54 protein-coding genes (1 of these 54 only partly in view) are annotated in these 57,671 nt (G+C 44.8%); 17 read left to right on the top strand and 37 right to left on the bottom strand.

Features of this window, described 5'->3' with window-relative positions; all coding sequences use genetic code 11:
- Positions 1 to 1,913: the 5' end (the start) of a DEAD/DEAH box helicase gene (locus OU421_RS00300; protein WP_268186577.1), read on the bottom strand. It extends 2,959 nt beyond the left edge of the window; only the first 1,913 of its 4,872 coding nucleotides appear in the window; the start codon lies at positions 1,911 to 1,913; the stop codon falls past the left edge of the window.
- Between the two features lie 210 nt (positions 1,914 to 2,123).
- Here OU421_RS00300 and OU421_RS00305 point away from each other — a divergent pair, with 210 nt between their 5' ends.
- A complete protein-coding gene (locus tag OU421_RS00305; RefSeq protein WP_268186578.1) occupies positions 2,124 to 2,459 on the top strand; it encodes a hypothetical protein in 336 nt (111 codons plus the stop codon).
- An 859-nt stretch (positions 2,460 to 3,318) separates the two neighbouring features.
- On the opposite strand, the gene OU421_RS00310 is transcribed toward OU421_RS00305, so the two are convergent.
- The 4 genes from OU421_RS00310 to OU421_RS00325 all read right to left on the bottom strand — a co-directional run bounded on the left by OU421_RS00310 (position 3,319) and on the right by OU421_RS00325 (position 7,498).
- Entirely contained in the window at positions 3,319 to 4,236 is a 918-nt protein-coding gene (locus OU421_RS00310) for a type II restriction endonuclease (protein WP_268186579.1), read from the bottom strand.
- Complete coding sequence (locus OU421_RS00315) at positions 4,214 to 5,074, bottom strand: DNA adenine methylase (protein ID WP_268186580.1); 861 nt, start codon at positions 5,072 to 5,074, stop codon at positions 4,214 to 4,216. The genes OU421_RS00310 and OU421_RS00315 overlap by 23 nt, the downstream gene beginning before the upstream one ends.
- A gap of 462 nt (positions 5,075 to 5,536) precedes the next feature.
- Positions 5,537 to 6,937, bottom strand: a complete 1,401-nt coding sequence (locus tag OU421_RS00320) for a lamin tail domain-containing protein (RefSeq protein ID WP_268186581.1) — start codon at positions 6,935 to 6,937, stop codon at positions 5,537 to 5,539.
- A gap of 294 nt (positions 6,938 to 7,231) precedes the next feature.
- Positions 7,232 to 7,498 carry a hypothetical protein gene (locus OU421_RS00325; protein WP_268186582.1) on the bottom strand — a complete coding sequence of 89 codons (267 nt, stop codon included), beginning with the start codon at positions 7,496 to 7,498 and terminating at the stop codon, positions 7,232 to 7,234.
- Between the two features lie 158 nt (positions 7,499 to 7,656).
- Here OU421_RS00325 and OU421_RS00330 point away from each other — a divergent pair, with 158 nt between their 5' ends.
- The 3 genes from OU421_RS00330 (at position 7,657) to OU421_RS00340 (ending at position 10,188) form a co-directional block, all read left to right on the top strand.
- Positions 7,657 to 7,866, top strand: coding sequence for a hypothetical protein (locus OU421_RS00330; protein WP_268186583.1), 210 nt, complete (start codon positions 7,657 to 7,659; stop codon positions 7,864 to 7,866).
- Positions 7,867 to 8,861: 995 nt separating this feature from the next.
- Positions 8,862 to 9,974, top strand: a complete 1,113-nt coding sequence (locus OU421_RS00335; RefSeq protein WP_268187843.1) for an SDH family Clp fold serine proteinase — start codon at positions 8,862 to 8,864, stop codon at positions 9,972 to 9,974.
- A 22-nt stretch (positions 9,975 to 9,996) separates the two neighbouring features.
- Positions 9,997 to 10,188, top strand: a complete 192-nt coding sequence (locus OU421_RS00340) for a hypothetical protein (RefSeq protein WP_268186584.1) — start codon at positions 9,997 to 9,999, stop codon at positions 10,186 to 10,188.
- Here OU421_RS00340 and OU421_RS00345 read toward each other — a convergent pair.
- Positions 10,185 to 10,844 carry a hypothetical protein gene (locus OU421_RS00345; protein WP_268186585.1) on the bottom strand — a complete coding sequence of 220 codons (660 nt, stop codon included), beginning with the start codon at positions 10,842 to 10,844 and terminating at the stop codon, positions 10,185 to 10,187. The two genes, OU421_RS00340 and OU421_RS00345, sit on opposite strands and share 4 nt — an antisense overlap.
- On the opposite strand from OU421_RS00345, the gene OU421_RS00350 reads away from it, so the two are divergent.
- Positions 10,843 to 11,121: a hypothetical protein gene (locus tag OU421_RS00350; RefSeq protein WP_268186586.1), complete on the top strand. Its 279-nt coding sequence runs from the start codon at positions 10,843 to 10,845 to the stop codon at positions 11,119 to 11,121. The genes OU421_RS00345 and OU421_RS00350 overlap by 2 nt on opposite strands.
- A 471-nt stretch (positions 11,122 to 11,592) precedes the next feature.
- Here the strand turns inward: OU421_RS00350 and OU421_RS00355 are convergent, their stop codons facing one another.
- Positions 11,593 to 12,306, bottom strand: a complete 714-nt coding sequence (locus tag OU421_RS00355) for a hypothetical protein (protein WP_268186587.1) — start codon at positions 12,304 to 12,306, stop codon at positions 11,593 to 11,595.
- 342 nt (positions 12,307 to 12,648) lie between these two features.
- Between OU421_RS00355 and OU421_RS00360 the strand changes: the two genes are divergently transcribed.
- Together OU421_RS00360 and OU421_RS00365 are read left to right on the top strand one after the other, a co-directional pair.
- Complete coding sequence (locus tag OU421_RS00360) at positions 12,649 to 13,353, top strand: hypothetical protein (RefSeq protein WP_268186588.1); 705 nt, start codon at positions 12,649 to 12,651, stop codon at positions 13,351 to 13,353.
- A 135-nt stretch (positions 13,354 to 13,488) separates the two neighbouring features.
- Positions 13,489 to 14,469 (top strand): hypothetical protein, encoded by a 981-nt coding sequence (locus OU421_RS00365; protein ID WP_268186589.1) that lies wholly within the window; start codon positions 13,489 to 13,491, stop codon positions 14,467 to 14,469.
- Between the two features lie 4 nt (positions 14,470 to 14,473).
- Here the strand turns inward: OU421_RS00365 and OU421_RS00370 are convergent, their stop codons facing one another.
- The 3 genes from OU421_RS00370 to OU421_RS00380 all read right to left on the bottom strand — a co-directional run bounded on the left by OU421_RS00370 (position 14,474) and on the right by OU421_RS00380 (position 17,912).
- A complete protein-coding gene (locus OU421_RS00370; RefSeq protein ID WP_268186590.1) occupies positions 14,474 to 14,932 on the bottom strand; it encodes a DUF6884 domain-containing protein in 459 nt (152 codons plus the stop codon).
- A gap of 10 nt (positions 14,933 to 14,942) precedes the next feature.
- Positions 14,943 to 15,818 carry a GIY-YIG nuclease family protein gene (locus OU421_RS00375; RefSeq protein WP_268186591.1) on the bottom strand — a complete coding sequence of 292 codons (876 nt, stop codon included), beginning with the start codon at positions 15,816 to 15,818 and terminating at the stop codon, positions 14,943 to 14,945.
- 897 nt (positions 15,819 to 16,715) lie between these two features.
- Complete coding sequence (locus OU421_RS00380; RefSeq protein ID WP_268186592.1) at positions 16,716 to 17,912, bottom strand: tyrosine-type recombinase/integrase; 1,197 nt, start codon at positions 17,910 to 17,912, stop codon at positions 16,716 to 16,718.
- Between the two features lie 679 nt (positions 17,913 to 18,591).
- Between OU421_RS00380 and OU421_RS00385 the strand changes: the two genes are divergently transcribed.
- The 4 genes from OU421_RS00385 to OU421_RS00395 all read left to right on the top strand — a co-directional run bounded on the left by OU421_RS00385 (position 18,592) and on the right by OU421_RS00395 (position 20,762).
- Entirely contained in the window at positions 18,592 to 19,047 is a 456-nt protein-coding gene (locus OU421_RS00385; RefSeq protein ID WP_268186593.1) for an EVE domain-containing protein, read from the top strand.
- Between the two features lie 28 nt (positions 19,048 to 19,075).
- On the top strand, positions 19,076 to 19,978 hold the full coding sequence (locus tag OU421_RS00390) for a DUF5655 domain-containing protein (protein ID WP_268186594.1): 903 nt from the start codon (positions 19,076 to 19,078) through the stop codon (positions 19,976 to 19,978).
- Positions 19,979 to 20,272: 294 nt separating this feature from the next.
- Entirely contained in the window at positions 20,273 to 20,410 is a 138-nt protein-coding gene (locus tag OU421_RS13035; protein WP_407659773.1) for a zinc ribbon-containing protein, read from the top strand.
- A gap of 73 nt (positions 20,411 to 20,483) precedes the next feature.
- Positions 20,484 to 20,762, top strand: a complete 279-nt coding sequence (locus tag OU421_RS00395) for an HNH endonuclease (protein ID WP_268186595.1) — start codon at positions 20,484 to 20,486, stop codon at positions 20,760 to 20,762.
- Between the two features lie 463 nt (positions 20,763 to 21,225).
- Here the strand turns inward: OU421_RS00395 and OU421_RS00400 are convergent, their stop codons facing one another.
- The gene (locus OU421_RS00400) at positions 21,226 to 21,897 is read right to left on the bottom strand and encodes a hypothetical protein (protein ID WP_268186596.1); all 672 of its coding nucleotides are present in this window, start codon (positions 21,895 to 21,897) and stop codon (positions 21,226 to 21,228) included.
- Between the two features lie 1,053 nt (positions 21,898 to 22,950).
- Here OU421_RS00400 and OU421_RS00405 point away from each other — a divergent pair.
- Together OU421_RS00405 and OU421_RS00410 are read left to right on the top strand one after the other, a co-directional pair.
- Complete coding sequence (locus OU421_RS00405; protein ID WP_268186597.1) at positions 22,951 to 23,769, top strand: tetratricopeptide repeat protein; 819 nt, start codon at positions 22,951 to 22,953, stop codon at positions 23,767 to 23,769.
- 161 nt (positions 23,770 to 23,930) lie between these two features.
- On the top strand, positions 23,931 to 24,599 hold the full coding sequence (locus OU421_RS00410) for an endonuclease dU (RefSeq protein ID WP_268186598.1): 669 nt from the start codon (positions 23,931 to 23,933) through the stop codon (positions 24,597 to 24,599).
- Between the two features lie 345 nt (positions 24,600 to 24,944).
- Here OU421_RS00410 and cobO read toward each other — a convergent pair whose 3' ends face one another.
- From cobO to OU421_RS00450, 8 genes are all read right to left on the bottom strand, one after another.
- Positions 24,945 to 25,460, bottom strand: coding sequence for a cob(I)yrinic acid a,c-diamide adenosyltransferase (gene cobO / locus OU421_RS00415; RefSeq protein WP_268186599.1), 516 nt, complete (start codon positions 25,458 to 25,460; stop codon positions 24,945 to 24,947).
- A 93-nt stretch (positions 25,461 to 25,553) separates the two neighbouring features.
- Complete coding sequence (locus OU421_RS00420) at positions 25,554 to 27,641, bottom strand: cation:proton antiporter (protein ID WP_268186600.1); 2,088 nt, start codon at positions 27,639 to 27,641, stop codon at positions 25,554 to 25,556.
- Positions 27,642 to 27,727: 86 nt separating this feature from the next.
- The gene (locus OU421_RS00425; protein WP_268186601.1) at positions 27,728 to 27,922 is read right to left on the bottom strand and encodes a hypothetical protein; all 195 of its coding nucleotides are present in this window, start codon (positions 27,920 to 27,922) and stop codon (positions 27,728 to 27,730) included.
- A gap of 77 nt (positions 27,923 to 27,999) precedes the next feature.
- Complete coding sequence (locus OU421_RS00430) at positions 28,000 to 29,433, bottom strand: nucleotide sugar dehydrogenase (RefSeq protein ID WP_268187844.1); 1,434 nt, start codon at positions 29,431 to 29,433, stop codon at positions 28,000 to 28,002.
- On the bottom strand, positions 29,430 to 30,341 hold the full coding sequence (locus OU421_RS00435) for a Gfo/Idh/MocA family protein (protein ID WP_268186602.1): 912 nt from the start codon (positions 30,339 to 30,341) through the stop codon (positions 29,430 to 29,432). The genes OU421_RS00430 and OU421_RS00435 overlap by 4 nt, the downstream gene beginning before the upstream one ends.
- A 3-nt stretch (positions 30,342 to 30,344) precedes the next feature.
- A complete protein-coding gene (locus OU421_RS00440; protein WP_268186603.1) occupies positions 30,345 to 31,433 on the bottom strand; it encodes a DegT/DnrJ/EryC1/StrS family aminotransferase in 1,089 nt (362 codons plus the stop codon).
- The gene (locus OU421_RS00445) at positions 31,430 to 32,020 is read right to left on the bottom strand and encodes a DapH/DapD/GlmU-related protein (RefSeq protein WP_268186604.1); all 591 of its coding nucleotides are present in this window, start codon (positions 32,018 to 32,020) and stop codon (positions 31,430 to 31,432) included. Before OU421_RS00445 ends, OU421_RS00440 begins: the two co-directional genes overlap by 4 nt.
- Before the next feature lie 203 nt (positions 32,021 to 32,223).
- Positions 32,224 to 33,171 carry an SDR family oxidoreductase gene (locus OU421_RS00450; RefSeq protein ID WP_268186605.1) on the bottom strand — a complete coding sequence of 316 codons (948 nt, stop codon included), beginning with the start codon at positions 33,169 to 33,171 and terminating at the stop codon, positions 32,224 to 32,226.
- A gap of 105 nt (positions 33,172 to 33,276) precedes the next feature.
- On the opposite strand from OU421_RS00450, the gene OU421_RS00455 reads away from it, so the two are divergent.
- The 3 genes from OU421_RS00455 (at position 33,277) to OU421_RS00465 (ending at position 36,945) form a co-directional block, all read left to right on the top strand.
- Complete coding sequence (locus tag OU421_RS00455) at positions 33,277 to 33,459, top strand: hypothetical protein (RefSeq protein WP_268186606.1); 183 nt, start codon at positions 33,277 to 33,279, stop codon at positions 33,457 to 33,459.
- A 144-nt stretch (positions 33,460 to 33,603) separates the two neighbouring features.
- The gene (locus OU421_RS00460; RefSeq protein ID WP_268186607.1) at positions 33,604 to 34,839 is read left to right on the top strand and encodes a metallophosphoesterase family protein; all 1,236 of its coding nucleotides are present in this window, start codon (positions 33,604 to 33,606) and stop codon (positions 34,837 to 34,839) included.
- Between the two features lie 45 nt (positions 34,840 to 34,884).
- The gene (locus OU421_RS00465; RefSeq protein WP_268186608.1) at positions 34,885 to 36,945 is read left to right on the top strand and encodes an acetate--CoA ligase family protein; all 2,061 of its coding nucleotides are present in this window, start codon (positions 34,885 to 34,887) and stop codon (positions 36,943 to 36,945) included.
- An 8-nt stretch (positions 36,946 to 36,953) separates the two neighbouring features.
- Here OU421_RS00465 and OU421_RS00470 read toward each other — a convergent pair whose 3' ends face one another.
- The 6 genes from OU421_RS00470 to OU421_RS00495 form a co-directional block, all read right to left on the bottom strand.
- On the bottom strand, positions 36,954 to 37,322 hold the full coding sequence (locus OU421_RS00470; protein ID WP_268186609.1) for a YigZ family protein: 369 nt from the start codon (positions 37,320 to 37,322) through the stop codon (positions 36,954 to 36,956).
- A gap of 1 nt (position 37,323) precedes the next feature.
- On the bottom strand, positions 37,324 to 39,048 hold the full coding sequence (locus OU421_RS00475) for an ABC-ATPase domain-containing protein (RefSeq protein WP_268186610.1): 1,725 nt from the start codon (positions 39,046 to 39,048) through the stop codon (positions 37,324 to 37,326).
- Positions 39,049 to 39,098: 50 nt separating this feature from the next.
- Positions 39,099 to 40,184 carry an ABC transporter ATP-binding protein gene (locus OU421_RS00480; RefSeq protein WP_268186612.1) on the bottom strand — a complete coding sequence of 362 codons (1,086 nt, stop codon included), beginning with the start codon at positions 40,182 to 40,184 and terminating at the stop codon, positions 39,099 to 39,101.
- 1 nt (position 40,185) lies between these two features.
- Positions 40,186 to 40,875, bottom strand: a complete 690-nt coding sequence (locus OU421_RS00485; RefSeq protein WP_268186613.1) for an ABC transporter permease — start codon at positions 40,873 to 40,875, stop codon at positions 40,186 to 40,188.
- Positions 40,876 to 40,936: 61 nt separating this feature from the next.
- Complete coding sequence (locus tag OU421_RS00490; RefSeq protein WP_268186614.1) at positions 40,937 to 41,908, bottom strand: substrate-binding domain-containing protein; 972 nt, start codon at positions 41,906 to 41,908, stop codon at positions 40,937 to 40,939.
- Positions 41,909 to 41,985: 77 nt separating this feature from the next.
- Positions 41,986 to 42,462 carry a pyridoxamine 5'-phosphate oxidase family protein gene (locus tag OU421_RS00495; protein WP_268186615.1) on the bottom strand — a complete coding sequence of 159 codons (477 nt, stop codon included), beginning with the start codon at positions 42,460 to 42,462 and terminating at the stop codon, positions 41,986 to 41,988.
- A 175-nt stretch (positions 42,463 to 42,637) separates the two neighbouring features.
- Here OU421_RS00495 and OU421_RS00500 point away from each other — a divergent pair, with 175 nt between their 5' ends.
- Entirely contained in the window at positions 42,638 to 44,254 is a 1,617-nt protein-coding gene (locus OU421_RS00500) for a putative manganese-dependent inorganic diphosphatase (RefSeq protein WP_268186616.1), read from the top strand.
- 574 nt (positions 44,255 to 44,828) lie between these two features.
- Here the strand turns inward: OU421_RS00500 and OU421_RS00510 are convergent.
- The 12 genes from OU421_RS00510 to OU421_RS00565 form a co-directional block, all read right to left on the bottom strand.
- Entirely contained in the window at positions 44,829 to 45,818 is a 990-nt protein-coding gene (locus OU421_RS00510) for an ABC transporter permease subunit (RefSeq protein WP_268186617.1), read from the bottom strand.
- Positions 45,819 to 45,834: 16 nt separating this feature from the next.
- Entirely contained in the window at positions 45,835 to 46,842 is a 1,008-nt protein-coding gene (locus tag OU421_RS00515) for an ABC transporter permease (protein ID WP_268186618.1), read from the bottom strand.
- Positions 46,843 to 46,851: 9 nt separating this feature from the next.
- Positions 46,852 to 47,775, bottom strand: a complete 924-nt coding sequence (locus OU421_RS00520) for an ABC transporter ATP-binding protein (RefSeq protein WP_268186619.1) — start codon at positions 47,773 to 47,775, stop codon at positions 46,852 to 46,854.
- 292 nt (positions 47,776 to 48,067) lie between these two features.
- Complete coding sequence (locus tag OU421_RS00525) at positions 48,068 to 49,264, bottom strand: hypothetical protein (RefSeq protein ID WP_268186620.1); 1,197 nt, start codon at positions 49,262 to 49,264, stop codon at positions 48,068 to 48,070.
- Positions 49,265 to 49,710: 446 nt separating this feature from the next.
- Positions 49,711 to 50,706: an ABC transporter permease subunit gene (locus OU421_RS00530; protein ID WP_268186621.1), complete on the bottom strand. Its 996-nt coding sequence runs from the start codon at positions 50,704 to 50,706 to the stop codon at positions 49,711 to 49,713.
- A gap of 7 nt (positions 50,707 to 50,713) precedes the next feature.
- A complete protein-coding gene (locus tag OU421_RS00535; protein ID WP_268186622.1) occupies positions 50,714 to 51,721 on the bottom strand; it encodes an ABC transporter permease in 1,008 nt (335 codons plus the stop codon).
- A gap of 1 nt (position 51,722) precedes the next feature.
- Entirely contained in the window at positions 51,723 to 52,649 is a 927-nt protein-coding gene (locus tag OU421_RS00540) for an ABC transporter ATP-binding protein (protein ID WP_268186623.1), read from the bottom strand.
- 30 nt (positions 52,650 to 52,679) lie between these two features.
- Entirely contained in the window at positions 52,680 to 53,855 is a 1,176-nt protein-coding gene (locus tag OU421_RS00545) for a hypothetical protein (RefSeq protein WP_268186624.1), read from the bottom strand.
- Complete coding sequence (locus OU421_RS00550) at positions 53,852 to 53,998, bottom strand: hypothetical protein (protein WP_268186625.1); 147 nt, start codon at positions 53,996 to 53,998, stop codon at positions 53,852 to 53,854. The genes OU421_RS00545 and OU421_RS00550 overlap by 4 nt, the downstream gene beginning before the upstream one ends.
- 30 nt (positions 53,999 to 54,028) lie before the next feature.
- Positions 54,029 to 55,216, bottom strand: a complete 1,188-nt coding sequence (locus tag OU421_RS00555) for a hypothetical protein (protein WP_268186626.1) — start codon at positions 55,214 to 55,216, stop codon at positions 54,029 to 54,031.
- 58 nt (positions 55,217 to 55,274) lie between these two features.
- Positions 55,275 to 55,691 carry a hypothetical protein gene (locus OU421_RS00560; RefSeq protein WP_268186627.1) on the bottom strand — a complete coding sequence of 139 codons (417 nt, stop codon included), beginning with the start codon at positions 55,689 to 55,691 and terminating at the stop codon, positions 55,275 to 55,277.
- A 915-nt stretch (positions 55,692 to 56,606) separates the two neighbouring features.
- Entirely contained in the window at positions 56,607 to 56,897 is a 291-nt protein-coding gene (locus OU421_RS00565; RefSeq protein WP_268186628.1) for a hypothetical protein, read from the bottom strand.
- Positions 56,898 to 57,671 lie beyond the last annotated feature (774 nt).

Consider the following 57,671-nt stretch of genomic DNA (forward strand, 5'->3'; position numbering starts at 1 on the left):
CTGAGAGCATTTAAAACAGTCCAGACGACTTTATATCGTGAATTATCATTTAATGCCCTTTCAGCAGGAATATCGCTTGGAACGATTACAGGGATAATTATGTAGCCATACTTTTTCCCTTCAGAAAGCCTCATTACACGACCAACAGACTGAACAACATCAATCTGAGAATTACGTGCAGATAAAAACATCACCGCATCTAAAGAAGGGACATCTACACCTTCACTTAAACATCTGACATTCGTAAGTATCCGGCACTCTTCACTGTCTTCTTTCAACCACCCTAATAAATTGTCGCGGGCTGTTGCATTCATCGTTCCATCAACATGGCGAGACTTCACATTGAGAATATTTTCTTGTATATCTTCAGGTAAATCGGCAATATATTTCTCAGGAACGTCATTGAAATTGACTGTAATTTCTTTGCTGACTCTAATTGTTTGACAAAAGGCTACAGCCCTTTTCATTGGAAGAGGATCTGTCTCTTTTATAATTCCTTCGTCACCTAAGATCTGTTTTGATAAAGCATTGACACAACCTATGAGCTTGGAAGCATCATCGGCACTTATTGAATGCTCATCGTCAGCCACCATTTTTTGTACAGATGGAGAAATATCCTTATCACTTAAAGTAAGAATTAACACCTTATAGTCGGCAAGTAATCCTTCATCCACTGCCTGACCAAAACCAATTCTGTACATCTCTTGCCCATACAGAGTTTCATCATCCATGGAGCAGAGGACAGCATCGTGTGTATCCGCCTTACTTTTACTATCATCACTAAAAATACGGGGCGTGGCGGTCATGTAAAGGCGTTTTTTTGCCTTTAAAAATTCATTATCATGTACCTTTACAAAAGCAGATTCATCATTTCCAGCTAAAGTAACCCCTGTAGTACGGTGGGCCTCATCACAAACAATAAGATCAAAAATATTTCCCAGAATTGTTTGCGCCTTTGAAATTACATCTATGCTTTGATAGGTCGAAAAAACAACGGTAAGTCCATCGGTCCCGTTTTTTCCGATGTGTTCAAATTGTCTTATTATATTGTCAACATTAGTACTCGCTGGTAAGGCTAAGTTTACCACACTCGTAGTATCTATATCATTTTTTATGCCTTTCTTCTTTGAAACTTCAGTGTCAGAGCAGATACAAACGGCATTGATGGGTTCCTCAGCATCATAATACCATTCAGTTAAAGTCTGCCCCATAAGAGCAATAGAAGGAACTAAGACCAGAATTAAGCCTTTACCCTCTGTTTCGTTCTCAGCAATTTTTAAGGCGGTGTATGTCTTGCCGGTCCCACAAGCCATAATGAGCTTTCCTCTATCTTCCTCCAGAAAATGCTCATGAACATTATCCATAGCTTCTTTTTGATGAGGTCTAATCGTTTTTTTGGCTAGTCGTGCCTTAGGACCAAATATTCCTTTATCCAGACTTTCCCAGTCAATAGGAGCAGTTTCTAAATCAAGCAGATTAATCCGTGAGACAGGGGGATTCTGATTGTGTAGAGCTTCTTCAGCGTTCTTCCCCCATTTATTTGTTGTAGATATCCAAAGACGATGTGAAAATCTGACTTTTTCACTATTTCCTGTTGAAAATTCTCGACTCGATGTTGCTAAAAAAGAATCTACATCTCCTTTGCTAATCGGAGTGTCTTCTTGATAGCATTTACACTGAATTGCCCAATATTCGTTATCTTTCGTTAAAGCAACAATATCAATACCTGTATCAGAACCACCAAGTTCATGTTTAAATGGGAATTCATTCCATAACCAAACCGTTTCAAATTTATTTTCATATATCGGGTTTGTTAGTAAGTATCCCTGCATAAGTCGTTCAAAGCGATTGCCTTTCTCAACTTCTGAAAAAGAGATATCCCGATGTTTGTTTAAGATGGTTTGGAATTTCATGTTTTGTTCAAGTCCCTCAATAAAAGTAACTTTGACATCAACGTATATATGCACGAAGATTTGGTCAGGCAAAATATTTTCAGTTATTCTTACATTATTCGACGATACGGCAGCTGTTTTAGAATTCCGTGTCGCAGGCTGAAAAGATGCTGTGCAAATCAGGTTGTAACGCCATCACAGAGGGTATAACAGTGGAAAAAATGAGGGGTAGTGTGGAAGAGATGGATTTGGTTCAAAGGAGTGAATCTCCCCCTCGAAGCCGATACCATCGGCGATGTCTCCGTTCAGGTCGCAACGGTCGCAGCATTCGGGACCGCTACCATTCATGTGATGAACGACGACGAACTCGCCACCGCGATCGGCGGAACACAGTCCCGTGACAACGCAAAGGACACCTTCTCCTGCAAGCTGAAGTGCCACGACGCGAATGGCGAGACGTACTATGTGACGATCTCCCGCACAAAGGTCCGCATCTCCTCGTATGCGGATGATGCCATCCGGACCACAGTTGAGACCTGGGCCGATGGGAAGCCGGAACTCGGCTGAACGGCCCGATGGATACCAGAAACAGGGGTAATATCCCCCTATTTTGAATGAAAACGGGGGGCAGAATTCTTCCCGTTTCCAACACCTTGTGGCCACTAAAAAATACGGCTATTTTGTGCGTTATTATTATTTTTAACTCATTATTTCGGGTTATTGCGGGGGTGCAATTGGTGCCTTATGTGAGAGGATGTATTGCCCGGATGTAAGTGCGATCGGCCCACTCCGGCCGTCTGTGTGGACGTTTTTTCGAGGAACGGGTTTATTTTGGGGTCTATTTAAGCTTTACTTAACCCCTAGGCGGAAATTTTGCCCCACATGAAGCGTATCATAATCCGCAACGGATCAATACAGTACCGAAGGTGAAATGGTCGTGAGTCGGTACTTTCTGGAATTGCTGCCATTAGAAATATGCATATATTTTTGTCAGATAATTTTAGATTTCAAAATAGGAATTATGGATTAAACAAAAAGACACAGAAATAAACAAAAAAGGATAGTTTTCTGGTGAGTTCAGGTTATTGGAATAATCTGCTATTATCCTTTTTTCTGAGATACTATTTTTCCACTGCTGTCATACAGGTAGGCAGTTTCAGCTTTCTTGGGGTAATCTATTGTGTGTCTTTGTATCTTCATTCAATGTAAATCTACTATTTTGCCCGTGGGTATTATTATTTGGAATAGAGAGGAATAGCATTGCAAAATTGTAGCAATCTGTAATATTGTGTATCTATAGTTAAATTGAATTGAGGTATAAATAAGATGAAAAATCTCATTATAATTCAGTATAAGAAATTTGAACGCTGGCAGGGCATATTTCGATGAATGTGCCACATCGCCAAAATAAAAATCGCAAACAAATTTAAATAATATTTCCTAATATGCCCTCACTTATCATTTTTAGATTAAAAATGTAATTGTTGTGATTAAAACTCTCTTCTAATGGTCTTTTTGTCGTCAGCCAGCCTTTGCCATCGGTAATCCAAATCAATTCGATATTTTGTTTCTGCAATTCATCGAACAATTGTCGAAATTCACCACAAACAGATTTTAATTTTGATCCGCCACCATTGTAGAAATTAGATTCGATAATAATGATATTCCCAGTTTTTTTGTTATAAATAGCAAAATCAAACTTACGAGACGATTTCTCATACTTAATTTTTTTTCCCCATTTTTGCATAATCTTCTGTGGCGTGGCTTCAGATAGATAATCCAAATTTTTATTTTTTTGAACGAAATCTAAAATAAATACCTCTAAGATATTTTCCATCAATTTCCCTCCTCGATTCTTTCTTCCATTTGAGTCGAGGCCTACTTCCACGCCAAAGGTATAATCAACAAAATTTTTGATTTTTTCACCACTGAACAAATCAATTAATCCACTTTGTTCTATGAAATTGAAGTATTTCGCTGCTGATGAATAATCCAGAGAGGCCTTTTGGGAAAAATCGAACTCTAAGTATGACATATCATTATTTTGGTAATCCTTTATTATTTGAAGTGAATTCTCTCTTACCGCTAATATAATCGGTAAAACCTTTATTGTGTTAGGATATTTACGAACTAGATTTATGAAATCATTTTCAAGATTTCTCGAACCAATAAGAGAATTTAAGATATTCAATTCAACTTTAATATCCACCATGTTTCCATTGACTTTTTCCCAATTAACGAAATAATCCCATACTTTGATTGATGGTTTTAAATTTTCGAGGAAAAATGTAAATGTTTCAGATTCTTGGACATTATTCTCTCTATAGTAAGGTATGTATTTCATCTGTTTTCACCGGATAATTAGTAACAATGACTTCTGTCACTCCAGTTCTTTTACTTGCGTCACTATTTATTGATCGATTTGCTCGTATTACTGAGATATTGAAGTCCCCATAGAGTTCATGGATGGCTGGTGCATCAGAATTACTCAGCATTACAGAAACCCCTTTTTCGGCAAGGCGTTTATATGTTTCAGCAAGTCTTACCTGATCGTCATAAGAGAAACCATTTGAGGTGTAATTAGTAAAATGTGCTGTATCAGATAGAGGCATGTAAGGCGGATCGAAATATACAAAATCCCCTTCCTTTGCATCAGCAACTACAACCTCAAAATCTTCATTCCGAATATTTACTTTCTGGAATAACTGACTCAAGCCATGAATCATTTTATTGTCAGCCAATTTGGGGTTTTTATATCGACCAAAAGGCACATTGTAGTTATTTTTTTTATTGACACGCCAAAGACCGTTGAAACAGTGACGATTTAAATAAATAAAAATTGAAGCGCGTTCAATATCAAATTCATCTTTGGCTTTTATTTCATTGAAGTGATCACGGAACTGGTAAAATATTTCTTGGTCATTTTGATATTTCCCCGATTGTAGTTCCTGAAGGAGATCTTCGGGCGATTTTTTAATTACATTATATAAATTAATTAATTCCAAATTAATATCTGAAATTATCGCTTTGTTGATTTTTTTAGAATTATTCAATTCAATTAGTAAAGCAGCACCACCAATAAATGGTTCATAATATACATCCCAATTTATTGGCAATCTTTTTACAATTTCGGGAAGTATTTGCCGTTTTCCGCCTGCCCATTTAACTACCGGTCGTAGCATCACAAATAAGGTTATCCTTGAATCCATTTATTTGTGTGTAAAACCACATGCTTCTAATTGGCACACAAAATGAAATATTTATTAGAATGATAATTTGGTAAGATTGATGGTAACACCTTTCCGCCTGTATATTTTGATTGGCGTAATGTTTTTCAGCAACACTTTCCTATATCCCTTCCTTAACCAGCATATTGTTATGCATTTTTAGAGATTATATACTAGTTCTCACCCAAATCCCAACCACTACACCACCCACGCTGCAAGGGCCCCCACAATCCCACTGGCCCGTTTTTCTCCCCGGCGCCCCCTTCTCAGCCTGCCATTCAAAGTATGCATCTATTTTTTATTTTGTCAGATAATTTAAGATTTCCAAATGGGAATTATGGATTAAACAAAAAGACACAGAAATACACAAAAAATGATAGTTTTCTGGCGAGTTCAAATTATTGGGATAATATGTTATTATCCTTTTTTCTGAGAGACTAATTTTCCACTACTGTCATACAGGTAGGCAGTATCACCATCATTGTTCCAGACATTTTTCCCATCCCAGTAGAGTTCAGTGGAAGTGTCTGTTCCCTTTTCGGAATGTAAGGTTACTGTTGATTCGGATACAAGTGTAATCGATGGAAATGTGTAGGTGTGTTTAGCATCATCATCCTGAATGTACCATCCTTTGAGATTCACAGATGACCCCTTATTTGTTATCTTCACCCATTCATCTTCAAGTGAGATTCCACTTATGTAAACATCGGACGTGCCAGAGGTCACTGGAGTTGGATTAGATGTTGTTGGTATAGTAGTTGGAATGGTTGTGGATATGGTAGTTGAATCAGTATGCACTGGAGTTGGTATAGTCGTTGTCACAGCAGAATTGTATGTCCCTGTACCACCTGTGAAAAATATAGCATAGACTGGGTAATGATCTGAAACATCCTCTGTTTCATCCTGTGTAAGTCCATATTGAGTGTCATACCTGAACACTCCTGCATCACCAGTAAAGTAAGGTGTCACAGATTTTGTGAGAACTATTCGATCATATGTGTAATCAGTAGATTTTGTGGTCGTGTCCACATCATTACCAATAATCCATTCGTACTCACTACTCGTCATGGAAGATGAGCAATCCTCTTTGAAATATGAACCATCAGCATTGAAATCCCCCATTACAATGACATCCTGGTCGTAGGGGGTATGACTTACAGCATAATCCACAACAGCATCAAGTGAATTTATTTCTTCTGTGGCTTCATCGGGATCGGTATGAACTGTGATCATTGTTGCATCAAAATCCCCGTTTATTGCCCCAAACGATGCAATATATGGCTCACGGTGGAAAGGATCAGTTCCTGCTGGTTCAGGATATGTATATGGAGTTGACGTCAAAACAGCGGTCTTGGTATTGTAGATGTATGCATATTGTTCTTTGCTGGATGTTCGTCCAAGACGTTCACCAACCACATATTCATATTGTGAACCGTCAGAATTTACCAGATTTACCAAATCAGGAAGTGCTGTCTGTGAGCTGTCACGTATTTCCTCAATAGAGACAATATCAAATGTTCTGATTGTATCAGCAAGCACACTCATCACTTCAGGCTTGGATGCCTTACTTACGCCAAAAACCTGCACATTGAATGCACCAATGCGAAGTTCATCAGATCCCGTGTTAGTGGTATGTGTGGGGTCGACCGTTGGCTTAAAAGATGTCTGAACGGGTGTTTGTGTTTGAAATGTGGTTTGCGTTGGTAATGTTGTGATAGTTTCAGGCTCAGAAATTGATTGTTCTGTAGATGTGCATCCTGCTATAAATATCATGGATAACACCATTACAGCAAGAATTATTGAGATAATGTGCTTCATATAAAATAATAAATTTGTTGAAACATTAATGTTTCATTTCTTGAATTTAAAAATATTATAACAGATCTAACAAAAATAATCCATTGTTATTCATGTGTTCTAATATTCATGGTATTTTGCTTCAATGGGACTGGATGCTGAAATGGCTGCATTCAAAAATACTGATTCGGGGGAGGGGGGAACCTTACTCCAGCCCTTTGATATGGTTGAATATTTCAACATCCAATCTCTCTCGGTGACTGCTGACCACCCATGCGGACGTTTTTTCGGGGGGCGGGCCTTGGAGAGAGTATGTTATGTGCTACTTAATCCAGGGGCGGGTATTTTACCCAAGATGAAGAGTATCGTAATCCGCACCTGCATGAGGAAGCAAATGCCACATCCAGCGGCCAGCGCCCAGAAGGCAAATACGGATTCTGTTGTTGAGAAACGGAAGACGAGGGCAACCAACATTGAGGTAATGAAAAACCGAAATCCCCATTCTGCCGGGTAGAGGAGTTCGCGCCAGTTATAGGTCATAATCTTCTCTTTCACGGTGGCAGAATTAAATGATGCGATCATAATGCATCAAAATACTTTCAATAGAATCGTGGCGTTTTTCCCAACTAACTATAACCCCGCATTTTCAGTATGGGAAATAGTTTTTTTGTAATTTTGCAACAAGTGATTCTCATATACAGAATGGGCAGTATTTTTAAGATCAATAACAATTTGCTCATATGACCTCACCCATTGAGGAAATAGAAATAGTATGCCCAAAATGCAAAAAGACATACAAAGATTGGTATCGAGGATCTGTTAACCTGGGCCTTGATGATTTTGATGAGGATTATATCGATGAGTGTTCAAGTGCGATTTGCCCATATTGTAAATTTAAAGTCTATTTTAATACGCTTGTTGTTGACAAGGATGGTGTTTTCACAGTTTGAAACAGCGAACCAAATCCAAAATATCTATTCTCTCTAGCAGGAATTAGGGTGCTGAAAGCCAGAGGCAGCACACAAGGTATAGAAGGGCGGATATGAGCCACACTGCGGCACGGTATGGCCCACCACCGTCATTGGCATGGGTTTATACCACACCATAAACATAGGGCAACACAGGAACCAATACGGACACCTAATCAAACGGGAATATTAAACCATACAATAAATTTCATGCGGCGAAGGTTTCCAAAAACAGGGCATTTGTAAAGTATATCGAGATGCCTCAGAAAGGATTGAAACCATGCAGTATAGGTCGTGTCTACGAACACGTCAATAAATCATCACGAGGCAGACCCACTACAACAAAGATTGAAACCTACTGGGAAGATCCAGTTGACCCCGACATCGCCACCACCCCTTCACCCCACCACCGGCACCCCTCGCATTATTTCCGAATCAAAGTCCATCCCATCGTTTTTTGTTTGTTGTAATTATGGTCTTATATCCTCCGGATATTTGGGCTTATTGTGGTAAGATGTTCCAAAACAGATTATTACACCGTCTTTTTTCCGCAAACGTGACGAACAACTGAATACCATCGGGCTAATATTGTCATATTTTGCACCAAACCACGCCCATTTTTGCTCCCATTTCCCAGTTATTTGCACTGATACCATTATTTATAATTACCCATTTGTCTTTCAATATTATACTTGAATAGGGGTCAATATGGACTCTAATTGCAATATGGTATCAAGCCACTGTTATCCCAATAAATGATTGAAATGGCCACATAATTTTCCTCATCCATGAACACAAGCTCAGGGAAATAGTTATCTAGTTATTATTGAACCTCTGAAACAAAGGTTCAAATTATACCCCTCGAACACAAGTTTAGGGTAATAGTTATCTATCGATTTTGCAACTATTGAAAAACTCTCCCGACTTAATAGCAAATATAATTTTAATATTCAAATTAAATTGGATATTTTTTTATTATCAAAAATTATATTTTCATCATGGTATTTGAACAAAGGAAAGAGATTATTCAAAAAATTGAGAATTTGAGAAACTCGAAAGTAATCACTTATGTCGTTACATCGAGGCCCAATATTAATACAATGATGGATAGGAAGGACTTAAGGGAATTTTACCGTCATTTAGAAGCCTTTTCAGATAATGATGTTGAAAAAATTGATCTATTCATATATAGTCATGGAGGAGATTCTGTTGTTGGTTGGGCACTTGTGAATCTTATTCGTGAATATTCCAACAAATTCGCTGTTCTAGTACCATATAGCGCATTTAGTTGCGCTACATCAGTTGCAGTAGGGGCAGACGAAATTGTAATGTCAAAACTTGGTACCCTCGGCCCAATCGATCCAAAAGTATCAAACGAATTTAATCCTGAACGAAATGGAGCACAGATCCCAATTTCCGTTGAAGATATTGGCGGATACATTTCACTGTTAAAAGATAAATTTGATATGCGGGATGAAGAATTACTTTCTAAATTGGCTGAAATTCTCTCCAAGGATGTAAGACCTCTTGCACTAGGAAATGCCTACCGTCAATATATCAAGGCAAGAGAAGATGCGAGAAAGTTGCTGGAACTTCATATGGACCCAATAAATGATAGGAATACAATCGATAGAATTATCGAAACTTTGGTTGAGAAATTATACAGCCATTCACATCATGTGAATCGAAAAGAAGCAAAAAACCTAGGTTTAAAAGTGCAGTATTCTGAAGAATTTAAAGACGAAAACGATAATTTATCCAACCTTATGTGGGATCTTTATTTGGATTATGAAGCAGAATTACAGTTATCAAGGCCCTATGTAGACGAATTGCCCGAAGGGACTAATACCAAATGCGAAATACCGACCAAATATATTGAATCTGTTAACAATTCATCTGTTTTTGTCATTGAGCAAGAATGGATAAACAAAGGATTCCAAGAAGGAGCAAAGGTTAGTAATACAAATAATGGTCCCGGTGTTTTTATTCCACCAAGCACACTGATCCCAATACCCGTAAGAGGGCAACTTGTTCAAATGAACAATTTGGTATATGAAAAAAGAGAAACCACTTATTGGAAATCAGTATAGGAAAATTAGATATAATCATAATATGAAATTTGGTGTAATTATGAATGATACAAATCCTCTCCATCCTATTTGGGAAAATGAAACAAGGACTAATCCAAAAGAGGGAATATGGGAACTTAGGACAAATACAAATCCCTTTTTTGAAAGAATAACTAATCCTCAGAGTAATTGGAGAGAATCAGGACATACAGATAGTGATAAAAAATATCTTTAGTAATTATATAAGGATTTAATCCCTTTACTCATCATAATTTTATTATTCAATTTCTTCTTCATCCTCCACAATGTTCCCCGATTTATCCCCCTTCTCTCACCCTCACTATAGGACATATTCAGAATCTCTTCCCAAACCTCATGCTTATTAACAAACACCTGTGACCTCTTCACATCAAGAGCCTGTTCATCAACACTATTGGCTTCCTTCCCGACGTGAAGTAATCCATCAGCAACAATATGTTTCCTTTCAAGAAGTCCAACATTACCTTCAAACTTATGTTCGGGATGGGCCAGATATTGCGAAATCGTCTTTCCCAACCGCTTGAAATAGTGAGTGCCTTCCTTCATCTCACCCGATTGATAATCGATAAATGGTCGGTGAACGGCTTCTTGGGAATCCTTTGAAAATGGGCATATCGGTTTGACGGACTTCCCATTTTCTTCAAATGCCTGAAAACCGATGAGATAGAAATTGAAGGGTTTAATCTGTTCGCTCCATTCCTTCCCGTTATTCGTTGTCTTGTAAATCCTATGGACATTTTCAGGATTGAGTGCTATTCCTTCTAGCTCAGACCTAAGGGCGCAAAGAAGATTAAAGATGAGATGAACGCGTAGTTCAACAAAAACGTGGAGTATCAAGGGAAAGGAATGCATGTTGAGTTATGTCATGCTCCTTAAGACACGGGACCTGGCTCAGTATCTGACCGGGAAGAAGAAGAAGACACTTGATTTCAAATCTCCTGAATTCAGACTGAATAGACAGGATTCAGATGAGATGAGGACAAAGATTCTGGCCCTTTCCTACAAGGACTGGAAGGACATGGGATTTTCAAAGGGGACTCTGCATTATCTAAAGCAGAACGCCAAGAGCGGGAAGCCATTTACGATGAATGTGCATGTGAGGGAGAGGATTCAGAAATATAATATTTAAGTTTCATTGTTTAGAAAGATATGATTCAAGACTATCGATTTTCTGGATTAATTCAGTCTGATTTTTTGATAATTCATCAATTGTGTCTTTTAATTTGTTAATTTGATATTTCCCTTCACTATCATGTTGATCATTAATTGTGTTTGCTATTACAGAAGTTACTAGAGCAATCATTGTGATAGTGAAACTAAGGCTTTTGAATTGGTTTAACTGGTATTCGGGCACTAAATAGATTCCAAATGCTATTCCAATAGTCAATAAAAAAATATTAATAACACCGTAATTTGGAGACCCAGAATAGTGGAAGCAACTTTGTTCAATTTTGTTGTTTTAGTCACTATAGCAGTAAAGAATATACATAAACAGAAGAAAACTGAAAGTCCAATAATTACAGGTGAAACCATATTAATCGATTATATTATTATAATAATAAGTTTTTGTCTATTTTAATGGGGCAAGTATCTTTGATTTCTATTTGTATAACAAAACAATTAATCCAATAAACGCCGGAGTGATTAGACCAAAGGAATAGCCCATCATATGAGCAAAGACATTTGCATTTCCACCAATCTCTGAAAGCATATACCAAAGTGGTAATAAACAAACTATAATGCTCACAAACAGCAATGAGAATGTTATCTTATTGGGATTTTTATTATAATTTTTTTTAAGAATAACTTCAAAAAACCACCAAAGAATGAGAAATAATGCAAAACCCAATAGTGCTGAAATAATCCCAGAAAAACCAAATGACCATGTACTGTCGATCATTGCTTTTTTGAAATACATAGTTGTTGCTGAAATAATGAAAGGTAAAATGAAGAGAAATATGAAAAAAACCCCGAAAACATTTTTCCATGATATTTTAATTTCGTAAGCGGGCATTACAATAAAAATCATCCCAGATATTATTCCCATAACGAGCACTGTGACCCAAAAATTGTTAGTAAAATGGCTCATATCGGATACTGAATGAATATAATTTGAAAAAAACATTCCCGATATTGTTGGTTTTTCATAGACCAGTGCAACGTACTCGCAAGAAATATTTAAAGGAATTATCACAGTATAAAGAACGAATTGTAGCAATAAAATAAGAAATGGCAAAACAATTATAAATAATATAATATTAATTAAATCACTTATTTTTAGCTGAAAAACCCTTTTTATTATAGGAGTATTCATCAAGTATTTATAATTCATAAAAACATCTTGAAATAATAAGTTGCATTTTTACAAGATAACTATTACCCCGAACACAAGTTTAGGGCTATAGTTATCTATCTATTTTGCAACTATTGAACCTAATAGTAAAATTACTGATTAACAATCGATTTTTAATAATATTGTTGACCCACATCAGCTTTGGATAATAATTTTTAGGTACTTTTCAATTGGTTTTGGTAAATTTTGTCCGAATATTTTGCATGTTACAATAATTTCCTCAACATCACACTCATCCGTGATTGTTATCCTCAAATGGTCTCTAAATAAAAATTGGGGAATTTTCATTTAGGACACACTGCTATGACCCTCTCACAATCCCAACATGATACCATCAACCAATTCCTTCAGGAAAATGACATGCCCAACCTCTATCGGAGATATACCTGGAAAGGGGACAACTGGGAAAAAGGGTTCCCGGATCTCTATCGTCTGGAAGATATGTGCTCGAAGGCAGCGATGGAATATTCACTCAATACGACTCACCTGATGGAAATTGCGAAATGGGGTTCCCTTCGCAATCCCAAACAGATCTCCTGCCCTGACCCTATCGGGATAACCCTTTATATCGACAGCATGCCGGCCATTTGGTTAGAAAAAGAACCCGAGAACGCTGTGTGTATCCTTGAATGCAAGGTCCGTGGTTTTGGACCCACCTATTGCAGTAAGATCCTCCACTTTTCCGTTCCTCAGATATTTGGGGCCATTGATACACGGTTGGTCCGGGTCTTCGGAAAGGGAGATAGTCAATGTGGGGGTCACTATCAACTCCTTGAATTATCTGTTTCTCTATCGGGAAAACGGTGGCAGATTCCCCCATCTCAGGTAAAATGGCCCGGAGAATATGGTACATGGGTTCAGGTTCTCAACGATATCGCAAATACCATGAACAGCGATGGAATTTCATGTCCCCATCCGCCACAGTATCTGCAATCCGGGCGACGGGAAGAGGGAAATGGCTCCCAGCAGATGTTGAAACAGCTCTTTTCAGCTATGCATCACAGGTAGTGAAAGAAGAGAAAGGGACGACATGAATTCTCTAAGTGGGCAAATAATTGATTTTTTTCTTCATGTTCTCCCCTCTTCCTATTCCAAAATCACCATTCAAAAATCCTATCTCCCATGTAATTTAATACCTCAACAATGAGAAAACCCCGGCAGGAAATCAAATCCCCTCAAGATCCATCCTCTCCCCGGTATGCCGATATCACCCTTGACAACAACCGTGAAGAAACAGATTCAACCAAAAACCGTCTTGCCACCGTTTCTCAGGAAATTTGTGGCCTTGCAGCAGAAAACTCCTCCACTGCCTGGCTCGCAACCATCACCCTCGATAACGCCCGTGATGGAACCTCTTCAACCAAAGACCGCCTCGAAACTATCTCACAGGTGATAACAAACCTTGCAGCAGAAGGGTATCCAACCGGCGGAGTCCTTCTCTTTCCAGGTGGCTGGCTGGATGCAAGGGAAGCGGTTCCTGATGCTGATTACTGCAAGAGAACAACGGCTACACTCGCACCAGCCCTTCAGGGAACAGGGCATACTGTATGTTTCGGTATTGACGGCGGAAAGGATGCAGAAGGGTTTGCCCGAGACCAGCTGGCCCTTGCCGTACGTGAAGGGGAAGGCATATGTGCAATGGGCCGTAAATTTGCTCCCTCACCGCAGGAAGTGGGGCACGTCTCTCTCTGTAAGAATTTCGCAGCGGGTGAGGCAGGGTATCCCCGGAACTTCACACACCGCGGTAAGACATTCTTCCTTGCTGTCTGCTATGACGTATATGGCATCAGCCATGGCGCCGGGCCGAACCCCGGTGCTGACGCAGTCCTAAACTGCGTCCACTGCTTCTACCCACAAGGACAGGGGCCATCGGGCGTACAGTATTTTGCAAAATTAGGTTTTGCTGGAGCTTCAAAACAGTGGGGCTGCCCGGTATTCGGAACAGCAGTATTCTACGACCGAAACATGCCGGTGCGGTGGCCGACAGGAGTGATGTGGACGTCGGGGGAAAAAAGCACGAAAAAATGGCGGTATGATGAGAATCCGCTTGTTCCGTCTGTGGTTTTTGGGATGAAAAAAGATAAGGGAAAGATCACGGTCCGGGTTTTTGACGGGGGGTGGTGAATATTTATTTTATGCTTGATTTTTTATTCTGTATTGAATTTTTAATTGCCCTTTGCATATGTCCAATTCCTGCACAGTCCTTAAATGGAAAATGGATATCGACTTGATAATCTTCAAAACTTTCAGAAATTCTCCTGCGATAATTGTCTCCCCCAAGACCAATAATCTGGTTGTACTGGAAAAGATTTTGAATCAATATCTGCTCTTTGAGGACATATTTTGAAACCGGATTTGTCTTTTTGTTATTGAAGGAAATATCATAATCTTCAATCATTGTATCCGGATCGATAAAACCATATTTTGCACTTAATATGACCCACCTGTCTCCGAAATTATAGGCATAATCCCTGTTTAATCTAAAAAATGTGCTTGTATAGGCGTCTTTTGCTGCTACAAAATTCAGTTCCGACTTTTTATCCCATATTTTTGCCTTACCGCACGGAACAATGACCAGTGTTGTCATATTTTAATCCTCATTCCAAATTTTTGAACTGATATTTCGGGGGTCTGTTATATTCTGAAAAAAAACCTGCGATGAGGTCATTCTCCCATTCATGTAATTGATACTCCCTGATTTCCACATCAGTCATACAGACAGCAACTTCAGGATCACCCTCCCAGTTCTTATTTACATGGCTGTTTAGTCGTGATTTGAGTGATGATGACTGCCCGATATACACCACCTCATCACCAAACATAATTTTGTATAATCCGGGACTATTTCCACAGTCACCTCCACAACCTTTTGTAAGTGGTATCGGGCCTTTCCAGTCAAGATCCATCCAGTCTGCATTACATGGTGAACCTTTAAGATTCAATGGTGGCAATGAGGGGCCGCCTGAAATGTTTATTTCATCTTCCGATAACCTGTCCCCCCGTCTTCCGGAACTTCTGCTTGAGGACTTGAAATATTGGGGATGAAATCGTCCAAAATTACAGAGTGTTGATTCTCCTTTTTCAAGGCGATATCTCCACAGAAGATATGATTCAAAACCCTCTCTCATCTGTTTGGAATCTCTTTTTGTCAGTTCATTAAACTCTACTGACGCAACGGAGCATTCAAATTCCCATCCTTCTGCATCTCTCCAAGCCCAAAGTGATGGGGCGGCAGTATGCGGGTCATTAAATGGCATCTCAGATTCGGATCTGGTATATATTCTAAGTTGGCCCATTCTCTCCCGAAGAGATCTTCCAGTCTGCCCGATATACATGAGAAAATCCTTCTGTATTGGTCGTATACGGTAAAGTCCCGAAGTATTGGAAAGGTTTGAGAGCTCTTTATTGTAATTCTGTAAAGGAGCCCACCTACTCCATTTAAGACTGCACCATGAATCTGAGAAATAATCCATATTAATCCTAGTTTAATTTTATCCCAGATGTCCCATAACTATGTGGTTCGATTCTTCCGTTTTCACGAGGTTGTCAATTGCACCCTGCCCAATGCCTCTTCAGTCTTTGTAACAGGAACCGTTGAAATCTGTACGAATAATTCGGGGATTTGTGAGTAGAAGAGTTACAGGATTATTTACCAGAGTTTGCAAATCGGGTGCATAAATCGGAATTGAGCCATTTCTTCAATCCCTTCGGAAGAAACCTTCTACATGAGATTTAGATGTATTTTATCTACTCTTTGCTGTTCCATTTTGAGTTCATGCATATACTCCTGTAATACAGATGTTTCTTCGAGAATGTAATTATTCGATACTTCGTTAGGTAATATAATCATTTCACTATCAGGTATCATAACAGAAGGGTGGACATCCCAAGTCTCAATGCCGGAGGAAAAAAATCTTCATCTGTCTAATGTTAATCAGATAGGCTCCCCCCTTCCCCATGCTCCTGTCTAAAAATTTTCAAAAAAACACTCCCTTCTCTTACACACCCCAGTGCAATGTACATATTTGTACAAAAAAAATCCATTTTAATCGCGTGAATGTTTCGGGCGAGATTAGAGACCAATACCCTCGCGCTCATGATGGAATAATTAAACTGATGGCACCAAGGACCTAGGATATCGACTATACTCCCCTCCGCAAACAACATCCCTGCGGCCCTTCGGATCTTATCATTCATACCAGCACCTCCGGATACAAAGGATTTTGTGGAGGCGGCAGAAACAGATGGTTTGGGTATAACAGATGCAGTCTCATCTCCCATCACAGCATTAAGATCCTTCGCATCGGTTGTAGCGTCGCATATCTGTTTTTAATTCAGGGCAAAATTAAGCCATGAAAGGAAAAAATTGTTTAAGGAGCATTGGCGAGTAATTCAATAATCTGCTCCTTTGAAAGCTCACTGAGCAATTCTTTAATCTTCGTTCTATCAGCTACAGCCCCCTTCGTTAATGCAAGACCACATTTGTTACAATATTCCATAGTAGGTCCGTTGATCGTATAACACCGGGGGCACTGGCGGGCCTCAAGCGGTGAATCTGCCCTCTGGTCTTCAGTGACAATCCCTTCATGCAAGGCGACCTCATTGTCTATGTCAATATCCGAGAGATGGGCATAAACCGCAAACATCGTCGTCGTGAGATTTCCCCAAAGCATTTTTTTGATAACAGATTCTTGATAGCCTTTCCGGATAAGGTCGGTAATTCTGCTATGCCGGAAGAGATGGGGATTTATTTTTCTCTCGATTCCTGCACGCTTTGCAATTTTCGTGATTTTCTTCTTCAATCCCGCATACTGGACCGGCTTACAGGAATCAAGGGTGAGGAATACATGATTATCACCGACCGGCTCAAAAGGATAATCATTCTTCCACTGTGCAATGTATGCTTTACTCATAACCAGTGGTATATGGCGTGGTTTTCCCGTCTTTTCTGCGGTGTTTACCACTACATTCCATTCGTTAAATTTAACCTGCTTCCATTGCAGGGTACCGAGCTCACTGATTCGGAATCCTCCATCCCATAGCATTGAAATGATCGCCCGGTCCCTGGAATTCCAACAGGTCTGAATCATCCTCAATGCCTCTTCCTCGGTAATCAGGTCTTCTACGGTGACCGTCATTTCGTCCGTGGCCGGCACCCGTATTTTCATTATTTTTTTCTCAGGTATGGAGGTGTATTCATTTTCAACCATCCACAAATAGAGACGCTTAATGAAGCGGACATAGTCACTGATTGTATGGGAGGAGTATGGTTTTCCGTTCTCCCGTGTGTATCCTTTCAGTTGTTGTATTCCCCTGTACAGATCACCGGCCTGGTTCTCCCGGAAAGGACCAATAAAGGTTCTCCAGTTTATGAGGATAGAATAATGTTTGTATACCCTTTGTGGGTTCATATTTATCGATATTTCATCGACAAATTCTATCAGGAGTGCTGCATCATCGGGAGTGATCTTTCCTTCAGCCAGTCCTTTTGAAATGGCAGTTTTTGCATACTCTTCGTATTTTTTTGCGGGTAAATGAAACCCACTATGTCTGGTAACGTCTGACATTAGAACTCAATATGTGACAATACTATTAATACTTTTCTTAGGGAACACATACCGGTTGTATACATCCCCTCCAACGGCTTCGGGCATTCATTTCCAAATCTCCCCCATAATCCATTAATATTCCTATTCTAAACTTTCTTTCATGAGAAGTATCACAGCACCAACCAGAAATGCATTAATTTTCATTATGTCAAACCTTCCTATGCAGACAGGTCATTTGAAAAAGCATTGAAGGAAGACCGGATTACTCAGAATAAAATTGATCTCATTCATTAATTCATAACTGAACTTCAGGCGTCACAAAATATCGGCCTTCTGAGAACAAACAAAATAGTCTACTCTCTTGTAAACTGGAGACGTTTTATCTGTCCTTTCAGAGAGGCAAAAATCTCTGATATTTACAAAGCAATTTCAGACCTGAAATCTGCAAATAGTGACAGAAGGAGACCTTACAAAGTCAATACAATTCATGATTCTGAAAGTATAGTTAAATTCAACCTCTCGCATCAGAAATACATTAAATTTAATAGAAATAATATGCGAGCATTAAAACAAGAATTAAAAAAAGAGTTGTTAACATATTATGAAAAATATCAACCTTCAAAAGTGTAATTTGATACCTTCTTCTATTTAATTTCTTAATGAACTTTATAAAATTTCAAACACTATTACTATTTTAATGACAATATGGATTGCATCAACCAACCGGAACAATTGGGAAATCATAAAAAATAAGAATCTTTGGGGTGTGCCAAAGCGAAATAAAAACAGCATTGAGAGATCGAAACCTGGAGATAAAATCCTTATATTTGTCAGGCAGGAAAAAGTAGGAGATGCAATTCTTCCGTCTGCAATAACAACAGCCTTTGAGATTTCATCAAAGCCTTTTGAAGATGAAACAGAGGTTTTCAAAAAGCCTGTTACAATGCTAGGAGAAGAGGTATTCCCATATCGTGTCAAATTAAAGCTTATTAAAATATTCAAAGAGGAATTTGATTTTAAGACTCTAATTTCAAATCTGGAGTTTATTACAAACAAAAAACAGTGGACGGGGCACTTGCGAACTGCAATGAGAACTATTCTTGAAGAAGATTATGAATATATGTTGAAAGCCGCTGAAACTCCGAGAGGTTAAATGAATGGGAGATATTCGTATTTTTAGTATGAAAGATGGCAGTGCATCTGAATTAAAGGGGTATTCAGTAGCTCTAGAAAAATCACTTCAGAATTACATAGAAAAGAACCTTGAATCTATCCTTGGAATTACATTTCTTGGGAGTGAATATTCAACAGGCAAAACTCACGGGGGCCGTATTGATACAATAGGAATTGATGAAAACGGATTTCCAGTAATAATTGAATATAAAAGGGCCACTAACGAGAATGTTATCAATCAGGGCTTGTATTACCTGGATTGGTTACTTGATCATAAAGGGGAATTTGAGTTAAATGTATTAAAAAAACTGGGGAATAAATGGGGAGAAAAAATAGACTGGAGCAATCCTCGTCTTCTTTGCATTGCCGGCGATTTTACAAAGTATGATCTTCATGCTGTTCAGCAAATCAATCGAAACATTGAGCTTCTGCGATATCGCAGGTTTGACCCTGATCTTCTTCTTCTTGACCTTGTTAATGCAACATCTGCACAAAATGGAAGACCAACTGAAATTAATAAGTCTCTGAGAGGAGAGAGAAAGAAGGAAAATGTTCATAAAACTTTCACGGAATTTTTGGAACAATCTGATGAAGATTTAAAAGATCTTTATGAAGAATTACGTGCATTTGTCGAAGCATTAGGTGATGATGTTCAAACAAAAGTGCTTAAATTTTATGTAGCATTTAAGAGAATCAAAAATTTTGCATGTGTCAATATTGCACCACAAAAAAAAGAGATTACTGTCTGGGTAAAAATTAATCCAGACTCGATTGAGCTTGAAAAGGGTTTTCTTAGGGATGTAAGACAGATTGGTCATTTTGGAACTGGTGATCTTGAAATTATTATAAAAAATAATGATGATCTGGAAAAAGCTAAAGTTTTAATTTTGCAGAGCTATGAAGAAAATTAGAGAACTTTATTAAATTCACTCATATAAAATTCAAACAACCCCCTCCTTCCCATTCTCCTATCTCAAATTCTCCCATAACACTTCTCACAAATCGCAAGCTTCAGACCATCCGCGCTAAACAAAGCTTTCCCATCATTATAAAGACTGCACCGGCCGAGATCAGCACTCACCTTCTTAATATGAAATTTTCACTTTCACAGCACACGGCTATCAATTATAATACATGACGAAACATGACAATATTATATCACAATATTAATTATATTGTGTAATTTAAAAGGGAGGTGAAAATAAATGTATAATACAGGGGAAAAACCCGGCAAGGGGGACTACAAATGTATTCACTGTCTCCAAGTAATTACGCTTGACGACAACAGCGATACTTTACCGCCATGTCCAAAATGCAGCAGAACAGAATGGGTGAAGAATTAGAACTCTTCTCCTCATTTTTAAATCATAAGTCCAGACATATGAAAATATTTGAAATTCAAATTGGAACTCAGACATGGCAACAAACACAAAAAAAGACAAAGCATGGAATAATGCAAAGACAGTAAGAGGCAAAGATCCAAAAAGATACAGAAAAGATCCATATGGAAATGTAATCTGTATATCATCGTATGGCAAAACAAGTCCTATGGGTTGGGATGTTGATCACATAGAGCCAAAATCAAAAGGGGGCTCAGATTCAACCAGAAACCTTCAGGCCCTCAATGCTTCTGTAAATCGAAGTAAAAAAGATAGTCAAAAAAAGAAAAGCCGGCATTCAAAATGCAATAAATGATGAGAAAATTTAATGAACAATATTACGAAAATAAAAATCCACGTGGTGGTTACCATGAGGTTCATGAGTAAAAATGTCCTAGACTCTCTGAAGTGTTGGAACGAACGGATCTAGGATCTTTTAACAATTGCAAAGATGTAAAAGCAAAAACCATTTATTCAAATTCGGATGGATGCTTTTACAGTTCAAAGAGTGCCATCGACACTAACCTTTTTTGAACAAATCTCCTTTCTAGAATGATTATATAATTATAAATTGTATTTATATTCTAAAATGACATCATTCTAATTAACTTTGGATAATTATCTATTTAGGGTGTTCAGACCGCCCTCTTACTCTCTTTATCCTGCCACTTCAGATATTGATATACTGAAATAACCAGCGATGCAGTCGTAGGACTTTGCACCTGTCATATGTTTTTCAAAAAATTGGTATCATAATTATCTATGAAAAGTAAAATGATTTAAGTTCTCCAACAATCGTCACGATACTCAGCGCAAAGTTCAGCATGATATTCATCCATCAATCTTTTGTTTTCATAAATTCCAACACATAGACCATCAAGAGCCTGCGGTAGCCAATTTGTCACTATAACCAGATTTTCAATATTCAATACAGCGATCGAATCTTTCATTAGAGGTTTGCTATTTATGTCCACCGGATAACGGAAGGTTTGTGCTTTTTTATCCTGACAAAGTTCTTTGACAAAATGATCTATTGTAAGAAAAATCTCTCTTCCTTCTTTATCAAGGTCGGAGTATTCTTTCCATTTATAGACTTCTTTTAGAATTTTTTTGCATTCTCCCCACAGATTAAGCAAATCATGGTGGCCAGGAAAACCTCTCTTTTCTCCTAATAGCGGTCGGCCAATTTGTATGATTTCTTTGAACCTAAGTTCAAGGTAATGTGAAAAAAGGTAGAATATGGGATAGCCAAAGGTGTCGCTGTTAAGTCTTCCTTCCAGTACAGATTTTACAAGTTCATCAACTGCAATTAGGTAACCCCTTGCATATGTTCCCCATATCTCTTCAGTATTTCCCATCCCTGCACGATATACATATCCAGCATTCCGATAATCTTCAGCAGGTTCAAATAATGATAATTTTCTGTCAGGTATAGGAAAAAGAAAGTCCATTGATTTACTTTTGTAAACTGTGATTATTTAATTCCACTCCTCCCATTCTCCTCCCTCAAAAGTCTCCCGTAACACTTCTCACAAATCGCAAGCTTAAGATCACAAGACCTAAACAAAGCCTTCCCTTCATCTCATAATCCACACCGGCCGAGATCAACACTCGCCCTCTCAAAATTCGCTGCACACATAACACCCGGCAGCGGATGAGTGAAACCATTCTCGTTTGCACTTTTGCACTGGGTTTCACTGACTTGCACCGGATCTGCCCAATGTCCCGGCCATCCCCATAAAACAGCAAATGGATTATCGCGTCTGAGAAGTTACGGTCCGGGAAAACCAGATAACAGCAATCAGTGGGCGTCTTGCTCCAGAGGAGGTTGAAGTTTCTCAGCTTGCCACCTTCGGTGAACTCTGCTCCTCTCCGGATCATGATCCAGTAAAAGGTATCCAGACTGGCGACATTGATCACATTCCAGGACTGACAGGCCACCACGAACCGAACCCCCAGGGATCACGACAGGACACTACCACCACCACCACACCTGTCATAAAACACCTGAAAACCTAGGTAATTACACCTTTTTTTTTGAGTGAAAACGTCCGGAAAAGCCGCCTTTTCAAACATACCGAAATGACTTTGAAAAACGGCCAAATTGTGCATCATTTTCAATATTGCAGAATTATTGGGGACCATATTGGGTGCGTCATTCACACCACATTTGAGAGGACGTATGGGTCGGGTCAGGGTGAGAAACACCCTCTCCGGCCGTCTGTGAGGATGCGTTTTTCCGGGGCAGAGGTCACCCCAAACCCAATTTAATCGCCAATTATGCGCCAATTAAGCTTTATTTGCCAAAACAGAGACATTCTCCGGAATACAGAGTATCGTATGTGTCACCACCTCCAAACAACAATGACCATACCTGCATACGCCATTATCACCTTCACCAAGGCCAACGCCAAAGCGAGCACCGTGTCTCACCAACCACCCCAACCACCCCAACCCCCATTCAGTAATTTTATATTTCTCACTGGAGAACTGAACCACTAACAATGAAGAATACGACATCACCAAACCGGGCACTCCGGGCACTCCTCGCACTCCTCCTCATCGCAGGACTCGCCATCATCTCCGCACACCCGGCCGCGGCCGCAGGCCCAACCGCGACCGGTCTCACCGCCGTTCCCGCCGAACTCAACATCACCAGGGCCACGGCAACAATGAACACCGCGTTCGATGAAGGCAACTGGCCGCGGGCCGCTGCATATGCAGAGCTGATCACCAAAAATGACGAGAATGCCCCCGCCGACGTATGGTGCAAATGGGGATATTCCCTCAGAAAGATGGGAAAGTATGACGAGGCACTGGCTGCCGCAACTGTTAGTATTGAGAAAAATCCGGATGATGCAGCAGCCCTCCTGAACCGCGGCTACACCTATCTCGCCCTCGGTGAATACCAGAATGCACGCCTTGACGCAGAAGAAGCACTCCAGATCGAACCGGATTCCGCCAGTGCATACAACATCATCGCCTCAGGCCTCCTCGGAGAAGGCGATGCGAAAAACGCCCTTGTTGCCGTTGACACCGCGCTTGCCCTCCAGCCGGATCATGTCAATTACCTCAACACCAAGGGCGTCATACTCATGGAACTGGGCAAATATTCGGATGCCGTAACCACCCTCACCCGTGCCGTTGAATTGCAGGACACCTACATCGCCCCCTACCCTGATGCCATCCCGCCGGAAGAAAACCTCAGGACTGCCCAAAAGCTCTATGACGAGAACCAAGCACCGGTCGGGCTCATCATCGCTGCCGCTGCCCTGATCCTCATCATCGGTGCGGGCGCCATCTTCCTGCAGAAACGGAAATAACATTACCATTCCCCCCACATCTCCCCTATTCCCTACGAATTTCAATTCACATTCCAATCCAATCCCGATTATATCCCAATCCAATCCCATTTCTGCATAAATCCAATTCTATCCTGATTCAGTCCACACAGAAAATTATCACAAAGGAAATCTGTTACAAAATGAACAAGAGCAGGGGGATGCTCGTCCATCACACCGCCGACACATTCAATACCCCCCACACCGAAAACAGGCATCAGAGATCACCAATGCTTCATTTCGAGAAAAAAGGAATCCGCATCTTAGGCATCGCCGAGAGCTACCGCGGACGCGAACAGTCTCTCATCTGCGGCATCGTCATGCGGCGGGACAGAATCATTGACGGATGCGCCTTCTCCCGTGCCACCGTGGGGGGAATGGACGCAACAGATGCTGTCCTTGCCATCTGGAGTTCCCTCGCACGCGACGACATACAGGCCATCATGCTGGGCGGCACCGTCATCTCCTGGTTCAATGTCATGAACATCAGCCGGGTGCACGAACACACCGGACTCCCGGTCATCTCCGTCACCTATGAAGACTCCCCCGGTCTTGAAGATGATATCCGCTACCACTTCCCCGGCGATACAGAACGACTCGCAGCATACATCGCCCTCGGGAAGAGAAAACCATGCGAACTTGAAACAGGAGAGACCGTATACCTCCGTGCAGAAGGCATCACTCTCACAGATGCCGTCCGTGCCTGCAATATCTTTACCGCCCAGGGAAAAATCCCTGAGCCAGTACGGGTGGCGCGTATCGTTGCACGGGGCCATCTCCCGGATCATCCGGAAGCAAAAGACAGAGATTGAAGAACACAGCTGGAAGACTCCTGCAAAAATCCGACAAAGAAAACCCAAACAGATTAGATTGAAACGCAACCGATTCTTTTTGAAATTCAATAGAAATGAGATTCATCTCCAAATTTCTGAACCAAATAAATTCCACGATATTTTATCGCATAAATATACAACAGGCACAAAAGAGGAGCAAGGGGGAATGCTCACCCATTCTCCCTGCGACCTATCATACCTTGGGGGACACACACCTTGCTCGTCATCTGAATCCAAAGAAATATTGATATTGACAGGACTTTCGTTCATGTGAATAGCGAATTCACTCTTTTTTGAGAATTCACCCCAAACAGCAATGAACCGTTAAAACTCAATCCCTTTGCGGGCCCGCACACCGGCGGCATAGTAATGCTTAATCTTCTTCATCTCGGTCACAAGATCGGCTTCCTCAACGAGTTCGGGGGAAGCATACCTGCCGGTGCAGATCACATCAACATTGGGCGCCCTGCCGGTGAGTGCCGCAATCACCTCTGATTCATCAAAGAGCCCATAGTGAAGCGCCACATTGACTTCATCCAGGACGACCAGATCATATTCCCCGGACCGGAGCACCTCTGCGCAGATTTCGAGCCCATTTCGGGCCGCAACAATATCACTCTCTTCCGGCTTCCCGTCAATAAACCGCCCCTCTCCATACTGAACAATCGTAAATTGGGGGAACGAATCTGCAAGAGAGAGTTCACCGGTCTGCACCCCCTTGATAAACTGAGCGAAATATACCCGGTGTCCGGCAACAAGAGATCTGATACTAACACCCAGAGCAGCCGTTGTCTTTCCTTTTCCGTCCCCTGTGTAAACCTGAATATATCCCTGTTTCATGCAATAATTCCTTCAAACCTGCCCTTGGGAAAAGGAGTCTTGGTATACTACCACCCCGGCCGCAGGGGCGGTCCAGTCGTTACCAAAAATTGGTTACAGTATATTATAAACGTGCTTTTCCAGAGCTTCCTTCTCACGTTCCAGATCCCGGAGCAGATCATCCCGGACATTTTCATAAATTGTCCCCTCTGCTGCCTTTTGTCTGATAATAAATTCTTCCCGCATAATAAGGGTCATTCTCAGGTAGTAATCCTCAATATCCTCAGCAAGCTCCCGATATTTCTCCGCCATCTGTTTTACGGCGATATTGCACTGGTCAATATGCCGGGAATATACATCCCGCACATTCGTAAGAATTTCATCGGGAACGGTGAAATCACGGGACATTTCCTCAATGCTCTGTAATGCCATGCCGGCACTCCCCGCTTCTGAAATAAGAGTCTGGTATTCAATACTCAGAGAAAATTTTCGGAGATTTTTTGCTGCCTTTGCATGCGGCGCCACACGATTGATTGCAGATATTATCCACTGGATAATAATCGTTTCCAGTGGTTTTTCGTTAATACTGAATACCGGCGTCTCCATCTTCCGGACACAGGCATACCGGACATTCAGAGAATGCGTCAGAATTTCAAGCACAAATTCTGAGATCAGGGATTTATCATACAGTTCAAGATATGCTTTCCTCTGAATGGCAAGCAGACGTGACCAGAACGCCTGTTCAATCATCTTTGGCGTCAGATTGAGCGACCTCTCAAACACCCGGAAATCCAGTTCGCACTGGCGAACGGCATTCTCATATTCCCTGTGTACCGATTCATAGATTCGCGGGTCAATATCCCGGGTTTCATGGATCTTTTCCAGAAGAACAAGTGCCCTCCGTTTTGCGGAAAGGCGTGTATCCAGATATTCCACCCATGCAAGGTTACTGGGACGGTTCAGATTCAGGCGATTGATCAGGGCCCGGATCGTCGAACCCTGCACCAGAATGGTAAAGAGGGCCACAATAATTGTCATTACAAGAATCTGATCCCGGAATGGCACAGAATCAGGAATACTCAGCGCCAGCGCCAGCGCCAGCGCCACCGCACCCCGCAGCCCTCCCCAGAACAGGACATGCTGGTAGCGGAGACTGATATTTTCGGAACCCGGAATCACATTGTATATCGCCGTTAATCCATAGACAACCACCATCCGCCCCACAAGCACCGCAAAAACGCCTGCCAAACCGAGAAGAATGATCATTGTTCCTGTTCCGAACATCTCGATGAGATTCACCGCAGTGATACCGACAAGGAGAAAGATCAGGCTATTGGAGATGAACCCTGCAAATTGCCAGAATTCATTCATGTGATCCCGTTCAGCCGGTTTCAGGGTCACCGATGCAATCCACCCGAGAGTCAGCCCTGCAAAAACAACGGAAATCACCCCCGATACACCAAACAATGCCTCCGCAACCAGATATGACGCATATGCAACAATGAGGGAGACCGTTTCTGCAAATGCCATATTATCCCGGGAAAAGAGGATCAGGTATCCAATAATGACGCCTGTCAGACAACCGCTTACAATCCCCCCCATAAAATCAACGGCGATCTCTACCACGCCGGATGTTACGTCAGTTGCAGAAATTATTCCGGATATCGCTATGACAATAACCACGTTGTAGAGAACAATTGCTGTTGCATCGTTGAAGAGGCTCTCTCCTTCCACAAGCGTTTTCAGCCGTTCAGAGACACCCAGCTCTTCGAAAAGCGCCAGTACCGAAACGGGATCGGTGGCTGAGATCAGTGCACCAAAAAGGAAGGCCGAAAACAGGGGAATAGGAGTTAAAACGGCGGAAATACCTCCTACAACCAGCATTGAAATAACAATACCCGGAATTGTCAATACCAGAACAGCGACAATATCCCGAAAAAAAAGACGACTCTTCATCCGATATGCAGATTCAAAGATCAGGGGCGGCAGGAAAAGAAACAGGATGATCTCCGGTGAAAGTGTGAACGAGATAAGCGGCCCGAGTGTCCCGGTCAGATCAGAAAAAAGAGCAATGGCTGCTCCAATAATAACAAGACCAATCGTATACGGAATTTTCAGCCGTTGAAAACAGACCACTGAAAGAAGAGCAACTATCAACAGAAAAACAATGAGAATCAGTATATCTTCAATAAGCAGTTCCACCACGAGTATCTCCGCACCGTTAAACTCTCTTGTGTAATCGATTGCATTAATGTCTTTTCAATAAACGGCCGGTGGAAAAAAGGACGCTATTTCGTTTCCCTGTGAATGTATCGGCGGTCCACAAAATCAAGTGCACCGTAACATACAACCAGAACAACGACCGTCACAAAGAGACCTGCTATCTGATCCCCAAAATAGTTCCGGGCAATATTCCCTCCAAAAATTCCGGCAAAAACAGAGACCAGAAGTTTCACAAACTCAATTCTGTCGAGCCTGACCATATCTATCCGTTCTCCCTGGTATCAGAAGTATATTCCTCTTTGAAAAAAGGAAAAAACCGGAAGAATCCCCTCTATCATCATACAAGCGGATGCCCGTTCTTATCCCCACGGCCAATCCCCTTATAGACAAACCCGGCAGCAATCCACGCATCCGGGTCAGCAATATTCCGACCGTCAACAACCACCGGATACGCCTGCCCTGTCATCCCGCAGCACCGCACCGGATCAAGCTCCCGATACTGTGAATGTCCGGTGAGAATCGCCACCACATCTGCACCGTCGAGCACCGCATCCGCATCCTGTAAGATGGGAACGCCCGGATAGGTGAGCACATATGGGTCATGCACAACCACATCAGCACCCTCGCCAAGACAGAGATCCCGGTACATCTCAGACGGCGTATTTCTCGCATCGCCCGAGTTGTTCAGAAACGCCCATCCCAAGACGGCAATCTTTGCTCCCAAAATATCCTTCCCCACGCGGGCCAGCGCATCCTTTGTAAGTTTCAGCATATGCGAGGGCATAAAGTCATTAATCCCACGGGCCAGCAGAAAGAGCGACTCACGCCCCTCCGGGTAGTCCGGAGGTTCGGCCGCGACTACCTGCACACCCCGTTCCAGATGGTAGGTGTCCTTTGTCAGGCAGTGCCCGCCCACACCGGCACCGGGCCAGAGGATGGCACGGGTAACACCCTCACCTTTCAGTGATGCAACACCGGTCCGCACATCATACACATTGATCCCCATCGCCTCACAATAGAGCGCAAGTTCATTGACCGCTGCAATCTGCAGATCACGGAAGGTGTTCTCCGCCGTCTTCGTCACCTCTGCTGCGGTCGCACTCATCAAAATGAGCTCGCCCTTCGTTAAGATCGGCCCGTAGAGTTCACCGGCCCGTGTCGTACACACGTCATCAATACCTCCTACAATCCGGTCATATTCCCGGATATTCTGTAAGAGCCGCCCGACCATCACACGCTCCGGGGCATGAGCAAGACCAAAATCAACACCTGCAACAAGGCCGGACTCCTCCTCGAGAATCTCACGGGCCATCCCCATCGTGGTCCCCGGTGTGATCGTTGACTCGAGGACGACAAGGGTGCCGGGTGTGAGATAGTGGCCAACATTCCGGATACCATCCGTGAGCGGGGTAAAATCAGGAATCAAATCTTTGGGGTCGGCAAATGGTGTCTGGATGGCAAGTGTCACCGCGTCACACTCACGAATCTTTGAGAAGTCCGCGGTGCACACAAACTTCTGTTCACGGACGACCTTCCAGATCAGGTCTTCCAGCCCCGGCTCCTCACCTTTCAGGGGACTCTCCCCCGCGTTGAGCATCCCAATCTTATACCCGGAATTCTTCGAGTCCCGCTGGAATCCATACACAAAATCAAATTCCGGTGCATCCGCAAAGAGCACCGCTGCGGGAATTCCCACATAGCCCATGCCAATGACACCGATAGTTTTCACCGGCCCGCGTTCCCTGAAGAGTCGCTGCAGGTTTTCGCTCATAACTGCATCGTTCCTGTTATTTTCTCGCATATCCGGACATTCGCCACACCCTGCTCCGGTGTCACGGGGAATGGTGTTCCCATCCGGGCACACCCAATAAATGTTAAGAGCTCTGTCCTCAGAGGCTCAACCTTACTCACCATCACTTTCTCGGTGATATTCTCCTGCACATAGCGTTCAGCTTCCTGATGATAATGCTCCGGTTTGCGGTAGACATAGACCTCCTGACTCATGAAGTCACCTTCAATCGTAAAGTCCTCTTCTTCAATCCGGATGAGCCGTATCTTCTTTGACGCCTTACGTGAGGCAGAGAGGTAGACGGGCGTCTCACCAAAGTTAAAGAGGGCTGCGCAGACATCAAACGAACCAAAGGCATTCATTCTGTAGCCACCGCCAAAGAGGGCATTGAACACCAGATCAATGTCATGGATCATCAGGTCTTCCACCACCGACGATCCTGTCACACGGGAGGACGCCGGATTATGGCGGTTTATTTCCACATAGAGGGGGTCTTTGACGATCCGCTTAATCTCCGCGATGATCGGGTTAAACCGCTCAATGTGCCCGACTCCCACGACACACCCATCCGGAATACTCTTCAGAAGTTCTGCACCTTCCGCTGCCGTCAGGCATATCGGTTTTTCAACAAGCATATGCACACCTGCAGCAAGCACCTCCTTTGCTATGGTGCAGTGATACGGTGTTGGCACACAGAGGCTAACCGCGTCCACCTTGTGGAGGAGCTCCTCCATTGATTTTGCATAGTTCACATTATTCTGCTCTGCGACATCGCGTGCCACGTCCGTGTCCAGGTCGTACACCCATACCGATTTTGCGGCCTTCATATCTGAGTAGACACGGACATGATTTCTGCCCATAACACCCGTTCCTATCACACCGACATCCATGTATTACCACTCCGCTCCGTTGATGGTCTCTACAATATAGGCACAGTCTTCTTCCGTCACACCGGGGTGCACCGGCAGGCTCAGCACCCGTCCGGAGAGTTCATCCGAAACCGGGCATACAACACCAGGATCACCCGCATAAAACGGCTGGTGGTGCACCGGCATCGGATAATGCACTGCAGTTCCAATCCCCTTTTCCAGCAGGTAGGCCATCAGTGTCTCGCGGTTTGTCGGGAAGGCATCGGTGCACTCGGTCACATACTGGTGGAATACATGGGTGCACCCCGCACAGATGAGAGGAGTGTTCAGCCCAAAAGCATCCAGATGTTTCGTATAATACGCGGCATTCGCCTGCCTTCTGCGATTCATTGCATCCAGCTTTCTGAGCTGCACCCGTCCTATCGCAGCGCCGATGGAGGTCATCCGGTAGTTGTATCCCAGTTCGGTGTGGAGATACTTATCACTCTGACCGTGGTTTGCAATCCTCCGGCAGCGTTCTGCAAGGAGGGGATCATTTGTCGTCACCATCCCGCCTTCCCCGGTGGTCATATTCTTGGTCGGGTAGAACGAGAAACACCCGGCAGCACCAAATCCCCCGACCTTCTCTCCCCTGTACATTGCCCCGTGCGCCTGTGCACAGTCCTCGACCAAAAGTACATCCGCATCCGCACATATCTCAGCGACAGGGTCCACGGCAAACGGCTGGCCAAAGAGGTGCACACCAATAACCGCCTTCGTCTTTGCATTCAGGTATTCAGACACCTCTTCGGGATCAATAGTATAGGAACGTTCGTCCACATCCACCATCACCGGTTTTGCCCCGCACATGCTCACGGCGGTTGCGGTGGCAATAAAGGTGAAGGCGGGCACGATTACCTCATCCCCATGCCCGATTCCAAGGGCCCGTAGCGCCGTATGGAGTGCCGCAGTCCCGGTATTCATCCCCACCGCATGCTCCACATTGCAGTAATCGGCAAACTCTTCTTCAAACGCGGTCACTTCAGGCCCTGTCGCAAGCATCCCGGTGCGTATTGCCGCAGCAACGGCAGCAATCTCCTCTTCCCCAACCGTGGGTTTTGCGATGGGAATCATTGTTTCGCACCCTCCGGCAGGTCATGGAACCGTGCAGGGTTACCGATGGCAAGCGTCCGGGGGGGTACATCACGGGTCACGACAGCGCCCGCTGCGACAAGGGCACCCTCACCTACCACCACCCCCGGCAGGATCGTTGCGTTCGCACCGATAGACGCACCTTTCCGTATCACCGGCCCCAGCAGATTGTCCCCACCGTGGGGTGGATAGGGGTCATTGGTGAGCACCGCATTCGGGCCGATGAAGACATCATCTTCAATCACAACCCCGGTGGGGATGTAGACAAGACTCTGGAGACTGACATTGTTCCCGATAGCGACATTGCCTTCGATGATAGTATTCGTCCCGACAGAAACACCGTCACCGATGGTCGTCTTCTCGCGGATCATCACATTGTGTCCGGTTGAAAAATTATTCCCGGCTACCACATCGGCATAGAGTACCGTTCCCGATCGGATGAACCCGTTCGGACCGATAGTCGTTCCCGGAAACGTTTCTCTGCCCATATACTCACGTGATGGAAATCCGAGAACAACCCCTTCAGCGATTACGACATTTTCCCCGACTGCATTCGTTCCGTAGATCATGAAACCCCCTCATGTCAAACACTCCCGACACGTCGTGTTAATGCACCGGAGATTTATATACATAACCGATGAAAACCAGCTGATCGTGCAGGGCAGCGAAAACCGGAAACCCGGACACAAAGAACAGGAACAGATATCAGACAAAACCGGAAAAAAGGGCGAAACCAATATATTCAGTCCCGCAAAACCAGATCCGCCCTGTCTCAGGCAGACGGTTCATTCTTTGCTGCAAGAGACCATGCAATCGTCTGTGAAAGACCATCAGCAATACTGCATTCCGCAACTCTGCCGATTGTCTCTTCAAGCCGGTGTGTATCTGCAAGTGAACGGTGGATGTCTCCTTCCCGTGGCACATCGAACCGGATGTCAGAGGAGTTCCCCGTGCACTCCATTATCACTGCTGCGAGTTCGTTGAGTGAGGTCTCACGCCCTCCTGCAACATTCACTACGCCACAATATTCAGAATTCATCGCACGCATATTCGCCCGGACGACATCACTCACATAGATGAAGTCCCGTGTCTGCGTCCCGTCACCATAGATGGTGATCGGGTCCCCGACAGAGATACGGTCGATGAATATGGATATCACACCTGAATACGGCGAAGACGGGTCCTGCCGCGGGCCGAAGACATTGAAGTAGCGCAGACAGGTTGTCTCCAGTCCATAGAGCTCTGTGAAGAGGCGGGCATAATATTCGTTCATCACCTTCTGTGCCGCATACGGGGATTGCGGCCGGGGAGGTTCGGTCTCTTTGAGAGGGAGGTTCGGGTTGTCACCGTAATTTGCGGCAGACGAGGCGAGCACCACCTTTCGGACGCCGGCATCCCGGGCCGCCACAAGCACATTCAGGGTGCCATCCACATTGACCGCGTTCGACCCCACCGGGTCTGCGACAGATCTGGGCACCGAGGCCACCGCCGCCTCATGAAAGACACCGTCCGCACCGGCACAAGCATCCCGCAAAAGAGAGATATCTGTGATGCTCCCTTCAACCACTCTCACAGAGGGCACTCCGTCTGCCCACCGGAGATTCTCTTTATTTCCGGTGGAGAAGTCGTCCACAATCACGACTGAATGTCCCTCATCTGCCAGTGCCTCTGCAATATGGGAACCGATAAAGCCGGCCCCCCCGGTGACAACATACCGCATATGACCTGTCGTTTGTCATTCATTATTGGAATAGATACCGGTGGACTCTCCCCCAGAAGATATCCACCCTTTTTTATCCGGAAGACATCCAATACTGTATATACCATGTCTAAAGTAGTCCGCATCCAGGAGGACGCTATTGATATCGCCCTCTCCTACGGCCCCTCGATATCCGAGGGAATCCGTGCGATGGAGGCACGGCTGAAACGGGCCGAACGAAATCAGACTGACACCGAGGCGATCCGGATGGTCATCCGTGAAGAGCTCGAATCGTTCGGCAGATATTAATTAAAAGAATGGTGGGAGATAGGGATGCCGTCACCAAACCACCATAAAATGACTGAAATGCGCAAAGAACGCTGAATACACCCAATGTTACAATAAGTAACAGAACGCCACACCCTCGTTACGAATTGTAACACACCCAGATCCATGCAAACGAACACACCGGAATATGCAATTGCCAACCCGCTCTTTGCCGGGTGGAAACTAAACGACGCCATCCGGGAATTCGGGGAGACGATGCATATCACGGGTACCATTCCCATCACAGGAATTCCCCTCCCTGATTCTTTCACGCATACTATCACACATGCCGTGACATCACCGGGGGATGAAACCCGCTATCTCCCGGTCACCATCACCGGCTGGAACCGTATCCGCCGGGGCTGCCGCTTCTCTTTTGAACTGAGAGCCACGTTGGAAGAACGCCCCCCCATATCCAGTCGCACCACCGGATCAGGTCCGGCTGCTTCAGTCTGTCTTCCCATCACTCCACCCGGAGGGTACCTTGCCACCCTCCTGAAGATGCACCGCCACAATATCCCTCTTACCGGAATGGATGCTCACATCGCAGGAGCCTTCGCAAAGGTCACCCACAGAGGAAAAACACAGAAACACCACCGCTGTCGTCCGCTCCTTCTCGCGACCGACGCAACCCGGATAATCCTGCCGGAGAACGATATATACGACCTCCCGCTCGGCCGATCTCTCACCGAGACAGAAGCGGCCTCAGAGACGGTCCTCCGGGAGTCCCACACCGCATACCGCAGGGCCCGCGGCTATGAATGCACGGGACCGTTTTGCACCGCCGCACCGGAGACCTTCCTCACCGCAGACCTCCATCTTGGTCACCGGGACGCCATCCGCTACTATTGCCGCCCGTTCCTCCCGGAGGATTCCACCACGATGGACCGTGTCCTCATATCCAACTGGAACCACACCGTCGGCCCGGAAGACCATGTCATCTTCGCGGGTGACTTCACCTACAAGGCAGACGGGGAACAAACAGATGCCTACCGCTCCATGCTGAATGGCACCATCACCTGGATTGAAGGAAATCATGACACCTGCCTTAGAGACACCGTTGCATCACACACCCTCACCGCAGACGGACACTCCTTCCTTGTCGTCCACAACCCGAAACATGTCCCCGCCACCTATCGGGGCTGGGTGATTCATGGCCATACCCACAATGCCCGCCTTAGTGACTATCCCTTCATCAGTTTTACAAACAGAACGGTTAACATCTCAACCGATGTCACCGGTTACCGTCCCGTCCCGCTTACCGAGATCCTCACACTCATACGGGAAGGGGAGAGAACCGGCCGTACCAGACCCATCCTCACCCGTGCAGTTTCCCCCCCGGGAACAGATACCCTGCTCTGATGCCATCCACAACAGCTATCATGACGGTGACTCTATCCTCATAGTATGACAGACGCCCCCCGGATGCTGAGTGAGCCGGAAAGTTATGCACTCCTGAACGATTATCGCATCCCCGTGCCCCGCCATGCGGTTGTACACTCCGCTGACGTTGCCATAACCGCAGCAGAAACGGTGGGCTACCCCTGTGTAGCAAAGGTACTCTCCCCCTCCATCACGCACAAGTCAGACGCGGGTGGCGTGCAGATTGGAATCCACAACCCGGCAGAATTGAGAGCCGCGATTGAAACCATCCAAAGCACGATCCACGAACGGGCACCGGATGCAGAAATAACCGGATTTGTCATCGAAGAGCAGGCACCACCGGGCCTTGAACTCTATATCGGCGGGAAACGCGATCCGGCATTCGGCCCGGTCATTACCTTCGGCACCGGAGGCACACTCGTCGAACTGGAACACGACATCACGATGCGGGTCGCACCCGTTACCCCTGAGGAGGCAACGGCAATGGTTCGTTCCATCCGCCACTACCCGCAGATTGCAGGATACCGCGGCACTGAACCGCTCGACGAATCGGCACTCGCGGATACCATACACAAAATCTCCACCCTGTTCATCAACCGCCCGGAGGTGGCAGAACTCGATATCAACCCCCTCATCCTCTATCCGGACGGGCTCTGTGCGGTGGACGCCCGAATCCTCATCCGCCCGTATGCACCTGCACCCGTAACGTCCCGTCCACCGCTGCCGCAGGACCTCTTTTGGGTGTCACGCATCGCTCTCGTCGGCGCCTCGGCGAATCCGGAGAAGATCGGTTACATTGTCCTCAGGAACCTCCTCTCCTTTACCGGCACCGTCTACCCGGTGAACCCGAAAGGCGGGGAGATCCTTGGAAAGTCGGTCTACCCGTCCCTTGCGGACATCCCTGAGAGGCCGGACGCCGTGATCATCACCGTTCCCAGCACCATCGTCCCCCAGGTGATGCGGGATGCGGGGGAACGTGGCATCCCGCTTGCGGTCATCATCACCTCAGGTTTCCGGGAAACCGGAGAAGATGGAGCCCGTCTGGAAGAGGAGATTGAAGGAATTGCACTGGAATATGGCATCCGCTACACCGGCCCCAACTGCCTTGGGATGCAGGTACCCCGTCTCTCCCTGAACGCCACCTTTGATCCGAAATCACCCCGTGTCGGCCATACCGCGTTCATCTCACAGAGCGGCGCCATCATCACCACGCTCGTTGACTGGAGCCTGACAGAGGGCATCGGCTTTTCTGCGGTTTTTTCGGTTGGCAACCAGACGAACATCGACTTCGTCGACTACATCCGCCTTGCCGCAGCAGATGATTACACCCGCACCATTGTCCTCTATATAGAAGAGATCCGTGACGGCAGGCGCTTCTTTGAAGAGGCGGCAAAGGTCACCCCGGTAAAGCCGGTGATCGCAATCAAGGCGGGCCGCTCAGAAGTTGGCCAGAAGGCAGCCGCCTCCCACACCGGCTCCCTTGCCGGGAGTTATGAGGTCTACGAAGCCGCCTTCCGTCAGGCGGGGATCATCAATGCACAGAACCTCTCGGACGCCTTCAGCCTTGCGATGCTCCTCGGATCAGAGGGATACCCAAAGGGGAACCGTGCCGTTGTGATCTCCAGTGCCGGGGGATTCTGTGTCCTTGCATCTGATTATGCAGAGCAGCACGGTATCCGGATAGCTCCCCTCTCAGACACACTCCTGGAGGAGATGAACGCCTTCATGCCACATGGCTGGAGCCGTCAGAACCCGATAGACATGGTCGGGGATGCCGGCGTCCACCGGTTTGCACTGACATTTGACGCGCTCATCCGTCACCAGGATGAATGGGACATCGCGTTTGTAATATCGGTTCCTACGGCAACCCTTGACCCGGTACACCTTGCAACCGAGATGGCACGGTTCTCCCGCCATACCGAAAAGATGGTCGTCGGATGCCTCTTAGGCGGAGAGAGCATGGCAGCAGGTGTACGTATTCTCCGTGACGCAGACATCCCTAATTTTGCAGAGCCGGAAGATGCCTTCCGGGCTGCGGGGACCGCCGTCAAACGGGAAGATGAACTGGAAAAAGAGAAAAAATAACAGCCCGTTCACCCGGAGGTGGACACTGCCTCTGCTGCGGCATCACGGAACGCCCGTGAGACATTCCCCGGCCCGAGTTTGATACCACCAAAGATCCGTGAGACGACGATCATATGCTCTGCAAGGTCCTCACGCTGGAGAAGATGCAGGAGTACCATCCCCGGCCGTCCCACCTCGCCGTCACTCCCGAACGGTTCGATGATACCGTCCGGTCGGTCCAGCCGGGCGGCATAACAATGGTGAGCCGCCTTGCGGTATTTTTTCCGGTGCATTTCCCGGACGTCCGCAATATCCTCAACAGATGAAATACGGTAGAGATGAGCGTAAAACCGTGACTTCTTCACCACGAGGAGCGCCGCACCCTCTTCTTCCCACATCCTACTCTCCCATCTGTCTGGCCCGCAGGGTGCGCAGGCGGTTAATGGCCTGCAGGAGTTCAAGGGATCGAAACGCCGCATAATCCCCCCGCTTCCGTTTCGACAGCACATCAAGCCCTTCCCGCTCAATATCATGCATCACCCGCTCCGCCACCTCTGCTGCTGTGGCAGAACCATCCATATAGCGAACGGCATACCAGATGGCATCTGCGATGGCACGGGTCTGGCTCTCAGACGCGATCTGTTCAACCGATGTGCAGTCGATATCGTTCACCCCGAAGACAATAGTCCCTTTGCCGCGGGCCATAATCCGCACCGCCTTCTTCCCCTTCGCAGGGGAGAACGACCGGCCGTCATACACCCGTCCGGGTGAGCGGGGAAACGGCGTACTTGTTTCCCGTTCCCGTCCAGTTGGATTATCCGCTGCGACCTCACGGGCCCGGTCCGTGACCAGATACGGGTGGTAGGCATCCATGCAGATGACCGTGTCTGCCACATCGAGATAGTCCCCCGACCCGCCGATCACGATCACCGAGGAGACCCCATGGTCCGTGAAGAGGTCCCGCACCCGGTCGATATACGGCGTGATCGGTTCATGCTCCTTTGCGATTAAGGCCTGCATCCTCCGGTCGCGGATCATGAAGTTCGTTGCACTCGTGTCCTCATCAATACAGAAGAGAGAGGCCCCGCCCTCCAGTGCCTCCATGATATTCGCCGCCTGCGATGTGCTGCCGCTCGCATCCTCTGAAGAGAAGGAACGGGTGTCCTTTCCGCCCGGAATGCCGGAGATGAACGGGGAGATGTCCACCGCTTCCACCCTGCGTCCGTCCTCGGCACGGATCTTCACCGCCGTCGGATCACTCACCACATACTCCCGCCCGTCGCCGGGGATATGGGTATACACCCCGGCTGTGATTGCGGCAAGAAGCGTGGACTTGCCGTGATACCCGCCGCCCACGATCAACGTCACGCCGCGAGGGATGCCCATTCCCGTAAGGGCTCCTGCATTCGGAACATTGATTGTCACCCGCAGGTCGGGCGGGGAGGAGAACGCCACCACATCGCCCCCCTTCATCGGCCGGTCAGAGGCCCCGCTCTCCCGCGGCAGGATGGCGCCGTCCGCGACAAATGCAACAAGGCCACGTTCCCGAAGTGCACCACGGAGCACGTCTGCGTCCTCCGCCACATTGATGTGATGATACAGCCGCGTGACATCATGGGCACGCAGCAGAAGGGACGCCGCAACACATTCCGCCAGGCGATCAAAGATGATCTTCTCTGCCTCGCGGGCGGCAATCCTCCTGCCCCGTGCAGGCAGTCCCACCACAAACCGCCCCTCAACCCCTGCATCGCTGATGCCGACCGATGTCCGCTCAAAAATCTCCTGTCCGGGAAGATCCATTTCAATCAGACCGCTCTTCCCGCTGCCGGACCGCCCGCTCTGTTTTCCCGCCACACTACAGAACGCACGGGTGAGATAGTCACAGAGTCCCCTGCGGCGGGACGGGGTGTTCCACATATCGGGGGGGAAACCCGCCGCTGCCGCGTCAACAATGACCCGCACACGGGAGGGGGATGCAAACGGATCTTTTTGCACATGGTCGATGTGGAGCACAAATGTGTCAAAACGGTACCGGCCCCTGATGTCCCCATAGTACCCGTAGCCCTTCCCGTCAATCCGGCGAAGCTTGTTCCGGAGTGTCTCTGCGGGCTCGCTTGCTGTCATACAAAAAAGAGTCGGCCGGAGGGACAATAAGTACTCCCGTCACCGTTTTGTCAGCGGGGCATTACGTGAACGGCTTCCGGGTTAAACGAGACCCATACCCAATCCCCGGTCTTCACACCCACCCGGTCGGCAAACCGCCACCCGACGACCACCTCCAGGGGAATGCCGCAGTCAGCCATCACATGATTCTTCGGGCCGACAAGAGCGATATCCTTCACCCTGCCCCGGAGATGGTTGCGTATTTTATCCGTGTGTCCATTCAGACGCTCTTTCATATGCAGGTGCATATCCTCGGTGCGGATGCACCAGGTGACCGCTGTCCCTGCGGGGAGGGGAGTTTCCCCATAAATATTCGTATTTCCGGACTGTATCACCGCGGTCCTGCCATCTGTACGCTGAATTTTGCCTTCAAAGACATTGTCATACCCGATAAACCGAGCGACATCCCCGTTTGCAGGCAGGGTAAAGACCTCCTTCGGGGTGCCTGACTGAACGATTCTTCCGTTCATCATCACGCCAATGCGATCTCCCATCCGCTGTCCCTGCAGCATGTCATGGGTGTTCATGATCATAGTGGTGTTGTAGGTTTTCCGGGTATACCGGATGATTTCCTCAATTTTTTCTGTCGTAATGGGGTCTACATTCGAAGTCGGCTCATCAAGGAGAATGATCTCAGGTCGGGTCACCATCGTGCGGGCAAAGGCAATCCGCTGTTTTTCCCCACCGGAAAGGCTGTGTGCATCCCTCTTCTCGTATCCTTCCAACCCCACCTCACGGAGTGTCTGTGACACCCGTTCATGCATTTCAGAGGAAGAAATTTTCCTGTACCGCAGGCCATATGCAACATTATCAAAGACTGTTCCCTGGAAGATTGCCGGGTTCTGGAAGACCATGCCGATCTTCCTGCGCATCTTATGATGGTTGCCATCGCCGTGGGTGTAGAGGGACTCATTTTTGATTCGTACATCCCCGGATGTCGGCACTTCAAGCGTGTCAATTATCCGCAGGAGAGTGGACTTCCCCTGTCCGGACGGGCCGATGATCACAAAGATCTCCCCGTCCGCAACAGACAGGTCCACTCCTTTGAGCACCGGATTATTCCCGAATGATTTCGTCAGGTTCTCTACCTGGATCATCTCAGCCCCCCCTCCGGATTGCGGTCATGACAAAGTTCACAATCAGCGCAATGAACAGGAGAATAATACCCAGCGCCATGGAAAACTCGATATTTCCCATCGAGGTCTCCAGTGATATGGCAGTCGTGAGGACACGGGTGGATCCCTTGATATTTCCACCGATGATGATCGCCGCTCCGACTTCCGATATGGCCCGCCCGAATGCCATTGCTATTGCCGCATATATCACAAACCGGACTTCCCGGAGAATTGACATGACAAACTGCAGATAATCCGCCCCAAGCGAGATGATGGTGTCCTTTACCACTGGATCAAGGGAGGTGAGCGCGGAGTAGGTGAGCCCCACCAGAATCGGTATGATCAAAATGACCTGCCCGATGATCATCGCACCCGGCGTAAAGAGCAGTCCGAAAAACCCGAGCGGACCTTTCCGGGAGAGCAGGAGAAACACAAGAAGGCCGATGAGGACCGTCGGCAGGGCATACAGGGTGTGAATGAGATTGACGAGACTCATCTTCCCCCGGAAATCATGAAACGCGAGGTACATCGCAATCGGAATCGAGATGACCGATGCAATGATGGTTGCGGTAAGCGTGATGTATATGCTCCGGAATGCAATCTCGTACACTTCCGGATCCAGTGTCACAATCAGGATGACTGCTGTAATAAACCCGTCAATAATCTCATTCACCGTGACACACCTGATGCTTCATAGATTAGCGAAGAACATTAAAGAATTCGGTAAAAATTGGTTACGCAGAAATGGGTACCTCTGCTTCCGCCTGGGTGATACCCATCACTTCAAAGTTGCCGCGTGACTCAAAGAAGAGTGGCTGGCCATACTCATCCACGCCAAATCCGCCGATGAACTCCTGCGTTTCCGGGGTGATGAGGAAGTTGATCCATTCGCGTGCCATCTCACTGTTCACGTAATCAAACATCTCCGGGTTGATCTGCATCGCACTGTAGACATTCAGGAGGGAATCCCCCTCATCCACGAGCGGCACCAGATCAAGCTCTGTTTTGTAGGAGAGGTATGTTCCCGAGTCGGAGAGTGTGTATGCAAATTTCTCATTTGCATGGTTCAGGGTTGCACCCATTCCCTGACCGCCTTCGACATACCAGTCACCGGCGCCTTCCACTTCAGTCTCATAGTCATATCCGGCACTCGTCCAGATCGCCTGCTCCTTGGCATGCGTACCGGAACTGTCCCCCCGTGAAATGAAGACCACATCGGGATTCGTCTCTGCCGTTGTATAAATCGCGGTCAGTGCATCTTCCGGTGTCATTCCGGCAATACCTGCGGGGTCAGACTCGGGCCCGACGATCATGAAGTAGTTATAGGCAATACCACGGCGGTTGATCCCGTATCCATCGTCGATGAAGGTGTCTTCACGGGAACGGTCATGGACCATCAGGACGTCAACGTCTCCGCGCTGTCCGTATTCAAGTGCCTTGCCTGTCCCTGCTGCGATGATCTGCAGGGTTACATCGTGGTCCTTTTCAAACCGCTCCTGAAGTGCTTCCAGGAGGCCGGTGTTGTCAAGACTTGTTGTTGTCGCAATCCTTAACAGTTCAGGGTTTGCTGCGGTGTTTGTCCCTTCCGGTGCTGCAGTAGCAGTAGCCGTTGGGGTCCCGACATCAGAATCCGTCCCGGTGCAACCGGCAATGAAGATTACACTCAATAGGAGGAGTAAAACCAATGCAATTTTTTTTACATCCATGTTAACCAGAATCTGGTATAACCAATTTATGCTATAAAGATTTTTAAAAAGAAATGTATATATAGAACATATGAGTACTAAAGGTTCTTCAACGCCACAATATCGGTCACACCAGTCAGTTTCCAGATGTTTGAGCGCTCTTCTTCGAGAAGGGACTCAATAGGTTCAGAAGGATCATGGCCCAGTGCCGCAAGGATGTTATGGGAGAGTTTATGCTCACGAATCAGATTCAAAAACATCTTCCGCACTTTTTTCTTATTGATGGCATCCTCTTCCTGCACCAGACGCCCCTGCATGGTCACAAAGGTGTAACAGGACATATCCGGAGAGTAACGTTCCACCTCAACGGAGACATACGGGCTCTTTTTGAATAGATCGTTTTTTCTCCCGTACTTCGTCGACAGGAAATATAGAAACGACCCGTCAAAGACATACATAAACGGTGCAATGTAGGGATACTTCTCTCCCTGAAAGGCGATTCTTGAAACGCATCCATCGCGGATTAGTTCGTCATATTCCTCTTTTTCCATCTGCGGAATCTTGATGATGTCCATCTCACACCTCAATAGGTTATACTTCGGGTTTAAGCATTCATAGTAATAAAAGAGTTGTATTTAAACCGGAGCGGACATAAAGGATTTTCCCATTTCTTTCTGCAGAACCCTGCATAATACATATCTTTCTGCGGGGTAAATTACATGCAGTGAACTTCATCAGGGAGATACCGGCATGAATCAGGTATATATCATCGGGCACAAAAAACCGGATACAGACAGTATCTGCAGCGCACTTGCATATGCACAGTTCCTGAACCGAAAAGAACCCGGCAAGTACATTGCTGCACGCTGCGGGCCGGTGAACCCGGAGACGGTCTTTGCACTGAAGACATTCGGTTACAAATCCCCCGAGTATATTGAGAGTGTCGTCCCGAGCGTTTCAGATATGCCCTTCACCTATACGATGAGTGCTCCGGCGGATCTCCCGACAATCGATATCGCAGACCTGATGACCACCCATGATGTGCGTAACTATCCCCTCACCGATGAAAACGGAAGGTTCCAGGGCATTCTCAGTGAGTATGTGCTGGCCCGCACCTACGTTACCCGCCAGAAGATTGAACAGCTCTCGTTTGCCCCGATAACCCTTGAGAATCTCTCGAGAATTGTTAAAGGCACGATCATCGTCCCATCTGATGATCTCATCGAGGGAAAGGTCTACATAGCAATTGATGCCCTGCATGTCACCCTCTCGCGGCTCACGGAAAATGATATCGCAATCGTCGGTGACAACGAACCCGTCCAGCTTGCCCTGATTGCAGCGGGCATTGCCGCGATCATCGTTGCTGATAGTGCACCGGTCGGGGAACGGGCCATCCGGGATGCAAGAGAGAAGGGTGTTGCGGTCATCTCAACATGCCTTGATGCCTTCGGTGTGGGGAAGATGATCAATCTCTCCCTTCCCGCACGAAACATCATGGCCACCGACTGCCCGGTCATAACCGGAGACACCACGATTGAATATGCAAAACACCTCGTCTCTGATTCCCGGTACCGTACAGCCATCATCGTGGGCGAGGACAACCAGTATCTCGGCATGCTCTCGCGAAACACCTTCCTGCAGGACGTGGCAAAACAGGTGATTCTCCTCGACCACAACGAGTATGCACAGGCGGTGGACGGGATTGAGACCGCAGAGATTCTTGAGATCATCGACCATCACCGGATCGGCGCCATCACCACCCTCCGGCCGATACGCTTCTTCAATGACCCGGTCGGGTCAACCTGCACGATCATTGCCGGGAAATATATGGATTCAGGCACTGACCCCGATATCCAAACGGCAGGCCTTCTCCTCTCCGGCATTCTCTCAGACACGCTCGTCCTGCGTCTTTCAACGACAACCGATCAGGACCGTGCCGCTGTCCGCTACCTGGCAGAGGTCACCGACACCGATCCCGAGGAATACGGGACTGAGTTAATACGCAAAGCGATGGACTTTGGCGATGCTCCTATCCGGGATCTCCTGACGGCTGATATGAAGGGATACGAACTCTTCGGGAAATCCATTGCCATCTCGCAGGTGATGGTGCCCACCTATGAGTTTGCGCAGATGCATGCAGAAGAGATTAAAACCGATGCGGAATCCATACGTTCAGCGCAGAACCTCGACATCTTCCTTGCACTCTTCACGAGTGTCTTTGAGGATGGAAGTGTGGTCTTTGCCTCCGCACCATCTGCACTTCTTGAGACGATGGAACTGACAGACAGCCCGGTGACGATGAAAGGGGTGATGTCACGCAAGAACGACTTCATTCCGTATCTGGGGAATCTGCTGAAGAACAGTTGAGCAGTCATGGGCTGTGGAAACCATTTTTCCCACCCTGCCCGTGTGACAGAGTTTCATTGCAGCAGACATCAGGTATTTTGGCCCGGTTAAATTCATCCAATTTTATATTAAAAAGATTGAACCGCTTTCGTAAGATTATGGAGGATAATTTTGATCTTGATTCCTTTAATCTGACACCGATATTTCATGCCTTCAAATCTTTTCAAAATCTTCTTTCAAGGACTGAAAATGTTGTTTCGATGATATTTTTTTACGAAAATGCTCATCATCAAAGTTCGAATGCATCTCTGCTCTGTATTTTTCAGAATGGATTTTTCCCTTTCCATTTTATAACGTGTATGACCGAATTTGCAGGAATAAATTGGTAAATAGGGTGATCGAAGTACCGGGACGATACCACTGATATTATTGACATAGCTATTTGTTTGCAGAATCTCTGCTCCTTGTGTTTTGTTTGGCCCCTCACATGAGGAGCAGCGATTAAATATGGTATTCCCGTTGAAAATCAACATTCAAAAAAATAGGATTCAACAATGCCAGAATTATATTCCTTATTATCGAATCCATTTGTTTTTCACCGCAAATCCATCCGCATAAACCTGACATAGGCAATGCCGAAAAAGATCACCGGGTATGCAATCAGGAAGAGAATATACCCCCATAACCTGCCCAGCATATCGAATAGTTCCGGCTCAGGATAGTCAGTGCTCATATCATCTGACTGGCTTTTAAGGTAATATTCAGGTTTGGTGAGGGCTATGGCAACTTTTCGATAATTGTTGTCAATAGAAACATAAAACACCAGATTGGTAAGTTCCATCTGTCTTTGATAGTAGGCACTGGATTGTTCATAATATTCATCGATCTCTGACATATCCATATTCTCAGTATTCATTGATGGTTTTGGCCCCATTACAACATCAACAGCAAAATTGCCTGTTGAATAGATGACACTTGTCAAAAGCAGAAACAGCAGCAGTGAGTAGATAAACGACATCCCGCTTGTCTTCACAAAGGACGAAACCATAACAGACATCACAAAGATTCCTGAGAGATAAAGAATTGTTACAAGCCAGAATACACATATGAAACCCAGTTCATCCAGTCCCGGAACGATGCTGTATACCAACATAATGCCAAGTGTCAGTACGAAAACAACCGTTACGGCAAACACAATTGCAATTATTCCTCCCAGTGCCTTGCCGTTTATAACCTCGTCGCGGTAAAGCGGAACGGACAGCAACGCTTTGATTGAACCGGTTTCCCTCTCTTTTGTTATCAGGTCAAACCCCAGTGCAATCGCAATTATTGATCCGAATACAGAACCACCTGCAATTCCGGATTTTATCCCCTCAAAAATGTTCATCGCCTTAGGGAGTCCGAATATTGAATATGCAAGAGGGTCATTGTATCTTTCCAGGGCCTCAAAATAAGACCCGATATCTTTAAAGACATATACTCCTGTTATTGTCAACATCAGAAACAGAAGGGCTAAAAAACGCCGGCTTGTCAGATGGTCCTGAAATTCCTTATATCCAATGAGAATAATCCGTTTAACATTCATGTCACACCCCCCAAAATCATCTCAAATCCATCCGCATAAACCGCACATATGCAATTCCAAAGAAAAGAACCGGCCACATGATGAAGACGATAATTTTCATCCATTTATCGCCCAGAATTTCCCATAACGACGGTTTTTCAATTCCTTCTGCAATGTCAGGATTGATGGAAAATTCTGAGAAACCGATCCGGCTTATTACATACTTGGAAGGCATCGTTATCGGGCTGGTTATATCGTTATATACCCGTTGTATTGAAAACAGACTGAAAAAATCATATAATACTGTTCTTTTCTGATTGTATTCATACTGAATATTCTCAAATGATTCAACCTGAGATTGCGACCCGAAATCATACTCTTCATCCAACGGTTCCGGCCCGAGCAGGACGGATATGCCAAATTCCCCTCCCCCAACAGGTATGATGTACATCAGTGTGAAAAGAATAATGAGAGACATAATCAGGGCGCCGCTGCTTGTTTTTGCAAGAACGGAAGACATCAGGGCCAGAGAGAACGCTGAGATCATAAATAACAGGGTAATCAGCCAGATGACACCTATCAGGAAAAACTCGTCAACTGAAGGAACAATCCCGATAATTAAAAAGATTGCAAGTACGGTCAGAAATCCTGCGAGAGTTATTATGGAAAGACTGATTATTCCACCGATTGCCTTGCCGTTTATTAGTTCATCGCGATATACGGGTTGTGAGAGTATTGTCTTTAAGGATTTCCCTTCTTTTTCTCCTGACACGAGATCAAATCCGATTGCAATCCCTATCACCGCACCCAGTCCGTCATGACCAATCGAGTTGGTAATCTGATTAAATGCCAGAAGGATAGAGGGAAAAAATAAATATCCCACATTTTCGTTTTTATACTTTTCAAGTGCGTCGTTGTAGTTCGTCACACCGTTAGCGGCTGCAACCCCAAGGACCAGACAGATAATGAAAAGAATCAGGAGAAATCGTCTGCTGGTTATATGATCCGAAAACTCCTTTTTAGAGATTGATATCAGGCGGTTCATGTTCAATCTCTATTCCCTCCTGTAGACCTTCAGGAACAGATCTTCAAGACCTGGCCTCTCAAGGTACATCTCTGTTATGCCGGAGCAGTTTCCTTTGAGTATTTCTGCAAGTTCGTCTCTTATGTCTCTTTTAACCTGAACCTCAACACCGTTTTTGAGCCTGTTTACTTCCAGAATATCGGGGTTTGATATGGATTCAATAAAATCATAAACATCCGGGTTTATCGATCTGATGACTATTTTTTGTGAGGTGTTGCTCTGTAAAATCAGTTCGTTCTCTACTTCTTCAACAGACCCCCGTGCAACAAGTCTGCCCTGTGAGATTATTCCAAGTGTTGTGCAGACCGCCTTTACTTCTGAGAGAATATGAGAACAGATGAGGACGGTTTTTTCTTCTTTTGCCAGCTGGTTTACGATTTCCCTGTATCTGAGGACACCTTCGGGATCAAGATTTGCGGTGGGTTCGTCAAGAATGACCACTTCAGGGTCGTTTAGAAGAGCAAGAGCAAGGCCGAGTCTCTGGTTCATTCCCCTTGAATATTCGCCGACTTTCTGCGGGACATCCTGGAGCCTGACACTTTTAAGGAGTGTTTCAATTCTCTCTTCCCTGTCACTGCTGCTCATGGGATAGAATTTTCCGAGGTAGTCGAGGTTTTCACGCCCGGTGAGATTTTTGTAAAATCCGACATCTTCAGGCAGATAACCAAGAATTTCTTTTCCTTTAAGAGGGTTTAATGCAACGTTTACCCCATTGATGGTGCAGCTCCCCGATGTAGGCTCAATCATCCCGGTGAGCATGAGAATGGTTGTACTTTTACCTGCCCCGTTTGGGCCTAAAAAGCCGAATACTTCCCCGTCCCCGACTTCTAAATTGAGATTGTCAACAGCTTTTTTTCCGTTGTATTTTTTGGTGAGGTTTTCTGTGATTATCATTTGTTCCCCGCGTATTGATTCTGCAAATGTTCTCTGCAAAAATCCCGTATTTTTTTATTGCTCCTCCATTAATATGGCGTTTATGGGACAAACACCGAACTGATTTGGATTTTGGAGTCAATCAGATCGGTTCTTCCGGCGAATAATAAGCGCAAAAAATAATTACTCCAGGATGTTTAGGCTCAGTACAATTGGAATAAAATGGCATACACACCATGGGAAAAAGTATGAATATGTTCACATATTTATTCAGAATTGCCCAAAAAAGGTTTATTGGGGTTATATGGTTCCTTCAAATTATTGCGATGTCCCGGTATCTAAGGGAAATAATTTCCCCCGTATGGGCATCAATAATTGCGGTAGTTGTTAATCGGGAATCTTCATTGCGCATCTTTTCGTCATTGAACGATATGTACCAGATGAGTCTGATCGGCTCTGGCTGCTGAGAGTAAACCAATTCCTCCTTATCATACCAAAGAACATTATTCTCGAAGTCGTTCCAGACATGATACTGTATCTGTAGATCTTCACCAGGGTAGCTTTCGCTCAGTTTTTCTTCCAGAATCTGTTTCGCTTTTCTTTTTGAAATCGTTGGTTCAGGTGAGAGGGTGGTGAGTTTTGTCATCAGTTCAGGGTCTTTTAACTTGTCCCAATATCTAATTACCCTGTCAAGAATCAAATCATATTGCATATACAGTTGGTCATACATGTATTGAACACCATTACAGGTGTTAAATGGAATTATGAAAGCAAGGCCATTTTCCGAATTTGCATCGGTGTCTATGTTACAAAAAGAAAAATCATTAATCTTCCCATCAACGAAATCATTTCCTTTTACCTTCCGTAAAAATTCCAGACATTTATCTTCGCTATCTTCAAATGAAACGGTTCGTATCTCCTCCTTTAAAGGCCAGCTCATCGATTCACCGCCATAAAATACAATATTTCCGGATTCCGGATCGACTCTAATCATTACGATATTAGGGCGTACATTCGCTTCAATTCCTCTTGACCGTAATTTCTGTAACTCCATATATTTTTCAGATGTATCATCCACATTTTCAAATATGATCCTAGGGGGACCATACGCTGTTGGAACTACTTTTGTCCCATACCCGGAATCATGATCCACCCAGTATCCGTCAAGTGTTGACCGATCTACATCGGGATATATTCGTACGATTTCATCCTTTGCTTCTTCAATCAGTCTCTGTTTGGTCTGTTCATCGTATTCAGGATAGATATCCGACCATGAGAGCACCGGGTCGGTATTATCTGATTGGGCTGATTGCGGCGTTGCCGGGGCGGGAGTTTCAGCTGCTGTGGTTGCTGTTGCAGCAGGAGCGTTTTCAATATTCCCAGCATTAAGCATGGTGCAACCAGAAATCAGGATGACACATATGATACATGACAAAACAGTTCCCGTTAGAATTCTTTTTTTCCCTGACATAGTGTTCCTCACATTTTTGAATGAAAAAATTACATCCATTTTCAACCGGTCGATAACCGGATTTCTTCATGTGTTCTTCACCGTTGTTTGTTCAGTCGTTTTGAAGGGGTTTTATCAGGATTGGTATATACAGGTTGCACATGATTTTTGTGTGATTTCATGACGAAATGGTGTGTATTAAACCCCTTCATTACGGAGCCGAACAGGCGGGAAAGGATAATAAAAACTGCAGGTGAATGGTGAACTAACCCTTCCCTTTGCAAATGAATTGTCCTTTCCGGAAAAGTGAGAGGTGAATGTTCTCCACTGTTTCTCCGATAAAGAATTGGAAAACGTCATATTTATGCTTTCTAGGACAAACGCCGAACTGATTTCAAACCGTTCGGTGTTTGTCCCATAAACTATATCTTTCTAAAAAGGGCGAATTGGAGAGTGATTTCTGTATGCGCCGGTGTCGCGACATTGTTAAAGACGCTTTTTACAGTTCACCGCAAATCCATCCGCATAAACCTGACATAGGCAATGCCGAAAAAGACTGCCGGGTACGCAATCAGGAAGAGAATATATCCCCACATAGGTGCAAGTGCCTCCCTTACCGGAGGCAATGTTCTGTCAAAATTTCCCGGATCTTCATCTGGTGAGATGCTCTGAGACCGTAACAGGACATCGGAGATCTTGTGATAATTTCTTCTATATGACAGGTATGAAGCAATCTGAATGATATTCTCCTTCTTCTCATTATATGCTAAAGACATTTCATATAAGACAGGATCATTATCATCAAGACCTTTATACTCTTTTACAGGGTCAGAAATGACGTAGTTTGCTGCAAAACTCCCTATTGTAAAAACCATTGTTGTTAAAACAAGAAGAGTAAGTAATGAAATGATAAGTGACATTCCACTTGATTTTGCAATGGTTGAAATCATTACAGACATAATAAAAATTCCGGATAAATACAGATTGGTAATCGCCCAGAATGCAAAAAAATAGCTTAACTCACTTGTGTCCGGAACAATTGAATTTAAGAGCAGAATGGCAAATTCAAGTGCAAAAAGAATTGTTGTTGCAAGTATGATCACAATTATGCCGCCAAGCACTTTTCCGTTTATAACTTCATCCCTGTAAACAGGAACAGAGAGCATAGTTTTTAACGTTCCGGCCTCTCTCTCTTTTGTCACGAGATCAAAACCAAATGCGATTGCAATTATTGGCCCATATATTCCTATCTCAATAGATCCCCTGATTCCTTCAAAGATACTCAGTGAGTACGGTATATTAGAGAGAGCATAAACGAGATCAGCGGGGGCAAACGGGGCATTAGCATAATAATCAACAAGAGAAAAATAATTCCCGATCTCAGAAAACACCTGAATTGTGCATAGTGCAATGAGTAGGAATAGGAGTCCAAGAAAACGAAGGCTTGTGACGTGATCATGTGTCTCTTTTATAGCAATTAGTTTAATTCTTGTAAGATTCATTTCTTTGTCACCTCAGATCAGCCTTCATAAATCTCACATATGCAATTCCAAAGAAGATAACAGGCCACAAAATAAACACAACAACTTTTCCCAACTGATCATCAATAAGAGACCAGAATCCTGGCTTTTCACGTTCTTCAGGACTATCTGGATCTGTTGATTTACCAAAATCCTTTCTTGCCTGATATGTAGAAGGTGCAATTATCGGGAGCGTAATATCATCATATATCTGTTTTATTGAAATTGAATGGAAAAAATCGTTTATGGCCCTTTTTTTATTCTGGTACTCATTGTTTTTTTCCTGAAATTCGTACATCTCTGAACCGGAATTAAACGATTGTGATGATGGTACCGGCGGCTGGCCCAGCAGTATATGGTTTGTCAGAGCTGCAAGACCAAAAGGGAGAACAAACAATATCAGGAAAATTATAGCAAGGGAAAGAATCAGAGAAGCACTACTGGTTTTTGTAATTACCGATGTCATTAACGCAAGTGAGAATGATGTAATCATGAACAGAAGGGTGATAATCCAGATTATCCCAATTCCAAGCAATTCATCCAGATTAGGCACAATTCCAAGAATAAGCATGACTGCAATGACAAAGATAAAACCCGTAACTGAAATTACCGTAAGGGTTGCTACTCCACCGATTGCTTTTCCGTTTATCAGTTCATCACGGTAAACGGGCTGGGAGAGTATTGTCTTTAATGTTCTTCGTTCTCTTTCACCTGAAATCAGATCAAAACCAAGTGCCAGACCAATGATTATGCCAAGACCTTCTGTACCAATTCCGGTTACAATTCCTGAAAAGACCTCAACAGGTGACGGGAGGAAAATTATATGCGAATATCCGGCCCCGTAGGCTTCAAGTAATTCATTGTATTTAACGACCCCGTTTGCCGCTTTTACGCTTAGAAACAGACAAAATAGTGCCAGGATAAATATGAGCCTTTTACTTCCGATATGATCAGAAAACTCTTTTTTTGAGATAGTAGACAGTCTTGAGAGATTCAATTTATCCCTCCCTCCTGTAGACGTTTAAAAATAAGTCTTCAAGGCCGGGTCTGTCGAGATACATCTCTGTTATGCCTGAACAGGTTCCTTTGAGTTCTTCTGCAAGTCCGGGTCTTATATCTTTTTCAACCGAGATTTCAACACCATCTTTGGTTCTTGCGATTTCTAAAATATCAGGGTTTTTAATGGATTCAATTTTGGTGTAAAGCTCAGGGTTGATAGATTTGATAACAATTTTCTGATGAGTGTTGCTCTGTCTGATGAGTTCATCTTCAACCTCTTTGACGGATCCTTTTGCTACAAGTTTCCCCTGTGAGATTATACCAAGTGTCGTACATACGGCTTTCACTTCGGATAGAATATGAGAGCAGATGAGGATGGTTTTCCCGGCTTCTCTTAGTTCATTAACGATTTCCCTGTATCTTAAGACACCTTCAGGATCAAGGTTTGCAGTCGGTTCGTCAAGGATTACTACCTTTGGATCATTTAGGAGTGCCAGTGCGAGACCAAGTCTTTGGTTCATTCCTCTTGAGTATTCTCCGACTTTTTGTGTGACGCCATTTAGTCTGACACTCTTTAACAGAGTTTCAATTCTATCTTCCCTCTCCCGATCATTGATGGGATAGAATTTTCCCAGATAATCAAGATTTTCATATCCGGTTAAATTGGCATAAAATCCTACATCTTCAGGGAGGTAGCCGAGAATCTCTTTTCCTTTGAGTGGATCAAGTGCTACATTTACACCATCAATTGTACAGGTACCGGATGTCGGTTCTATCATTCCGGCGATCATAAGGATTGTTGTACTCTTTCCTGCGCCGTTTGGGCCAAGAAATCCAAATACTTCCCCTTTTCCTATCTGAAGGTTGAGATTGTTTACCGCTGGCTTTCCGTTATACTCCTTTGTGAGGTTTTGTGTTTTTATCATGTATCCTGCCCTTTTCTTTGATTTTGAGTGTCAGTCATAATTTTTTCCAAAAATCTTGATCTTGCTATTATGCAGGGAAAGGATCTCTCCGCTGTTGGCATCGATGGCGGCCCATACATTACGATCTCCCCAACTACGGGATTCTTCTGTTTTGAATGAGATTCCCCATGCCAGAGGAACAGGGCTTAAAAGATAGCCGTCTTCTATGTCCATATACGGACTCGAATCAAGCCAAAACAGACAGTTTGTAAATTCCTTTTCCGGATTGTACTCAATTTTCTGTGGATCGTCAGGATACAGTTCATCCAGTTTTGCTTCAAGAATTGCTCTTGCTTCTTCCAGAGATATTTCAGGAACAGGAGATAATGTTACAGATTTTTTAAAGAATTCTTCATCGTTAAATTCATCGCCATATGCGAGTATCTCGCCAGTTGCCCTGTTGAAATAGATCTGTGTCTTACCCATATATGATTTAACGCCATTACGGGTTTCGCGTATATGTGCAACTGTTGTCAGGGGCATATTGCCACTGTCTACCAAGTAGATGAAGTAGTTGTTTTTATTCTTCTCATACTCTTCATCACCGATCATTCTCTTTAAGATGGGAATTATGTCCCTCTCTATATCGACATCCTCGTGGCGGATTATTTCACCACTACTTTTATCACGGATTGGTGAATCAGGGGTATAATACCACCAGACAATTCGTCTTTTTTCAGCATTATAAGCAACTAATTTACAAACATTATCCGGCTCGTCCGTATCCACAATCACACCTTCAAAGACGATTATAGGTACAAAGAATGTGCCGGCCCGTTTTGCCTCCCAGTGATAATTATTCAGTGAAGAAGTGCTTAATTTGGGGAATACTCGCAAAATTTCAGTTTTTGCGTCGTTGAGAAGGTTTTTTTCTTTTTCAGAGTCGTATTCAGGTATTGCTTTATTTTTTTCTTTGGCAGATACCACTCCTGGCAGTTTTACAGGTTCAGGAAGTTTTACATCTGCGGATTTAGCAGCACTCTCTGCTGCCGGATTCCCGGCAGTTCCTTCTTGCTGAATTGCCTCGATATTCGCATCTTTTGGTGCATCGGCAGCTTTGGTTGTGACTGTGCCTGCTCCTGAATTCTCGGTGCATCCTGAGAAGAGTACAGCCGACAAGGTGATTCCCACCAGAATTACTGATATGACCAATTTTCTCATCGTCATTTTTCATGAACTCCGTTTATCTTGTAAAGAGGGGAAAATCTGCCAGATGAGCCAAAGATTTCCCCTTTTCCAACATGGAGTTTGAACTCATTTCCGCCCGATTCGCCACCATGTTTTTTCGTGAAATTTGCAGATTCTGCCATGTATTTTGCCCTTTTCTTTGATTTTGAGTGTCAATCATAATTTTTTCCAAAAATCTTGATTTTGCTATTATACAGGGAAAGGATCTCGCCGCTGTTGGCATCGATGGCGGCCCATATATCACGATCTCCATAACTGCGGGATTCTTCTGTTTTGAATAAGATTCCCCATGCCAAGGGTATGGGACTCATAATATAATTCGGCGAAGTATTGTAGTCTCCCTTAAGATTCAGGAATTGTGTCCTGTCCATCCAGAACAGACAGTTTGTGCATTCCCCTTCCGAACTGTATTCAATATTCTGCGGATCGTCAGGATACAGTTCATCCAGTTTTGCTTCAAGAATTGCTTTCGCTTCTTCAAAAGAGATTTCAGGAACGGGGGACAATGTTACAGATTTTTTAAAGAATTCTTCATCGTTAAACCTGTCTCCATATACCACTACCTCCCCAGTTGCCCTGCTAAAATAGATCTGTGTATTACCCATATATGATTTAACGCCATTACGGGTTTCGCGTATATGTGCAACTGTTGTCAGGGGCATATTGCCATTATCTGCCAAGTAGATGAAGTAGTTGTTTTTATTCTTCTCGTACTCTTCAGCGCCGATCATTTTCTTAAAGATGGGAATTATGTCCCTCTCTATATCGACATCCTCGTGGCGGATTATTTCACCACTGCTGGTATCACGGATTGGTGCATCCGTGGAATAATCCCAATGGACAATCCGCCCTTTTTTCGGGTCATAATAAACTCTCTTACAAACATTATCCGGCTCGTCCGTATCCACAATCACACCTTCAAAGACGATTACAGGTACGAAGAATGTGCCGGCCAGATTTGCTCCCCAATGATAATTATTCAGTGAAGAAGTGCTTAATTTTGGGAATACTCGCAAAATTTCAGTTTTTGCGTCGTTGAGAAGGTTTTCTTCTGTTTCAGAGTCATATTCGGGCATTACAGCTGTATCTTCCGTAATAGAACCTGGAAGTTTTACAGGTTCGGGAAGTATTACATATGCGGATTTAGCAGCATTCTCTGCTGCCGGATTCACTTCAGTTTCATTCTGTTGATTTGCCGGGACATTTGCATCTTTTGGTGCATCGGCAGTCAAGGTTGTGACTGTGCCTGCTCCTGAATTTTCGGTGCATCCCAACGTCATTGCGACAGAGATGGTAATGACTACCAGGGCAATTAGTATAACCGGTTTTTTATTATTCATTTTCCCCTCCGTTTTTATAACAAAAAATGGTGATTTTGGTTGATTTGAACTCCCTTGCCTACGGAGACGCATATACTGTGCTACCCGCAGAACCCACATTACAGTAATTCCGTGTCATTGGATTATAAGGGGATTCATAAAGGTTAACATCCTGGTTGGTGCTGTAGTACCCTAAGAGCGGAGTTGTCAACGATGTGGTGACGCTACCTGTCGAATATGTTACAGTACCCGGGGCAGCATCTGTTCCAAGAACCTCGAGATTGATATTGATCTGCTCAGGACCGGTGTAACTCTCACCGGAGCCTTTGTATAAATAGCCATATTGATAGCTTGAAGCCTGTCCGTAAGCTCCTACCCGATAGTCGTCGTCTGTGTAATAATGCCAACCCGCACTAACCGGCCCGACAAGTATTGCACTTGCAACAAGCATCATGACAAGCAGAATGCCTGTTTTCTTTAAATTGAAAGTTTTCATTTTCTTCACCTTTGTGTTCGGTTTTTTGTTTGGTTTTTGAAGGGGCTGATAAGATCCGGATTGGTGTATACGCATGGTGCATGGAATCTTCCTGAAGATTCCTTCATGCGCAGGTATGCTACAGGGAAACCCCTTCAAACGGGGCTTTGAATCCCGGAAAGGATACAATCCTGCACCTTTGATGAAAACAGGTACATTTTTCTTCCCGTACAGTGGGTAAGAGCAACTCCTCCACTGTCCTTAGATAAACATAAAAAAATGTCATATTTATGCTTTCTAGGACAAATGCCGAACTGATTTCAAACCGTTCGGTTTTTGTCCCATAAACTATATCTGTCCAAAAAGGCGGAGATGGTTATCAAATCTTGCTGAAAATATGAAAATCAACATTTCGCGGGTAATTTTTAAAAACAGTTGCATATATCCATTCAAACAGTGAAAACAAGAGAGTGATTTCTGTATGCGCCGCTGTCGGGAGATAGTTGACGACGCTTTTTACAAATCATTTTAGAATGAATATAGAAATCCTGAGGTAATTAACAAATTTTTTGCTGAGATTATTTGCCGGAACTGACAGAAAGATGGGATGATTTTCAGCCTTTCCAAACATGTATCGGAAAAAATCACAATTTCCCAAAAACAAAGATAGACCTCATAAAAATCCAACCATATATCCCCGGCCCATACGTTTGTAGAATGAAGTCCCACAAATCGATTCATTTTAGAATAGCAATTCTTTCCGGCACAAAATACCATTCAAAAAGAGGATGAGAGGTAAAAATTCTAAGAAAAGAATCGTATTTTTGGAAAAGGCATCCGGAATGAATCATCATGAACCGGACAACAAAAATAATATTCAGATTTTGGTATAAACCGGTTTTTCCCGGTTATGGTTTCAGTATGAGAAACACAGTACTACCCTTTGATTTTACGCAATTTCAGACCAAAATAAATGAATGACAGCGTCACAACCGAGGCATACACTGCTCCAATTAAAAGCCTTGGATCGGGTTCAATCCAGATTTTTACTGAAGAAATAACCAGCCACAGTGGTAAAAAAGCAATCGCTATTACCGGTACCGATGCCGCTCTTAGAATTTCATCCGTTTTTTCATATTCCATAAATGTTTTACCTGGTAAATAACCCGCTTTGGTAGCATTTAAGCTAAGATCATGAGTATAACCTGATCCCGGAATAAGCATCATGATAAGCAAAATACCTGTTTTCTTTACACGGATTTTTCATATCTTCTTTCCCTTTTTAGTTGTTTTACCTTTTTTCCAAAAGGGTCGTTTCAATCTGGATTTCTGTCTTCAAAGACTACACAGAATCTTCCATAATATACTTTCATGCAGGGATTTTGCAATGAAGCCCCTTTCAATATGGGGCCTAAACAGGCCGAAAAGAAAATAACAGCAGGTGAAAAGTGAACTGGTTCCCCCCTGCAAATGAATTTCCCTTTCGAACAGTGAGAAATGGAATGCCCTCAACTGTCCCTAACTATACTTGAAAATAGTCCTATTTATGTTTTCCAGGACAAACACTGAACTGATTTCTGTGTTTGTCCCATAGACCATATGTACGTAAAAATTCGGCTCTGGAGAAATGCTGCGAAGCAAAAGAATGCGTACATGTGCAACCCGCCCGGATAAATGACGGAAACAGGTGGTCCTGTTTCCCCCGTTTTATACCCTCTTTGAACCCTTGTTTTGGGGGATTTGGGGGATAAAATGGACGTATTTTGTGATCTATTTTACTGCCAAAATAATACGGCTGTAATCCCTTCCTTTCCTAAAAATACGGGATATTGCGAACAAATGAACGGTTGCTATTAACAGACATTCTGGGAGGATGTATGGGTTGTCTCCGGTTGAGATCGGCCTGCTCCGGGCTTCTGTGTGGATCGGTTTTTTCCAAGGCGCAGGCTATTTTGAGGGTTATTTATGTCTTACTTAACCAGAACCAAGGATCTTGCCCAA

The organism is Methanogenium organophilum, assembly GCF_026684035.1.
GTDB lineage: Archaea > Halobacteriota > Methanomicrobia > Methanomicrobiales > Methanomicrobiaceae > Methanogenium > Methanogenium organophilum.

Coding starts and splice junctions, on each gene's coding strand:
- OU421_RS00545 (WP_268186624.1), bottom strand. CDS start 53,855: ATGACGATGAGAAAATTGGTCATATCAGTAATTCTGGTGGGAATCACC.
- OU421_RS00350 (WP_268186586.1), top strand. CDS start 10,843: ATGTTGAGTTATGTCATGCTCCTTAAGACACGGGACCTGGCTCAGTAT.
- OU421_RS00440 (WP_268186603.1), bottom strand. CDS start 31,433: ATGATTCCCATCGCAAAACCCACGGTTGGGGAAGAGGAGATTGCTGCC.
- OU421_RS00550 (WP_268186625.1), bottom strand. CDS start 53,998: ATGGCAGAATCTGCAAATTTCACGAAAAAACATGGTGGCGAATCGGGC.
- OU421_RS00360 (WP_268186588.1), top strand. CDS start 12,649: ATGACCCTCTCACAATCCCAACATGATACCATCAACCAATTCCTTCAG.
- OU421_RS00405 (WP_268186597.1), top strand. CDS start 22,951: ATGAAGAATACGACATCACCAAACCGGGCACTCCGGGCACTCCTCGCA.
- OU421_RS00400 (WP_268186596.1), bottom strand. CDS start 21,897: ATGGACTTTCTTTTTCCTATACCTGACAGAAAATTATCATTATTTGAA.
- OU421_RS00520 (WP_268186619.1), bottom strand. CDS start 47,775: ATGATAATCACAGAAAACCTCACCAAAAAATACAACGGAAAAAAAGCT.
- OU421_RS00540 (WP_268186623.1), bottom strand. CDS start 52,649: ATGATAAAAACACAAAACCTCACAAAGGAGTATAACGGAAAGCCAGCG.
- OU421_RS00560 (WP_268186627.1), bottom strand. CDS start 55,691: ATGAAAACTTTCAATTTAAAGAAAACAGGCATTCTGCTTGTCATGATG.
- OU421_RS00375 (WP_268186591.1), bottom strand. CDS start 15,818: ATGGATTATTTCTCAGATTCATGGTGCAGTCTTAAATGGAGTAGGTGG.
- OU421_RS00460 (WP_268186607.1), top strand. CDS start 33,604: ATGCAAACGAACACACCGGAATATGCAATTGCCAACCCGCTCTTTGCC.
- OU421_RS00495 (WP_268186615.1), bottom strand. CDS start 42,462: ATGGACATCATCAAGATTCCGCAGATGGAAAAAGAGGAATATGACGAA.
- OU421_RS00475 (WP_268186610.1), bottom strand. CDS start 39,048: ATGACAGCAAGCGAGCCCGCAGAGACACTCCGGAACAAGCTTCGCCGG.
- cobO (WP_268186599.1), bottom strand. CDS start 25,460: ATGAAACAGGGATATATTCAGGTTTACACAGGGGACGGAAAAGGAAAG.
- OU421_RS00325 (WP_268186582.1), bottom strand. CDS start 7,498: ATGATCGCATCATTTAATTCTGCCACCGTGAAAGAGAAGATTATGACC.
- OU421_RS00430 (WP_268187844.1), bottom strand. CDS start 29,433: ATGAGCGAAAACCTGCAGCGACTCTTCAGGGAACGCGGGCCGGTGAAA.
- OU421_RS00500 (WP_268186616.1), top strand. CDS start 42,638: ATGAATCAGGTATATATCATCGGGCACAAAAAACCGGATACAGACAGT.
- OU421_RS00395 (WP_268186595.1), top strand. CDS start 20,484: ATGGCAACAAACACAAAAAAAGACAAAGCATGGAATAATGCAAAGACA.
- OU421_RS00470 (WP_268186609.1), bottom strand. CDS start 37,322: ATGTGGGAAGAAGAGGGTGCGGCGCTCCTCGTGGTGAAGAAGTCACGG.
- OU421_RS00425 (WP_268186601.1), bottom strand. CDS start 27,922: ATGGTCAGGCTCGACAGAATTGAGTTTGTGAAACTTCTGGTCTCTGTT.
- OU421_RS00380 (WP_268186592.1), bottom strand. CDS start 17,912: ATGTCAGACGTTACCAGACATAGTGGGTTTCATTTACCCGCAAAAAAA.
- OU421_RS00320 (WP_268186581.1), bottom strand. CDS start 6,937: ATGAAGCACATTATCTCAATAATTCTTGCTGTAATGGTGTTATCCATG.
- OU421_RS00525 (WP_268186620.1), bottom strand. CDS start 49,264: ATGGATGTAATTTTTTCATTCAAAAATGTGAGGAACACTATGTCAGGG.
- OU421_RS00455 (WP_268186606.1), top strand. CDS start 33,277: ATGTCTAAAGTAGTCCGCATCCAGGAGGACGCTATTGATATCGCCCTC.
- OU421_RS00490 (WP_268186614.1), bottom strand. CDS start 41,908: ATGGATGTAAAAAAAATTGCATTGGTTTTACTCCTCCTATTGAGTGTA.
- OU421_RS00450 (WP_268186605.1), bottom strand. CDS start 33,171: ATGCGGTATGTTGTCACCGGGGGGGCCGGCTTTATCGGTTCCCATATT.
- OU421_RS00530 (WP_268186621.1), bottom strand. CDS start 50,706: ATGAATCTTACAAGAATTAAACTAATTGCTATAAAAGAGACACATGAT.
- OU421_RS00480 (WP_268186612.1), bottom strand. CDS start 40,184: ATGATCCAGGTAGAGAACCTGACGAAATCATTCGGGAATAATCCGGTG.
- OU421_RS00315 (WP_268186580.1), bottom strand. CDS start 5,074: ATGCTACGACCGGTAGTTAAATGGGCAGGCGGAAAACGGCAAATACTT.
- OU421_RS00510 (WP_268186617.1), bottom strand. CDS start 45,818: ATGAATGTTAAACGGATTATTCTCATTGGATATAAGGAATTTCAGGAC.
- OU421_RS00515 (WP_268186618.1), bottom strand. CDS start 46,842: ATGAACCGCCTGATATCAATCTCTAAAAAGGAGTTTTCGGATCATATA.
- OU421_RS00465 (WP_268186608.1), top strand. CDS start 34,885: ATGACAGACGCCCCCCGGATGCTGAGTGAGCCGGAAAGTTATGCACTC.
- OU421_RS00410 (WP_268186598.1), top strand. CDS start 23,931: ATGAACAAGAGCAGGGGGATGCTCGTCCATCACACCGCCGACACATTC.
- OU421_RS00565 (WP_268186628.1), bottom strand. CDS start 56,897: ATGATGCTTATTCCGGGATCAGGTTATACTCATGATCTTAGCTTAAAT.
- OU421_RS00370 (WP_268186590.1), bottom strand. CDS start 14,932: ATGACAACACTGGTCATTGTTCCGTGCGGTAAGGCAAAAATATGGGAT.
- OU421_RS00390 (WP_268186594.1), top strand. CDS start 19,076: ATGAAAGATGGCAGTGCATCTGAATTAAAGGGGTATTCAGTAGCTCTA.
- OU421_RS00445 (WP_268186604.1), bottom strand. CDS start 32,020: ATGATCTACGGAACGAATGCAGTCGGGGAAAATGTCGTAATCGCTGAA.
- OU421_RS00385 (WP_268186593.1), top strand. CDS start 18,592: ATGACAATATGGATTGCATCAACCAACCGGAACAATTGGGAAATCATA.
- OU421_RS00365 (WP_268186589.1), top strand. CDS start 13,489: ATGAGAAAACCCCGGCAGGAAATCAAATCCCCTCAAGATCCATCCTCT.
- OU421_RS00435 (WP_268186602.1), bottom strand. CDS start 30,341: ATGGATGTCGGTGTGATAGGAACGGGTGTTATGGGCAGAAATCATGTC.
- OU421_RS00555 (WP_268186626.1), bottom strand. CDS start 55,216: ATGAATAATAAAAAACCGGTTATACTAATTGCCCTGGTAGTCATTACC.
- OU421_RS00340 (WP_268186584.1), top strand. CDS start 9,997: ATGAAATTTGGTGTAATTATGAATGATACAAATCCTCTCCATCCTATT.
- OU421_RS00310 (WP_268186579.1), bottom strand. CDS start 4,236: ATGAAATACATACCTTACTATAGAGAGAATAATGTCCAAGAATCTGAA.
- OU421_RS00330 (WP_268186583.1), top strand. CDS start 7,657: ATGACCTCACCCATTGAGGAAATAGAAATAGTATGCCCAAAATGCAAA.
- OU421_RS13035 (WP_407659773.1), top strand. CDS start 20,273: ATGTATAATACAGGGGAAAAACCCGGCAAGGGGGACTACAAATGTATT.
- OU421_RS00355 (WP_268186587.1), bottom strand. CDS start 12,306: ATGAATACTCCTATAATAAAAAGGGTTTTTCAGCTAAAAATAAGTGAT.
- OU421_RS00345 (WP_268186585.1), bottom strand. CDS start 10,844: ATGCATTCCTTTCCCTTGATACTCCACGTTTTTGTTGAACTACGCGTT.